The organism is uncultured Chitinophaga sp. (genome assembly GCF_937898475.1).
GTDB lineage: Bacteria > Bacteroidota > Bacteroidia > Chitinophagales > Chitinophagaceae > Chitinophaga.
The window spans coordinates 459,132-516,802 of record NZ_CALEJS010000016.1; the positions used below are offsets into that span (position 1 = coordinate 459,132).

40 protein-coding genes and 1 tRNA gene (2 of these 41 cut by a window edge) are annotated in these 57,671 nt (G+C 48.7%); 24 read left to right on the forward strand and 17 right to left on the reverse strand.

What is annotated here, in order from left to right; translation table 11 throughout:
* From Q0577_RS11720 to preA, 8 genes are all read left to right on the forward strand, one after another.
* On the forward strand, positions 1–65 hold the final stretch of the coding sequence (locus Q0577_RS11720; RefSeq protein ID WP_298736389.1) for a T9SS type A sorting domain-containing protein. 2,008 nt of this gene lie to the left of the window's left edge; 65 of the gene's 2,073 nt are visible here — the last part of the coding sequence; its start codon lies beyond the left edge, outside the window; its stop codon occupies positions 63–65.
* A gap of 100 nt (positions 66–165) precedes the next feature.
* Positions 166–1,623 carry a CoA-acylating methylmalonate-semialdehyde dehydrogenase gene (locus Q0577_RS11725; protein ID WP_298736391.1) on the forward strand — a complete coding sequence of 486 codons (1,458 nt, stop codon included), beginning with the start codon at positions 166–168 and terminating at the stop codon, positions 1,621–1,623.
* A gap of 28 nt (positions 1,624–1,651) precedes the next feature.
* Positions 1,652–3,007: an aminotransferase class III-fold pyridoxal phosphate-dependent enzyme gene (locus Q0577_RS11730; protein WP_298736393.1), complete on the forward strand. Its 1,356-nt coding sequence runs from the start codon at positions 1,652–1,654 to the stop codon at positions 3,005–3,007.
* Between the two features lie 18 nt (positions 3,008–3,025).
* Positions 3,026–4,537, forward strand: coding sequence for an NCS1 family nucleobase:cation symporter-1 (locus Q0577_RS11735; RefSeq protein WP_298736396.1), 1,512 nt, complete (start codon positions 3,026–3,028; stop codon positions 4,535–4,537).
* The gene (gene hydA / locus Q0577_RS11740; protein WP_298736399.1) at positions 4,521–5,903 is read left to right on the forward strand and encodes a dihydropyrimidinase; all 1,383 of its coding nucleotides are present in this window, start codon (positions 4,521–4,523) and stop codon (positions 5,901–5,903) included. Before Q0577_RS11735 ends, hydA begins: the two co-directional genes overlap by 17 nt.
* Before the next feature lie 82 nt (positions 5,904–5,985).
* Positions 5,986–6,852 carry a nitrilase-related carbon-nitrogen hydrolase gene (locus Q0577_RS11745; RefSeq protein WP_298736401.1) on the forward strand — a complete coding sequence of 289 codons (867 nt, stop codon included), beginning with the start codon at positions 5,986–5,988 and terminating at the stop codon, positions 6,850–6,852.
* 31 nt (positions 6,853–6,883) lie between these two features.
* Positions 6,884–8,230, forward strand: a complete 1,347-nt coding sequence (locus Q0577_RS11750) for an NAD(P)-dependent oxidoreductase (RefSeq protein ID WP_298736404.1) — start codon at positions 6,884–6,886, stop codon at positions 8,228–8,230.
* Between the two features lie 18 nt (positions 8,231–8,248).
* Positions 8,249–9,517: an NAD-dependent dihydropyrimidine dehydrogenase subunit PreA gene (preA, locus tag Q0577_RS11755; protein WP_298736407.1), complete on the forward strand. Its 1,269-nt coding sequence runs from the start codon at positions 8,249–8,251 to the stop codon at positions 9,515–9,517.
* Between the two features lie 327 nt (positions 9,518–9,844).
* On the opposite strand, the gene Q0577_RS11760 is transcribed toward preA, so the two are convergent.
* The 4 genes from Q0577_RS11760 to Q0577_RS11775 form a co-directional block, all read right to left on the reverse strand.
* On the reverse strand, positions 9,845–11,167 hold the full coding sequence (locus tag Q0577_RS11760) for a vanadium-dependent haloperoxidase (protein ID WP_298736410.1): 1,323 nt from the start codon (positions 11,165–11,167) through the stop codon (positions 9,845–9,847).
* Between the two features lie 3 nt (positions 11,168–11,170).
* On the reverse strand, positions 11,171–14,449 hold the full coding sequence (locus Q0577_RS11765; protein ID WP_298736412.1) for a VCBS repeat-containing protein: 3,279 nt from the start codon (positions 14,447–14,449) through the stop codon (positions 11,171–11,173).
* 143 nt (positions 14,450–14,592) lie between these two features.
* Entirely contained in the window at positions 14,593–16,179 is a 1,587-nt protein-coding gene (locus Q0577_RS11770) for a SusD/RagB family nutrient-binding outer membrane lipoprotein (RefSeq protein ID WP_298736415.1), read from the reverse strand.
* 11 nt (positions 16,180–16,190) lie between these two features.
* Positions 16,191–19,289 (reverse strand): SusC/RagA family TonB-linked outer membrane protein, encoded by a 3,099-nt coding sequence (locus Q0577_RS11775; RefSeq protein WP_298736418.1) that lies wholly within the window; start codon positions 19,287–19,289, stop codon positions 16,191–16,193.
* A 1,116-nt stretch (positions 19,290–20,405) separates the two neighbouring features.
* Here Q0577_RS11775 and Q0577_RS11780 point away from each other — a divergent pair.
* A complete protein-coding gene (locus Q0577_RS11780) occupies positions 20,406–20,735 on the forward strand; it encodes an ATP-dependent Clp protease proteolytic subunit (protein WP_298736421.1) in 330 nt (109 codons plus the stop codon).
* 7 nt (positions 20,736–20,742) lie between these two features.
* On the opposite strand, the gene Q0577_RS11785 is transcribed toward Q0577_RS11780, so the two are convergent.
* Positions 20,743–21,186: a MauE/DoxX family redox-associated membrane protein gene (locus tag Q0577_RS11785; RefSeq protein ID WP_298736423.1), complete on the reverse strand. Its 444-nt coding sequence runs from the start codon at positions 21,184–21,186 to the stop codon at positions 20,743–20,745.
* A gap of 222 nt (positions 21,187–21,408) precedes the next feature.
* On the opposite strand from Q0577_RS11785, the gene Q0577_RS11790 reads away from it, so the two are divergent.
* Positions 21,409–22,251 (forward strand): NAD(P)H-binding protein, encoded by an 843-nt coding sequence (locus Q0577_RS11790; protein WP_298736426.1) that lies wholly within the window; start codon positions 21,409–21,411, stop codon positions 22,249–22,251.
* A gap of 116 nt (positions 22,252–22,367) precedes the next feature.
* Here Q0577_RS11790 and Q0577_RS11795 read toward each other — a convergent pair whose 3' ends face one another.
* Entirely contained in the window at positions 22,368–23,153 is a 786-nt protein-coding gene (locus tag Q0577_RS11795; protein ID WP_298736428.1) for an alpha/beta hydrolase, read from the reverse strand.
* Positions 23,154–23,373: 220 nt separating this feature from the next.
* Between Q0577_RS11795 and Q0577_RS11800 the strand changes: the two genes are divergently transcribed.
* The gene (locus tag Q0577_RS11800; protein WP_298736430.1) at positions 23,374–23,799 is read left to right on the forward strand and encodes an SRPBCC domain-containing protein; all 426 of its coding nucleotides are present in this window, start codon (positions 23,374–23,376) and stop codon (positions 23,797–23,799) included.
* Here Q0577_RS11800 and Q0577_RS11805 read toward each other — a convergent pair.
* The 4 genes from Q0577_RS11805 to Q0577_RS11820 all read right to left on the reverse strand — a co-directional run bounded on the left by Q0577_RS11805 (position 23,796) and on the right by Q0577_RS11820 (position 29,920).
* A complete protein-coding gene (locus tag Q0577_RS11805; protein WP_298736432.1) occupies positions 23,796–24,689 on the reverse strand; it encodes an archaemetzincin in 894 nt (297 codons plus the stop codon). The genes Q0577_RS11800 and Q0577_RS11805 overlap by 4 nt on opposite strands.
* A 493-nt stretch (positions 24,690–25,182) precedes the next feature.
* Positions 25,183–25,269: transfer RNA gene (locus tag Q0577_RS11810), tRNA-Ser, on the reverse strand.
* Positions 25,270–25,396: 127 nt separating this feature from the next.
* The gene (locus Q0577_RS11815) at positions 25,397–26,974 is read right to left on the reverse strand and encodes a RagB/SusD family nutrient uptake outer membrane protein (RefSeq protein ID WP_298736434.1); all 1,578 of its coding nucleotides are present in this window, start codon (positions 26,972–26,974) and stop codon (positions 25,397–25,399) included.
* A gap of 21 nt (positions 26,975–26,995) precedes the next feature.
* Positions 26,996–29,920, reverse strand: a complete 2,925-nt coding sequence (locus tag Q0577_RS11820; RefSeq protein WP_298736436.1) for a SusC/RagA family TonB-linked outer membrane protein — start codon at positions 29,918–29,920, stop codon at positions 26,996–26,998.
* Between the two features lie 1,460 nt (positions 29,921–31,380).
* On the opposite strand from Q0577_RS11820, the gene Q0577_RS11825 reads away from it, so the two are divergent.
* The 5 genes from Q0577_RS11825 to Q0577_RS11845 all read left to right on the forward strand — a co-directional run bounded on the left by Q0577_RS11825 (position 31,381) and on the right by Q0577_RS11845 (position 36,651).
* A complete protein-coding gene (locus Q0577_RS11825; protein ID WP_298736439.1) occupies positions 31,381–32,763 on the forward strand; it encodes a cytochrome ubiquinol oxidase subunit I in 1,383 nt (460 codons plus the stop codon).
* Between the two features lie 66 nt (positions 32,764–32,829).
* On the forward strand, positions 32,830–33,864 hold the full coding sequence (gene cydB / locus Q0577_RS11830; protein WP_298736441.1) for a cytochrome d ubiquinol oxidase subunit II: 1,035 nt from the start codon (positions 32,830–32,832) through the stop codon (positions 33,862–33,864).
* Between the two features lie 459 nt (positions 33,865–34,323).
* Positions 34,324–35,280, forward strand: coding sequence for a YafY family protein (locus Q0577_RS11835; protein WP_298736443.1), 957 nt, complete (start codon positions 34,324–34,326; stop codon positions 35,278–35,280).
* Positions 35,281–35,625: 345 nt separating this feature from the next.
* On the forward strand, positions 35,626–35,991 hold the full coding sequence (locus tag Q0577_RS11840) for a VOC family protein (protein WP_298736446.1): 366 nt from the start codon (positions 35,626–35,628) through the stop codon (positions 35,989–35,991).
* Between the two features lie 39 nt (positions 35,992–36,030).
* Entirely contained in the window at positions 36,031–36,651 is a 621-nt protein-coding gene (locus Q0577_RS11845) for a GyrI-like domain-containing protein (RefSeq protein WP_298736449.1), read from the forward strand.
* Between the two features lie 17 nt (positions 36,652–36,668).
* Here the strand turns inward: Q0577_RS11845 and rnc are convergent, their stop codons facing one another.
* The 3 genes from rnc to Q0577_RS11860 are packed head-to-tail and all read right to left on the reverse strand — an operon-like array spanning position 36,669 to position 38,913.
* Positions 36,669–37,394: a ribonuclease III gene (gene rnc, locus Q0577_RS11850; RefSeq protein ID WP_298736452.1), complete on the reverse strand. Its 726-nt coding sequence runs from the start codon at positions 37,392–37,394 to the stop codon at positions 36,669–36,671.
* 4 nt (positions 37,395–37,398) lie between these two features.
* Complete coding sequence (fabF, locus tag Q0577_RS11855; protein WP_298736455.1) at positions 37,399–38,652, reverse strand: beta-ketoacyl-ACP synthase II; 1,254 nt, start codon at positions 38,650–38,652, stop codon at positions 37,399–37,401.
* A 24-nt stretch (positions 38,653–38,676) separates the two neighbouring features.
* On the reverse strand, positions 38,677–38,913 hold the full coding sequence (locus tag Q0577_RS11860; RefSeq protein ID WP_012788038.1) for an acyl carrier protein: 237 nt from the start codon (positions 38,911–38,913) through the stop codon (positions 38,677–38,679).
* Positions 38,914–39,284: 371 nt separating this feature from the next.
* Between Q0577_RS11860 and Q0577_RS11865 the strand changes: the two genes are divergently transcribed.
* Genes Q0577_RS11865 through Q0577_RS11880 form a run of 4 tightly spaced genes read left to right on the forward strand, consistent with a single transcriptional unit; the run spans position 39,285 to position 45,987 of the window.
* Positions 39,285–40,361, forward strand: a complete 1,077-nt coding sequence (locus tag Q0577_RS11865; protein ID WP_298736458.1) for an efflux RND transporter periplasmic adaptor subunit — start codon at positions 39,285–39,287, stop codon at positions 40,359–40,361.
* Positions 40,362–40,399: 38 nt separating this feature from the next.
* A complete protein-coding gene (locus tag Q0577_RS11870; protein ID WP_298736460.1) occupies positions 40,400–43,534 on the forward strand; it encodes an efflux RND transporter permease subunit in 3,135 nt (1,044 codons plus the stop codon).
* A 13-nt stretch (positions 43,535–43,547) separates the two neighbouring features.
* On the forward strand, positions 43,548–44,882 hold the full coding sequence (locus Q0577_RS11875) for a TolC family protein (protein WP_298736462.1): 1,335 nt from the start codon (positions 43,548–43,550) through the stop codon (positions 44,880–44,882).
* A 28-nt stretch (positions 44,883–44,910) separates the two neighbouring features.
* A complete protein-coding gene (locus tag Q0577_RS11880; protein WP_298736465.1) occupies positions 44,911–45,987 on the forward strand; it encodes a winged helix DNA-binding domain-containing protein in 1,077 nt (358 codons plus the stop codon).
* Positions 45,988–45,998: 11 nt separating this feature from the next.
* Here Q0577_RS11880 and Q0577_RS11885 read toward each other — a convergent pair whose 3' ends face one another.
* Positions 45,999–46,760, reverse strand: coding sequence for a carboxypeptidase-like regulatory domain-containing protein (locus Q0577_RS11885; RefSeq protein ID WP_298736468.1), 762 nt, complete (start codon positions 46,758–46,760; stop codon positions 45,999–46,001).
* A gap of 333 nt (positions 46,761–47,093) precedes the next feature.
* Here Q0577_RS11885 and Q0577_RS11890 point away from each other — a divergent pair, with 333 nt between their 5' ends.
* From Q0577_RS11890 to Q0577_RS11900, 3 genes are all read left to right on the forward strand, one after another.
* Positions 47,094–47,537, forward strand: a complete 444-nt coding sequence (locus tag Q0577_RS11890) for a GNAT family N-acetyltransferase (RefSeq protein ID WP_298736470.1) — start codon at positions 47,094–47,096, stop codon at positions 47,535–47,537.
* Between the two features lie 72 nt (positions 47,538–47,609).
* Positions 47,610–51,107 carry a SusC/RagA family TonB-linked outer membrane protein gene (locus tag Q0577_RS11895; protein ID WP_298736471.1) on the forward strand — a complete coding sequence of 1,166 codons (3,498 nt, stop codon included), beginning with the start codon at positions 47,610–47,612 and terminating at the stop codon, positions 51,105–51,107.
* Positions 51,108–51,125: 18 nt separating this feature from the next.
* Entirely contained in the window at positions 51,126–52,592 is a 1,467-nt protein-coding gene (locus Q0577_RS11900) for a SusD/RagB family nutrient-binding outer membrane lipoprotein (protein ID WP_298736473.1), read from the forward strand.
* A 161-nt stretch (positions 52,593–52,753) separates the two neighbouring features.
* On the opposite strand, the gene Q0577_RS11905 is transcribed toward Q0577_RS11900, so the two are convergent.
* Both Q0577_RS11905 and Q0577_RS11910 read right to left on the reverse strand, forming a co-directional pair.
* Positions 52,754–53,233: a YcxB family protein gene (locus Q0577_RS11905; protein ID WP_298736475.1), complete on the reverse strand. Its 480-nt coding sequence runs from the start codon at positions 53,231–53,233 to the stop codon at positions 52,754–52,756.
* Positions 53,234–53,272: 39 nt separating this feature from the next.
* The gene (locus Q0577_RS11910; RefSeq protein ID WP_298736477.1) at positions 53,273–53,779 is read right to left on the reverse strand and encodes a hypothetical protein; all 507 of its coding nucleotides are present in this window, start codon (positions 53,777–53,779) and stop codon (positions 53,273–53,275) included.
* Positions 53,780–53,987: 208 nt separating this feature from the next.
* Between Q0577_RS11910 and Q0577_RS11915 the strand changes: the two genes are divergently transcribed.
* Positions 53,988–54,671: a diphthine--ammonia ligase gene (locus Q0577_RS11915; RefSeq protein WP_298736479.1), complete on the forward strand. Its 684-nt coding sequence runs from the start codon at positions 53,988–53,990 to the stop codon at positions 54,669–54,671.
* A gap of 473 nt (positions 54,672–55,144) precedes the next feature.
* On the opposite strand, the gene Q0577_RS11920 is transcribed toward Q0577_RS11915, so the two are convergent.
* Positions 55,145–57,671 carry the 3' portion of a vitamin B12-dependent ribonucleotide reductase gene (locus Q0577_RS11920; RefSeq protein ID WP_298736481.1) on the reverse strand. 809 nt of this gene lie beyond the right edge of the window, so the window shows 2,527 of its 3,336 coding nt (coding positions 810–3,336); the start codon falls outside the window, past its right edge; the stop codon is at positions 55,145–55,147.

Consider the following 57,671-nt stretch of genomic DNA (forward strand, 5'->3'; position numbering starts at 1 on the left):
GCATGTATCTCGTGAAGATCTACTTAGGCACTGAAGTGATCACCCGCAAGGTGATTAAACATTAACAAATATCCCAAGCCTATGTCACCTGGGGGCCCGGTCTTGTACCGGGTCCCTTTTTTTATTGCGGAAAATAGTTTAAATTAAATATCTAAAGCCAAGGCGATGAAGTATACCCCGGTTCAGAACTTTATTAACGGCCAGTTTAGAGATATTCATTCTTCCCGTACACTTGCTGTAATATCTCCCTCAGATGGTAAAGAACTGGCAGTATTGGCCTGCTCCCCTCAAAGTGACCTGGATGATGCTGTTAACGCCGCCCGGGCCGCCTTTCCATCCTGGAGTAAAACGCCGATCAAAGAGCGTGTGCAGGTATTTTTCCGTTATAAATTCCTGCTGGAGCGCGATCTCCAGGAACTGGCAGCACTGGTGAGCGAGGAGAACGGCAAGACCCTGGGAGAGGCCATCGCCGAAATAGAGAAATGTATTGAGCTCACAGAGTTTGCCACCTCACTGCCCCAACTGGTCACCGGCGAGGTGCTGGAAGTGAGCAAGGGCGTAGAGTGCAGAACAGAGCATGTACCCCTGGGTGTGGTAGCCTCCATTGTGCCCTTCAACTTTCCCAGCATGGTGCCTAACTGGACCATTCCCAATGCCCTTACGCTGGGCAACTGCATGATCATCAAACCATCTGAAAAAGTGCCCCTCAGCCTGGCCCGGATCGCCGCTTTGCTGAAAGAGGCCGGTTTGCCGGACGGGGTTTTCAATATTGTGAACGGGGATAGTGAAATGGTGAACGCCATCTGCGACCACCCGGGCATTGAAGCCGTTTCTTTTGTAGGCTCTACCCGCGTGGCCAAACTGGTATACCAGCGCGCTACGGCGCAGCTGAAACGCTGCCTGGCCCTGGGAGGCGCCAAGAACCACCTGCTGGTACTGCCTGATGCCAAACCCGATATGACGGCGCAGAATGTAGTGGCCTCTATGAGCGGTTGCGCCGGGCAACGCTGTATGGCCGCATCTGCCATGGTTGCCGTAGGCGATGTAGACCATATTGTTGACAAGATATGCGCAGAAGCAGGAAAGGTGGTACCCGGCAAAAACCTGGGCGCTGTGATCAGCCAGGAAGCCAGGGAAAGGATAGAACGCTATATCTCTGAAGCCGAACAACAGGGCGCCCGTGTGCTGATAGACGGCCGCAATACTGTAGTGGAAGGAAAAGAGAAAGGCGCTTATGTAGGGCCTACCGTAATAGATTATGTAACGCCGGATATGGCAGTGGCCCGGGAAGAGATCTTCGGCCCGGTGATCAGCATCCTGCGCACCAATACCGTAGACGAAGCGCTGGCCATAGAAAATGCCAATCCCTATGGCAACGCTGCAGCTGTATATACGCAGAACGGCGGTCTTGCGCGTTATATTATTGAACACGCGAGCGCCGGTATGATAGGCGTAAATATAGGCGTACCCGTACCCCGCGAACCTTTTTCATTTGGAGGATGGAACGAAAGCAAATTTGGCGTTGGCGATATTACCGGTAAAAGCTCCATAGAATTCTGGACCAAGCTCAAAAAAACAACTACCAAATGGAATCCTGAAGCGGGCGTGAACTGGATGAGTTAGTAATAGTCCTCTTCTTAAACACGCTGTTATGCAAGAAACACCCACCCTGTCTGCCGCCCGGCAGGTTATTCAGGACAACCTTGACCATACCCTCTTTTCCTGGAGCAGGCAAAAAGGGATTGCACCCATCGCCGTAAAATATGCGGAAGGGGTTTACCTGTATGATTATGACGGCAAACGTTACCTCGATTTTTCTTCGGGCCTGATCAACGTTAACATCGGCCATGGCAACCAGCGTGTAACCAATGCCGTGATGAAGCAGATGCAGGAAGTGAGCTATGTTACGCCCGGCTGTGTTACCCGCGCCAGGGGCGAGCTGGGAAAAAAATTATCTGACATCACATGCGGCCGGCTTCCCAAAACGCTGTTCACCACCGGTGGTGCAGAAGCCATAGAGAACGCCATCAAACTGGCCAGGCTATATACCGGCAGGCATAAGATCATTGCCCGCTACCGTGCCTTCCACGGCGCCTCTTACGGCTCCATGACAGCCGGCGGCGACCCACGCAAACTGCCGCACGATGCACAGCAGGCGCCCAATATCGTTCACGTGGAAGACCCCTATTGCTACCGTTGCCCCTGGGGCAAGGACATCAGCACCTGCTCCCGCGAATGCGTGAGCCATATAGAAAGGGTGATTGAATTTGAAGGGCCGGAAAATGTGGCGGCCATCCTGATGGAAGGAGAAAGCGGCTCTTCCGGCTGTATCAAATACCCGCCGGATTACCTGCAGAAAGTACGCGCGTTGTGCGACAAATACAACATCCTGCTGATAGCAGATGAAGTGATGAGCGGATTTGGCCGCACCGGTAAATGGTTTGCCTGCGACCTGCATGGTGTGGTGCCCGACATGATCGCCACTGCCAAAGGCATTACCGCCGGCTATTTACCACTGGGGGCGCTGATGGTCAGCGAAGAGATAGCCCGCTATTTTGATGATAAGATATTGTGGCTGGGCCTTACTTATTCTGCCCACCCGGTATGCTGTGCAGCAGGCGCAGAAGTGCTGCAGATCTACGAGGATGAGCGCCTGTTAGAAAATGCCGCCGCCATGGGCGTTTACATTGAACAACAGGTGGCCCTGCTGCAGCAGCGTCATCCCAGCATCGGCGATTTCCGGAACACCGGCCTGCTGGGTTGTATTGAGCTGGTAAAGAACCGTATTACCAAAGAACCGATGGCGCGCTTCAATGCCAATGCCGAAGAAATGGCCGTGATGAACAAGGTGGCCGCCAGGCTGAAACAGCTGGGCATGTACGCCTTTGTGCGCTGGAACTATGTGTTTATAGCGCCGCCTCTCTGTATCACCAGGGAGCAGGTGGATGAAGGACTGGCCATGATCAGCGATGCCATCTCCATCGCAGATGAAGCTTACGTGCAATAGTCTGTAAAATATACCCGCATGCAGGAAGTTACCACATCAAATGTCAGTGGGGATGCTTCGCTTTACAGCGAAGACCTCGCACCTGTTCCTCCATCCAAAAGAACCTGGAACACCTGGAACTATGCTGCATTATGGATCAGCATGAGCCTGTGTATCCCTACCTATATGCTGGCCAGCTCTCTCATAGAAGGCGGCATGAACTGGTGGCAGGCCATCTTCACAATTTTCCTGGGCAATACCATTGTATTGATCCCGATGGTGCTGAACGGGCATGCGGGCGCCAAATACGGCATTCCTTTCCCGGTCTTTGCCCGGGCCAGCTTCGGGGTCAAAGGCGCCAATATACCGGCTATTCTGCGCGCTATCGTTGCCTGCGGATGGTTTGGTATCCAGACCTGGATAGGGGGCTTTGCCCTGTACCAGTTATTACGTATCTGGATACCTGCCATGGAAACGCTGCCGGCGGTATTTCCCGCTTCGCTGGGACTGCAAACCGGTCCGGCTATCACCTTTGTGCTGTTCTGGTTCCTGAACATGTATGTAGTATACCTGGGCGTTGAAAGCATCCGGAAGCTGCTGGTGTTCAAAGCCATTTTTCTTCCCCTGGCGGCGCTGGCGCTTTTATTATGGGCAGTGAAAGCAGGTAATGGTTTTGGTCCCATACTGCAACAGCCCTCCCGCTTTCCATCCGGCGATGCGTTCTTTACATTCTTCTTTCCTGCGCTCACCGGTATGGTGGGTTTCTGGGCCACGCTCTCCCTGAACATACCTGATTTTACGCGTTATGCTACCAGTCAGCAGGCGCAGATAAAAGGGCAGATCATCGGCCTGCCACCCTCCATGACATTGTTTGCATTCATCGGTGTAGTGGTCACCTCTGCCACTACTATCGTGTACGGCACTACGATATGGGACCCCCTGGTGCTGGCAGGCAGGTTTGACAGTAAAATACTGGTCACGCTGGCCATGATAGCGGTAGCCATTTCCACACTGGCTACCAACATTGCGGCTAATATTGTAAGTCCGGCAAACGACTTTGCCAACCTCTGGCCTTCGCGGATCAACTTCCGCATTGGCGGTTATATCACCGGCATCATCGGGGTGCTGATCATGCCCTGGAAGCTGATCGCCGATCCTACGGGCTACATCTTTACCTGGCTGCTGGCCTACTCCAGCCTGCTGGGCCCCATCGGCGGGATCATGATCACAGATTACTATTTCATCCGTAAACAACAGTTGCGCACTGCAGATTTGTATCGTCACGAAGGCAGTTACCGTTTTACGGCCGGTTTCAATATACCGGCCATTATTGCTTTGCTGATCGGTGTACTGCCTAATGTGCCTGGCTTCCTGGTCACTATAAAAGTATTGGCGGCAGATGCAGTACCGCTGTGGATCACGCAACTGTATTACTATGCCTGGTTTGTGGGTTTCCTGGTCAGCGGCATTGCCTATATGCTGCTGATGCAGACCTATAAACCCGGTGTAGCCACTATCAAAGAAACTTCGTCTTATGTCGCTATTGATTAAAAACGGAAGAATCATTACTGCCGGCGATGATTATGTGGCAGATATCTTCATTGAAGGAGAAAAGATCTCCCTGATCGGGAAAGAGCTGTCTATCCCCACCACTGAAGTGATAGAGGCGGATGGTATGCTGGTAATGCCCGGAGGTATTGATCCGCATGTGCACCTGGACATGCCCTTTATGGGCACCTTCTCCAGCGACAATTACGAAACCGGCACCCGTGCCGCATTGCACGGCGGTACCACCATGGTGATCGATTTTGTGCTGCAAAAACAAGGGCATTCGCTCCGCGAAGCATTAACAGAATGGCAGTCGCGCGCTAACGGCAATTGCCTGGGCGACTATAGCTTTCATATGGCGGTAACAGATTTCAACGATCAGACCCGCCAGGAGATACAGACGATGGTTACGCATGAAGGCATTACGTCTTTCAAAACCTTTATGGCCTACAAAGGCGCACTGATGATAGACGACCGGCAAATGACCGGACTGATGCAGGAAGTAAAGAAACAGGGCGGGATGGTAACCGTGCACGCTACCAACGGAGATATGATCGATTACCTCATTGCCAGGCATAAAACGGAAGGAAAACTGGCGCCACTCTACCACTACCTCTCACAGCCGGAAGTAACGGAAGCAGAAGCCAGCGCACGTTTCTGTGATATGGCTGATTACACCGGCTGCCCCGGTTACATTGTGCACCTTACCTGCGAAGGCGCCCTGAATGCCGTACGCCAGGCTACCCAACGCAATCAGCACGTGTTGGTGGAAACCTGTATACAATACCTGCTGCTGGACGCTTCCTTATATGAACAGAACTTTGACGGCGCCAAATGGGTAATGAGCCCTCCGCTGCGGCAAAAGAAAGACCAGGAAACATTATGGGCAGGTATTAACCAGGGCCTGGTGAAAGTAATAGCAACTGACCACTGCCCTTTTAAATGGGAACAGAAACTGATGGGCAAAGATGATTTCTCCAAAATACCCAACGGGCATCCTGCCATAGAGCACCGCATGGAGCTGCTGTACAGCGAAGGTGTGCACAAGGGAAGGATCACGCTCAATAAGTACGTGGAAGTGACCAGCACCAATGCCGCAAAGATCTTCGGCATGTTTCCGCGCAAAGGCACCATTGCCGTGAACAGCGATGCAGATATTATTATACTCGATCCGCAGGCCAAACATACCATTACCGCCGGCGGTCATCATATGAACGTAGACTATTCTGCCTACGAAGGATGGGAACTGCAGGGCAAAATAAAAACAGTGCTGCTGCGCGGTAAAGTGGTGATCAATGACGGCAACTGCCTGGCAGAAAAAGGATACGGACAATTTATCAAACGCCACAAAGTGACGGGGAAGCTATAGGAGCATGGCCCGTAACACATGTGCTAAGATTTGATACATGTAGTATAAGAATATACCATGGACATGGACTAAAAAAAACATTATGCCCAGAATCATTAAATCAGGCCTGATCCAGATGAGCTTACCTAAAACGGAAGGTGAAGGCAGTATTGAAGAGATCAAGGAAGCGATGATCAGCAAGCATATTCCGCTGATTGAAGAAGCGGGAGCTAAAGGCGTGCAGATACTCTGTCTGCAGGAGATCTTCAGCACACCATATTTCTGTCCCGGGCAGGACCCGAAATGGTATGCTTCTGCCGAAACGGTTCCCGGCCCTACCACAGAGCGGATGGCCGCCTATGCAAAAAAATATGGTATGGTGATGATCGTGCCCGTGTATGAAAAAGAGCAGGCCGGTGTATTGTACAACACGGCGGCAGTAATAGATGCAGATGGTACTTACCTGGGCAAGTATCGCAAAAATCATATCCCGCATACTTCCGGCTTCTGGGAAAAATTCTTCTTCAAACCTGGTAACCTGGGGTATCCCGTATTCCAGACCCGGTATGCAAAAGTAGGCGTGTATATCTGTTACGACCGCCATTTCCCGGATGGGGCCAGGGTATTGGGACTAAACGGTGCGGAGATCGTATATAATCCGTCTGCTACCGTTGCGGGGCTTTCACAATACCTCTGGAAGCTGGAACAGCCCGCCCATGCCGCAGCCAACGGCTACTTTATGGGTTGCATCAACCGCGTAGGAGAAGAAAAGCCCTGGAACCTGGGCAGGTTCTATGGCTCGTCTTACTTTGTAGATCCCCGAGGACAAATATTTGCACAGGCTTCCGAGGATAAAGATGAACTGCTGATCGCTGAGTTTGATCTGGACAAGATAGAAGAGGTGCGGAACGTATGGCAGTTCTTCCGTGACCGGCGGCCTGAAACATATGGAAAACTGACAGAGTTGTAAAGGCTCCATTCTATAAACCAAATGCGATGTAATGGCAATTGTGAACAACAGGTTAACGGCTGAAGAGTATGCAGCACAGTTCAGGGACATCCATCCGCCTTTTGAGAACAGGGAAGCAGCGCTGGTGGAGGCCAACCGCTGTCTGTTCTGTTACGATGCGCCTTGCATTAAAAGCTGTCCCACCGGCATTAACGTACCAAAATTCATTAAGCAGATTGCTACGGATAATGTAAAAGGATCTGCGCACACTATTCTGAGCGCGAACATCATGGGCGCCGGCTGTTCAAAAGTGTGCCCGGTAGAGAAACTATGTGAAGGCTCCTGTGTATACAACCTGCTGCACGAGCCGCCTATCCCTATTGCCAGACTGCAGCGCTATGCTACTGAAAAAGCGCTCAGCGCACAGTGGAAACTGTTTGAGCGCAAGCCATCCACCGGTAAGCGCGTAGCGGTTATAGGCGCCGGGCCTGCAGGTTTAAGCTGCGCACATGTACTTTCCCGGGAAGGTATTGATGTTACCATCTTTGAAAAGGAAAATAAGGGCGGCGGCTTAATGACCTACGGCATTGCCGCCTACAAGGTAACGCCCGAGTTCTGTGAAGCAGAAGTCAATTACATCAGCTCCCTGGGCGGTATAGAGATCCGTTACAACCAGGAACTGGGAAAAGATATTACACTGAGTGAGCTGCAACAGCAATACGATGCCGTATTCCTGGGCATAGGCGTAGGACTGGCCAGACCACTCAACATCCCGGGAGAAGCGCTGGAAGGCGTGGTAGATGCCATCCGCTTTATTTACGATATCAGGAGCAAGGGTTATCCCGCGGTAGCGGTAGGCGATAAGGTAGCCGTAATAGGCCTGGGCATGACCGCCATCGATGCTGCCACGCAGGCCAAACGGCTGGGCGCCAGTGAAGTGACAATTGTATACCGGAGAACGCAGGACGAAATGCCCTGTACAGCAGCAGAGCTGGACATTGCCAAACTGGATGGCTGCCAGCTGCGCTTTCTGTCTGCACCGCAGGCTATACAAGGCGATAACGGCAAAGTATCCCGCCTGCTATGTCGCGTAATGCAGCTGGGCGAAGCGGATGCCAGCGGCCGCCGCTCACCGGTGGAAACGGAAGAGACCTTCACTTTGGAAGTGGATATGGTGATCAAGGCTACCGGGCAAACACCTTTTGAAATGCTGGTGCAGAAAGAGCAGCTGCAGCACCGCCAGGGAAAGATCAGCATCAATGAGCGCTGCGCCACCAGCCTGCACGGGGTATTTGCAGGCGGCGATTGCGTAAACGGAGGAAAAGAAGTAGTAGACGCCGTACAGGCAGGAAAAGATGGCGCACAGGCAATACTCGCCTATCTCAGCGCCAGCAGCTAACCGTTAAAAGCTATTCATATGGCCGACATTTCAGCAAACTTTCTTGGCATTAAATCGCCCAACCCCTTCTGGTTGGCCAGCGCACCGCCAACGGATAAAAAGATCAATGTGCTGCGTGCCTTTGAAGCCGGCTGGGGCGGCGTAGTATGGAAAACGCTGGGCACGCAGGTGAAGAATGTTTCTTCCCGCTACTCGGCCATTGATTATAACAATACCCGGGTAATGGGTTTCAATAACATTGAGCTGATCAGCGACCGGCCCCTGGAACTGAACCTCCGGGAGATCAGCGAATGTGTGCGCCTGTTCCCGGACCGGGCCATGGTGGTTTCACTCATGGCAGATAATGATCGTGACAACTGGCATGAAATGATCGCTAAAGTGGAGGATACCGGTGCACATGGTATTGAGCTTAATTTTGGCTGCCCGCACGGCATGAACGAAAGAGGCATGGGATCTGCCGTAGGGCAGGACCCCGAGATAGCCCGCATGGTAGTGGAATGGGTAATGGAAAAGGCCACCATCCCCGTTATTACCAAGCTAACGCCCAACGTACATTCTGTGGTGCCCACCGGAAAAGCCGTGGTACAGGCAGGTACCAATGCCTTATCCCTGATCAACACCATACAGTCTGTAACCGGTATAGACCTGGACACCCTGGTACCCAACCCCAATGTGGCAGGTCAGTCTGCCTTTGGCGGCTATTGCGGCCCGGCGGTAAAGCCCATTGCGCTGAAGATGCTGACTACCATCAGCCAGGATCCTGTTACTTCCCGCGTGCCGGTATCGGGTATTGGCGGTATCAGTACCTGGAAAGACGCCGCCGAGTTCATGTTGCTGGGCGCTACCACCGTGCAGGTGTGCACCGCCGCCATGAAACATGGCTTCCGTATTATAGAAGACCTTTGCGAAGGACTGAATAACTGGATGGATGAAAAGGGTTTTGCCACTATCTATGACTTCATCGGCAGATCGGTACACACCATCACCAAATGGGAAGAACTGGACATTAACTATCACATCATCGCCCGCATTAACCAGGATAAATGCATTCATTGCGGGCTGTGTTATATTGCCTGTGAAGACGGCTCACACCAGGCCATTAACCTGGCGTATGGCAAACCATATAACACCTACACCGTGAAGAATGCGGAATGTGTGGGATGCAATCTCTGCAAACTGGTTTGCCCGGTAGACGACTGCATCAGCATGGAGGAGCACCGGAAAGGAGCAGCTTATCTTAACTGGCAGGAATACCAGAAAAGAGGATTACCACTGAACGATCATTAGTTATATTTTTTTGCCACAAACCCATTGTATTTTACCATATTCAAAAAAGTGTCAGGGGGACGCTTGATTGTTCTGAAAACTTTGATTAGGTTTGATTGGTTGTGCTAAATCGTTTTATAACAGGCACCGGGAGCAAAGATCGTAAACCAGAGAGACTAATTCCACCATCATCATTGGAAGGCAACTAATCCGCAGTTACCAACGTATAATATTGTATCCTGTTTCAGATGAACAGGCCGACGATACATCAACCGTTTTTTGATAGAACAGTGAATGAGAACGGGGCGGGCCTTCAGGCCGGCCCCCTTTTTTAACTGTGCATCATACTCAGGGGATCAGTGGTTGCAGGCCTGCTTTTTTTAACTTCTCTACTATCCTGTCGCCTATCTTTTTCCCCTGATCCTGGCCATTTTCAATAGCATCGCGGTAGTGAATGCCACCGTACAAACGCGAGATCGCTGCTTCATTGGCGGCCTGCATAAAGGAACTGAAGCTCCTCGCGGGTATCTCAAACATCACTTCTGAATCGTCCGTAAAGGCAAAATGATCTCCCAGCAAATAGGTTAATACCCTCGCGGCAGCGGTAGACATCACACTGTGCCCGCTGGTATACTCCGGGAATGGAGGCGTTTGCAACAGCGGTTTCCATTTGATGTCTATATAACGGTTTATAAAAGTTTCAGGTCTGATACGGTTGCTTCTGTATTTCTCATCCCAGCAGCTGATAAAAGCATCTGTTTCTGCCATGGCGGTCAATGTATGCACCAATACAGAGCGGTCAAAATCCAGTCCGGCTTTCTCTGCGGCAATGCCTGCAATATTCATCCAGTGGCCGCCGGGTGTGATCTTTTTGAAGCCAATAGCCATGTGGCCGGCAGTAGATACCGCAAAAGGGTTGCAATCCCAGAAGGAAGCAATGTTCAGCTCTTCCTGGCTTGGATGCAGTGATACCGCATACACTTCCTTACTCAATGCATAGAATTCGCTGGTAGTATCCCTGCTGAAAGGTACCGGTGGCAATGGTGTAAATTCATCACAGGTATCGATGATCATCGGCCGGATGATCTTCCAGTGCGGCTCTACTGCTTCCATATAAGCCGGCGGCGTAGGATACCAGTACGCTTCTCCCTTTACAGGCGTATAACGCAGCCGTGTACTCAGCCGGCCGTAGTTATCTGATTTAGACCAGTTCACCACCTGTAACGCCACTGCTTTCGCCACTGCTACCGCGCTATCGATCACGGCAGTTTTCACCTTCTCTTTTTTCAATGTCTTCAGCAGTTTCTCCTGGTGTTCTTCCAGCATGAAACCTGAGGGCAGCATCAGCCTGCCTGTTTCCAGTATGCAATACAGCGCAGCAATCCGGTAATTATAGGAACCAGGTTTTGCATTGATAACAACATGGGGAGACGATTTCATAAAACTACTTCCCCGCGCTATGCCGCGGTTGTTGATAGCTACGATCTCATAAGCGCCTGCCAGGGAATAAGCATAGAAGCGGCTGGCAGCCGGCGGGTTCACCACGTCATGCAGCATTACCATAGTGAGGGCAAAAACGGCAGGTTGTACATGGTCTCTGAAATCAGCAGCCGGCTGTTGTGCATAGCCCACCTGGCATAATAAAAACAATCCTAAGAACCATTTCCGCATAGCTTACTGAACTTTATATAAAAAAATACCGGCGTTGTTTACGCCTATCATAATATGTTTTTCATTTTTAATTGTGAGCTCACCTGCTGATTTAACATCGCCTGCAAGGGAGAAGCCTGATGCTGCGGGTGGCACATAAGTGAAATTTCCGCTGCCATCGCCCTTCAGCAGGCAGCCGTAGCTGGCGTCTATACTGCCCAGCTTTAAACGGTTATCGCTGTGATTACCCAGTAACAGCAGGTCTGTTTTACCATCGTGATCAAAATCGTCTGCGATGGTTTTTGTGATGACAGAAAACTGTGCTTCTAAAGGCAGCGGGGAGGCACTGAACTTTCCGTCGCGGTTCACAAAGCAGAATGAACGAAGATCTGTAATGCTCATCCTGGCAGCTTTAGCCAGCTCGTCCGGCGGGAAGATGTCTTTCATGGTCGCATCTGCATAGTGACGGTAAGAGCTGAATTTCCGGCGCATGGGGTAGATCTGGTCATTGAGCTCATCCCGGCTCACAAAGGGATAGCTAACCCCTTGTATGTAGCAGTTAAAGAAAGGATCAACAGATCCGTTGCCGTCAAAATCTGCATAATACAATTCTGCCGGTTCTTTTTCCGATACATGGAACGGAGTGTTCAGTCCAAGGTTACCGGCAATAATATCATCCTGACCATCTCCGTTCACATCTGCCAGCGTCAGGCTGAACCAGCATCCTTTGGGCATCTGCTCAAAATACTCGCTGGTTTTATCGGAAAAGCCATCGGGCTTGTTCAGGTACAAAGTAACAGGCATGAACTCACCACAGAGCAGCAGGTCTTTTCTACCGTCTTTATCGATATCCGCCCACTGTGCATCAGTGACCATTCCTTTTACAGGAAGCGGACTGGCGGAAAACTCGCCTTTACCGTTATTAATCAGCAGCCAGGAGGGTGGCGTTACGGGATATTTACCCGGTATTACCCTTCCTCCTACGAAGAGATCAATATCGCCGTCGTTGTCCACGTCGCAGGGGCGTACGCAGGATTTACTGCAGGCGCTCAGGTCTGGCAACGCCTGTGGCGATAAAACCAGGTTGCCTTTGCCATCGTTGATATACAGGGCATCCTGCAGGCTGGACGTATTGGGCTCGAACAATGCGTAACCGCCGCGGGCGATATAAAGGTCTGCAAAGCCGTCGCCATTGGCGTCAAAGAAAGCGGCATCGGCGGTAGTTGGACCGTCTGGCTGGTCGAGCACCGTATTATTGTTGATGGCAAAAGCGCCGCTGGGTTGTTGTACGAATATCCTGCCGGGTTTGGAATAGTCGCTGCCGATATACAGGTCTTCCAATCCGTCATTGTTCACATCACCTTTGGTAAATACCGGTCCTGTTTTGGAATACATGAACAGCATGAGCGGCTGTCTTTTAAAATCATTGATACCAGCTTCTTCATGTTTATAACCGATGATGCCTTTTTTCTGGCTGAGCAGGGTGCTTTTGGGCAATGGTGAGGACGGAGTAAACGCGCCGCCTGCATAATCTACGCTCAGCTGCTGGTTGGCCGCTACATTGCTTAACAGCTGGGTGGTATTATCTGGCCAGATGATGCGCACAGAGTCTGCCTGCCTGGCTGTACCGAGGCCAAAATGCAGGTTGGTAGGAAGGGAAGAAAGGTATCCCCTGCCGGGGTTGAGTTCCTGGTATTGCAATCCGCCATTGGCGTATACATATACTTTAGCGCCGATGGCGAAGGTGTTACCGGGTTTACCTTTCAGCTTCAGAGAAAGGTAGCTGGTGTTATCCTTTTCGCGGGCGGTGTTCTTGTAGATAGCAGCTGGTTCGTTGATCCTGTTGATGACAAGGTCCAGGTCTCCGTCGTTGTCAAGATCTGCATATACGGCGGCGCTGGATATGCCGGCTTTATCCAGGCCCCACTCCTTTTGTTTATTGGAGAAAGTAAGATTGTGCTCATTACGGAACACGTAATCTACCAGGCTCGTAGAGGGCATAGCCGTTACCAGTTCCATCAGCAGTACAGGTTCACGGTCTACCGCCTTCTTCACTTTATAGTCGCCCCAGTATTTCAGAAAGTCTTTGTTCGTATAATCTCTCAGGTAACCGTTGGTAACGAAGAGGTCTTTATAGCCGTCATTATCCAGGTCGGCAAAAAGGGGACACCAGCTCCAGTCTGTACAGGATACGCCTGCCAGCTGTCCTATTTCACTGAAGGTACCGTCACCGTTATTCAGCTGGAGCATATTGCGCATGTACTGCTGGTAGAGGTTCTGTGAACGCATCAGTTCAAAGGACTCATAGTTTTCCTGCAGCTGCAGCAGCTTCTGCCGGCGGTTGTCTTCCGGCATCATGTCAAGCGTCATTACATCCGGCAGGCCATCGTTATTGTAATCTGCAATGTCTACTCCCATGGAAAACTGCGAGAGGTGACGGAAGCAGTGTTGTATATCCTCTTTGAAAGTGCCGTCGTGGTTATTGATGTACAAATAATCTGATTCGTTATAATCGTTGGTTACATAAATATCCTGCCAGCCGTCCTGGTTGATGTCTGCTATGGCCAGGCCCAGGCCAAAGGTGAGTGGGTTTTGTATGATACCTGCGCGGGCGCTTACATCTGTAAAATGGTTGTCATTATTTTCATACAATTTGTTACCGGCCAGTGAATCTGTTTCGTTGCGGTACCTGGCCAGCTCCATGTTATCAATTTTCTTCACGTTGTGATTGAGCAGGAACATGTCCAGATCTCCATCGTTGTCGTAATCAAAGAATACGGCCTGGGTGCTGTATCCGGGGTCATCCAGCCCGTATTCTTTTGCTTTCTCTACGAAGGTCAGGTTACCCTGGTTAATGAACAACTGGTTACGGCGCAGCTCAGTGGTGGTTTTGCCGGAATAGCATATATAAATATCCAGCAGGCCATCGCCATTCACATCGGCCATGGTGACACCTGTTTTCCAGCTTTCCGGTCTTCCTTCCAGCTCCTTACAGGCTTCTCTGGTAATCTCTTTAAATTGCAGCTTGCCCTGGTTTAGGTACAGTTTATTGGGCCCCATGTTGGCGGTAAAGAAAATATCATCCAGCCCGTCGTTATTCAGGTCTCCGGCTGCAACACCGCCGCCGTTATATAAGTATTCGTATGCCAGTACATTCAGGTGTTCTGTTTCATTGATGGTATTGGTAAACCTGATACCGGTTGCCCTGGCAGACTGTAACTGGAAAAGTGGTTGCTGAGCCTTTAGGTAAGATGGCAGCAGGTGTAATATGAATAGTCCAAATACGATAGTGGAATGCCTCATTGGGTAACATTATTTTCAGCCCTCACAATAAAAAATGCAGGATGATGCATGGAAAAATGCAGCAGTTAGTGCAACGGAGGTGACCATAAACATCCGCGCACTAACTTCCTGCTATTGTTTCACATGCATCATCCTACATTTGACTATTTATCCCACCACATCCGGGAGGTAAAGTTGTCGGTACCACCCAGTCTGCTGACAGCATCCTGGTAGCCGGACGGGTTATTAGCCCCTTCTGTGGAATGGTATGGTATTCTCCTGGGTATGGTACCGCCGGAGAAATTGCCAACGTATACAACCGGTGTAAGTTGTGGGTAGCCTGATCTTCTCCAGTTGCACCAGGTTTCAATGAAATTGAACAGTGTACCTGTAGTAGCCCAGTATTGCTCATTAATCTGTTTCAAAGATGCTTCAGTTGAGCTTTGATCCAGGGGATGAGCGTTTACATAAGAAGATATCTGCGTGGGAGTAAAGGTGCCGATTTCAGCATTGAATGTGGCCATTGATTGCAGGGCGCCTGTTAAACCGTTAGCATAGTGAGCGGCAGCAGTTCCGCCTACATTCCATCCTCTTACAGCAGCTTCTGCCAGCAGTAACTCGGTTTCTGCGTAGGTAAGTACAAATTCAACACCACTCCTGTTTGTATAGAGTGCGGTAGTAGGCCTGGAATAATTGCCCAGCGGAGCAAAGTCGTTGGCAGGTCCTGTTCCCCCCGGGTAGCCAGGTGCCCTGGAGATATCTGTAGCACCACCTCTCTGATCATAGCCGTTCGGCATACCTAATTGCCTGCTGGAATCTCTGTCGCCTGCTTTGGACGCATCTTCATTTGCTTTCAGACCAGCCTGCGGTATTTCGCCGATGATCGTCAGGCGCGGATCATTATTCCTTCTCATGTAGTCAATCAATACCTTGCTCCATTTAACATCACGATAGTCGTCTGTTACCAGCAGTGCGGCACTGGTGCCATTGCCAAAATTGGCAGAATTATCCGTCATCACCCTGGCATTATCTGCCACGCCTGCGAAAGTACCGCCTGCCGCAGCTTTTTCGGCATAGGTTCTCGCAGTAGCGGCATCTGCTTTTGTAAGGCGCATGGCAGTTCTGAGCATCAGTGAATAGCCAAGCTTTTTCCATTGGGCGATATTCCCTTTATAGAAAAGATCGGCAGTAAGCGCATCTTTGGAAGGATCCAATGCGGCGGTAACTGTTTCCAGTTCTGCCAGCATAGATTTATAGATGCTTTCCTGTGTATCATATACTGGCGACACAACACCTTCTCTTGCTTTAAAAGCCTCAGAGTAAGGAACGTCTCCATAGCAGTCAGTAACGTGCTGCATGATCAGTATTCTCATGATCACACTCGCGTTATACAGGTTGTCCAGGCCTTTGTCTTTAGCCAGCCGTCCTATTTCGGTAGCAATGCTGGCAGCCTGGTAATCTTCCTCCCATATCCTGTTCTGGTAAGAGATGAGGTTGGCAGAACCTACATACTTATCGCCGTTGCTGTAGTAGTTGAAGGTAGATGCAAATACCTGTGTCCACATGCTTTGGAACAGCAACTGGCTGTAGCCGGTATTGGCATAATTATACTGCGTCCTTGAGAGCATATAATTTGGTTCCATCTGCTCGCTGGGAATAGCGGTAGGATTTGTATTCAGCTCATTAAAATCCTTCGTGCAACTACCCAGCAATGCTGATACCATACCTATATATAGAAATGCTTTTTTCATTTTCATGGTCATTATCTTTTGAATTTCACGTTAACGTTAACTCCATAGGTCCTTGCACTGGGCAGGCTGGTACCCTCAATGCCCGCATAGTTGATCAGCGGTGAGAAACCGGCTTCAGGATCTATGTTGTCTGTCTTTTTCATGATGGTCCAAAGGTTCCTGGCCACCAGCGATATACCGATAGACTGGAAAGGAGTGCTATGCAGTATTTTATCGCCGATAGTGTAACCGAGCGTTACCTGGCGCAGCTTGATAAAGTCTCCATCCAGTACGTTGATAGCGGAAACATTCTGTGCCAGTGCCTGGTAGTAGGTTTGTGCCGCTACGGCAGTTGAGTTATTAGAACCATCGGCTTTCACGCCGCTGAGTGTAACACCGCCTTCACGGCCATCCAGTGTCATTTTGTGCAAACCACGGTACACTGCATAATAGTTGGAAGCAGATAACAGCTTATGACCAAACTTACCATCTACCAGGAAAGACAGGTTGAAGTTCTTATAAGTAAAATCGTTATTGATACCACCAAACCATTTGGGCAGTACGCTGCCTGATGGTGTTAACTCGCCGCGCTGCGGCAGACCGTCATCACTTACCAGGATATTGCCGTTGGCATCGCGCAGGTAATCATAAGCCATCACCTGCGGGCCGGGCATTCCTTTCACAAGGGCTGTATTCGCATTCAGCGGACGATATGTACCCAGTGTGAAGGTAGTGTTAGTGCTATTGGAACCGTAGATATCAAGTATCTTATTCTTAACATTGGTGGCGTTTACAGACACATTCCAGCTGAAGTTGTTGGTAGTTACAGGAGTACCAGTTACGGCCATTTCTATACCCTTGTTCTGGGTAGAGCCCGTGCCGATAAACTGCCGGTTCCAGCCGGTGGTCCAGCTAAGATCACCTCTTAGTATTTCGTTTGTCGTTTTGCGGTGAAAATAGGCCACATCCACACCTAACCTGTTCTCGAAAAACTTCAGTTCGGCGCCTACTTCTGTTTCCCTTAATGTAAAGGGTTTCAGGTTGAGGTTCGGCAGGTCGCCATTGAAACTTGCCACGATAGTGTTGTTAATTGTACCATCTACGGTATAAACCTGCTGGGTAATATAATAGTCTGTCGGCTCACCGCTTGCATTGGCCCATGAAGCCCTCAGCTTACCATAGGTAAGATTGGGAATGTTAACGAGCTCAGAGAAAATAAAGCTGGCTGAAACAGAAGGTACAAAGAGGTTCCTGTTGGCTTCAGGTAGTGTAGAGTAAGTATCATACCTGCCGGTAGTACCGATTGTCAGGAAATTCTTATAGGCAAGATCCACTGAATAGTAGGCAGATTGGCTCTCTTTATGGTAAAGCTGGTTATCGCGGTTAAACTGCTTTACGTTATTATAAGAATACAGGTAGGGAATGATAAAGTTGGTACCACCGATAGCTACGATCTCGTTATTTGTTTTCCTCAGGTTTGCACCCAATGCAACATCAATATTGATATCCTGGGTAATGTCTCTTTTCACACCTATCAATGCGTCTGCGTTCATCTCTGTTATCTGTTGCGTTCTCAGGTTCATGCTACCACTTACCGTCACATCGTCCTGCACACCATATTGGTAGGCTGTGCCCCAGGGAGTAACCTGGAACTGGCGGTCATTGATCATATCATAACCTACACGACCCTGGGCATACAACCAGTTGGTAAGGTCATAACGTGCAGTAATAGCGGAGATCAGGCGTTTACGGTCAAAGTTATTCCTGTACTGATTGATCACGAACCAGGGGTTGGTCACATAAATATCGTCTGTAAACGTCACTTCCCTGCCGTTGTTACCTGCGTCATAGCCGGGAGCCAGTATGTTCTCGTCGATATTGTTGGCGAGAAATAATCCGTTGTTCGGATTCATGGGACCATCACTTAATTGCGGGCGGTTCTCAGAGTGTTCGTCTATATAGTTTGCCATTACGCTCACTTTCAACTTGCTGAACACTTTCTGATCCACGTTCAGGTTGATGGTTTTACGGGTCACGCCGCTGTTACGCACAATGGCCTCATTATGCAGGTTAGAAAGAGAAAGACGGAAAGATGTCAGATCATTACCGCCGGAAACTGCCACGGTATTGGTAAAGGTAGAACCGGTGCGATAGAAATTGCTGATATTATCCTTAAAAGGAGAATACGCGTAGGTTTTACCATCAAACTGTGTGAACTGTGAACCATCCAGCCTGGAACCCCAGCTCAAACGGGAGCTGTTCAATGCATCGTTCTGGGTAGCAGGTTTTGAGCCCAGCTGGCCCTGGCCATATTCATACTGATAATCGGTAAAATTAATCGCTTTATCCAATGCATAGTTCATGTTGTATTCCACCTGCAATGTTCCCTTTTTACCACCTTTCGTGGTGATCAGGATAACGCCGTTAGTAGCACGACTGCCATACAGTGCCGCTGCTGAGGCACCTTTCAGTACAGTCATGTTTTCTATATCATCAGGGTTGATGTTGGCAATACCATCGCCGTTGTCGGAACCGCCCCATTCACCTGCACTACCTCTCTGGGTGTTATCAATGGGCACACCATTAATTACGAAAAGCGGGCTGCTGGCACCAAAGCTGGCCATACCCCTCAGCAGGATACGTGCGGAAGAAGCCGGACCGCCGCTGGTGCTGCTTACGCTCAAACCAGCCACACGGCCTGTAAGCGAGTAAGCCACGTTGGTTTCCCTGGCTTGTGTCATTACGCTGCCATCTACTTTCGTAATGGCATAACCTACTTTCTTGGATTCCTTGGAGATACCAAGCGCTGTTACAACCAGCTCACCCAGCTGGGTGGAAGATTCGTCCATCACAAGATCGATGTTGGACTCGTTAGGTCCTACATCCATTGTTTTAGTTCCATAACCCACCAGGGAAACCTGCAGTGTAAGCGGACCGGAAGGCGCTTTTAAAGTAAAAGCACCATCAGCGCCGGTTACCGTTGCAAGGTTTTTCCCCTTCACCTGCACGGTAACAGCAGGAAGGGGCGCACCGGATTTTGCATCCTTTATGGAGCCGGTAAGCTGCCTGGTTTGAGCAAATGCCACTGAGCTAAGCAGCAGCGTAAAGATCATCAGACGTAGTTGTCTCATTATTCAGTGGATTTAGTTTTTTGGTTAGAATTAGGCATAGTGCTGTCATCATGCCATTTAAGAAGGCATGCAATTCATGGTCCTGCATGGCGGACCTGTAGTTAAGCGTTGTAATTTTTAATCATCATTCCTGTTACATCTGGTTCCGGTTTTAATTTAGAGATAATAATAGCCCTATGCCTTGCAAAAAGGCATTCAGCTGTGGCCATACATGTTGCCTGGGTAGCGATTATGTATTGCAACCGATCATTGTTCCTGTATACATTAATTCCCGATTTTGGTTAGAGATAATCAACTTAATGCCTCTTACAGGTAAGGCATGTAATCATTTTCCTATTAAAAATATGCACTAGAAAAAGATGGTAGTTTCTCATTGTTCGTCCCTGTCAATCCGGCAATTTTTCTAGTAGAATAACAAGCCCTGAATTCTTTCTCTTCCTATGGTTTTGGTTGATTTTACGCTAATTAGTAAACAAATAACAAGTATGATATGTTCAACTTCAGTATGAGTATTTGATGGAATTTCCCCCGGTTAAAGGAACTATTTTCTTGCTGTTCCACTTTCACCTCTTGTTCACTTAAACGATTTAGTACGTGGGGTCTAAATCTACCACATAATTAATGCTAATTTTCTGTTAAAACAAGTATTATTTTTTACTCAGCGCATTAGTATTATAAATATCAGCCATAAAAGGGACACTGCAAGTCCCATTTTAATTGTATTTGTGACACAGTGTATGCCGCCTCCACTTTTCGTCACATATTCCAGCAGGTCCGGAATTCTTTTTCTACATTAAAGGTGATAGTATAAAAACTGAACTGACATGCAGGAAAAAGAAGCAATATGGCTCACGGCGATCTACCGGGAAAACCTTTCCCCATGTAGCCAGAGAGATACGGCTGCTTGGAGGAGATCATGATACGGCAAAAAACCTTTTTCACGACGCGCTGATCATCTACCCCGAAAAACGTGACAATCATACCCTGGACATCCAGGTATCGTAAAAGCCTACCTGGTAGGTATTACCCGGATACTTTTGGATGCAGCAATTCCAAACAGGACTGTCGCCATCAATCCCTGGACACACTTGGCAGCCATGCAGATATACCGGCAGCATGGGCACCGCATTGCTCAGCGCGGATACCGCCGGTCAACGCTACGCTTTACCCAATGCCACCATACATATGCATCCTACCAGCGGCGGTGCCAAAGGCTATACGGAAGATGTGAGCATCGCCTACCACGAGCAGGAAAGACTGCAAAATCATTTGTTTGACCTGATGGGCAAACATTCCGGCCATACCCGCGAGGAGATCGAAAGCAGCTTCAGGAGAGACAAGTTCATGAACGCTGCAGAAGCCAGGGACTATGGCCTCGTAGATGAAGTACTGGGCAGGACTGAGGAGCTGGAAACACTCGCCATGCTAAACAACCATAAAACGTGAGTGCAGGCTAAACTGCAGAAGGGTTCAAAGGGGTTTTCTGCCGGGGCTCAGGCACGTGAAGCAGGATCCCTGCCAACGCCAGCAAAACAAACACGATATTGAATACCAGGTGCTGGTTCCAGGTCATGTTCTGCAGCACACCCCCGCAGGAGCAGGGAACATAATCACTAAACCTGAGGATGGCCACAATGTAGGCAGTGAACATCGTCATCAGGCTGAAGGCAGCATACAAACCTGCCAGGCACCATTTGGGTACCGTAAGCATGACCACTACCAGTAACTCCACTACGGGGATCAGCCAGGCTACCCATCCTGCAAAGGCGGTTAACAGCGGAGATTTTCCCAGCTCAGTGCTGAAGTTGTCATAGTCCACCAGTTTATTTACGCTGGCATAAATGAATAGGATGATAAACAGGTAAGTAATAATATCCACTACGGTTTTCTTTTTCATAAGAGAGAGATTTTGGTCAGTACAGGGTAGCCGTATATAAATATACCAATGAATAAACATGATAATGTTAATCCACCGTTAATATCCGAACAATATCATGCGCCCATCCTGTTACTCAGGTTAAAAAGGTACATCGAAGAATACTCTGCTCTGATTCAGCATGTCGGTTTTGTTCTATTTTGATGAGGTGAGCGGCCATAATTTTGGTTTAAAATCAACATTATGACAAACACCAATGTAAGCACAGCAAAGACAATTCTTGTAACAGCAGCAACCGGCAAAACCGGCAGCCGTATCTTCAGCAAGCTGAATGAAATGGGATGGCCCGTACGCAGCGGCTCACGCAACGCCAGACCTGGTTTTGACTGGATGGATCAACATACCTGGGGCCCGGCATTGCAGCACATTCATACTGTTTATGTATGCTTTCACCCTGACCTGGCCATTCCCGGCGCTGCAGATATTATCCGTTCCTTTACGGAGACCGCTGTGAGCCAGGGCGTAAAAAAGCTGGTACTGCTTTCGGGCCGTGGCGAAACAGCGGCACAACACTGTGAACAGATAATAATGGAAGCAGGGATCGACTGGACCATTGTGCGCGCCAGCTGGTTTGCACAGAATTTCAGCGAAGGTTACCTGGTTGAGCCAATACTGGCAGGCCATGTGGCACTACCCGCCGGTGATGTGGGCGAACCCTTCATTGATGTGGACGATATTGCTGATGTAGCAGTAGCCGCATTGACTGATGATAAGCACAACGGCCAGGTATATGAAGTAACAGGTCCGCGTCTGCTGACATTCAGAGATGCCATCAGCGAGATTGCCGAAGCTACCGGCAGACCCATTCAATACCAGCAGATGAGCGCTAAAGAATATAGTGAAGCAATTGAAGGATTGATGCCCAAAGAGTTTGTTGATTTTCTGGGCTACCTGTTTACAGAAGTACTGGACGGAAGAAATGCAAAGCTGGCAGATGGCGTGCAAAAAGCACTCGGCAGAACGCCGGCAGACTTCTCAGCATATGTAAGAAAAACTGCGGCTACCGGCGTATGGAACCCGCAGTGAAGAGATCTTGCAGATCTGCTGCATATTGATATAATATCATAAACCACATCGCAAAAGCAATAGCTCCTAGGCAAATTGCTTTTGCGACACACTGTTAAATGAATATCATCACGATGCTATCCTTTCAAAAATTCTTCGATCAATGTTACCGTTAACAGAGGAAGCTTACTTTGTGGGTTTGGAGAACATATCTCGCCCAGACATTCCCCATGTACTCCGGGCAGAATAGCCAGTCTTGCTTCCTGTAAGGTATGGGACAGTTCCATTGCATGCTCCGGCCGCACCACATCCTTATCACCATTGATGATCAGCACCGGCGCCTTAACAGACCTTACAGCTGCTTCGCTGATGTCTTTAAAGCCTTTCATCCTCGCTACATCACGGTCAAACATCGCCTGCAAACCTTTGGGATCCGGGTTAGCCTTTAAATAAGCCTCCTGCAGGGGTTGCGGCATTTGCGCCAGGCTTACATGGTCAAACCCGTCGAAGAAGCCGGCTATCATACCATCCCGCTTGTATGTAGCAGCTATCAGTACCATCTTATTTACCAACTGCGGGTGACGGATAGCGATCTGCAAGCAGGTTGTTCCTCCGTTACTAAAACCAACAAAGTCTGCTTTTTCAATCTTCAGCTGTTGCAGTAAGGCCGCTACATCGTCGGCATCCTGTTCAAAGCTCAGGGGAAGATCTCTGTCAGGGGTATGTCCGTGCGCCTGCAGCTCAACGGCGATGACCTGGTGTGAGCGGGCAAATTCCGGAAGCGTTCGCCCATAAGTAGATTCAATTGTAGAACCCCCTCCATGCAGCAATATCAGCGGGTTGCCACTGCCGTGGATCTCGTAATATAATTTTAAACCATTCACGCTGGCATACTGGCCCGGCTGTTTGTGCTGTGCATTCATTTGCAGATGTATTATTGTCAGTAAAGATATTATGATGAAGAAGATGCGTTGCATACTGTCATTTAAAGATAGACAAACTTACAACGTAGCCATTACTATAAAGAGGGGCAATTACGACAACGAGCAGGGGGAATTTTGCCAGGCAACCTGGCGTAAAATCAACCCTCATTTGTCGCTTTTACCCCTCCGCTGCACAGCCATGTGCCCGTACTTTTGAACTATGGAAAATCAAGCATCATTCATTACCGTAGAAACGCTCGTAAATGCACCTATGGACCTGGTCTGGTCCTGCTGGACAGATCCAGCGCATATTAAACAGTGGAACAGTCCGTCTGCTGACTGGCATACGCCTTATGCTGTCAATGACGTAAGAACCGGCGGTAAGTTCCTTTTTGTAATGGAGGCTAAAGATGGCAGCGGCGGCTTTGATTTTGAAGGTTCCTATGACGAGGTATCCTTTCATGAAAGGATCAGCTATACCACAACAGACGGCAGAAAGGCCACTAACCTTTTTACCGCCACTCCGGCTGGTACCCGGATCACCGAAACCTTTGAACCTAATCAGCACGATCCGGCAGCCATGCAGCGGGATTTTGTGGCGGGTGTATTAACCACTTTCAAAAACTATGTAGAGAGCCTGGTTTAAAGGTCAAGTGCATTACCGTCTGATTCGAGCACACCCAGATCCCGCTGCAAATCGTGCGCTCTGCAAAAATCCGTAAGCTGTTGCAACCGCCGTTTGCTATCATACCTGAAATTCCAGCATAACTTCTTCTGGCATTCAGTGCATAAACGGTTGGGCGACTGATCTGTTTCATACAGGTTATTGCTGCCATTCATGACGCACTTCGCAGTTATGCAATGGTTAAATCCCAACATATGCCCGATCTCATGAGAACAGACATTCATCATCCTGCTCAGACATAGTTTAAAGTTTGCGGTATCCAGCTGCTTGTTCTGTAACCTGTACATGGAGCTCACGCCAACCCTTTTAACATAGGAGGCGATCCCGAAGACATAATTCCAGCTTTCCTTGGGATACAGATCTTTTGCACTGATACCCATCAATACGATGCCATCATCAGGGGTTTTGTTCAACAGCAGACTATCCAATACATATGGCGCCAGCAATTGCATATTATCATCCGTTTTCTGCCGGGTGGCTGATGCTGGAACTGCTTTATCAGACATCGCCTTCAGCACCACCGTCTTCTGCTGAAAGAAGATCTCCAGGTAATTGCGTGTGAGCTGTATTGCCTTTTCCTGCAGCGGCGTAAAATCGCCAACAGGCAGTAAATAAATTACCGATCTCTCAGCGGTTGGTCTTACCGGCTTCGCCTTTATGTACTGTTCAAAAGTCTGTCCTTTCTCCTTGTGAGTAAAAAGCCATTCTCCTTCCCGGGGTGGGCCAAGTGGAACGTCGTTCTCACTGATCACATCAAAGTAACCTGATTGTGCTTGTAATACAGGGTCTTTTTCTTTCTTCCCGGTACAGGATAGCAGGAAGGCTGCGACGATAAAAATGAAGATTCTCATAAGGACTTTTTGTTCAGTCATTCAGGAACGTCAATATATGGTTTTTAATTTCCTTTCTTTGCATGTCAATAGCATGATCGTCCATTTCGTTGTGTGTTGTGTTTGCTAACTTTATTATTTTTGTTCCAAACATTTTTATCTCCTTATCCGACGGCAAAACCGGCTTGCTGTCATAGAATTTTACAAGCATTGAGCTACTTGTCAGAAGGCCTGCTATAAAAATGTAAAGTATGTTACGCATATATTTTTCTAAAAACCAAAATGCCCACAGGCCTTTACCTGTGAGCATTCAATTAATTCATTTCTTATCAACTTCTTCGCAGCTTTTCTTTCTCCTTTCCAGTAAACCCTGTAATATTCTTTACGCAGATGTTTACCCCGATCTGCCGATACGGTAAGATGCCCTTTCCTTTTGTAAGCCATAATACTGAATTTAAATTTTAAGGGAGAGGAAACAAAAAAGGGCAGACTTGCGTCCACCCTTTAAAGCTTGCGGAGGAGAAGGGATTCGAACCCTTGATACCCTTTCGAGTATACACACTTTCCAGGCGTGCCAGTTCAACCACTCCTGCACTCCTCCGGTTGAACTTTTAAATTCAGGGATGCAAAAATAAGGCTTTTAACCGCATTTCCAAAAGAATTTAATCGGGTCGCATATATTAAAAAAAAATGCCCCGGCATATTGCCGGGGCCTGATAAACAATCGCTTAGGGATTCTGCTCCAGGTTACCGTTCTTATTGATCTCCTCCTGGGGAATGAAGAAAAGCTTGCGCCCCTCTCCATTGGGGCGGTGCTGGAACCACTTTTTAACCGTAAACACCCCAAAACGGATCAGGTCCTGCCGGCGGTGAGCCTCTGCCGCAAACTCCCAACCCAGCTCATCCAGCAGGCGGCCATACTGAACATCGGCTCCACCCTGGACTTCCGTCACCTGCCCATTGTTCCAATATCCGTAATTATATACGCTTCCCTCCAGCAGATCGGCGCCGGTAACGGTTGCTTTGGCCGGAGTAGCGGTAAAAGCACGCTGCCGTACCTTTGTTACCTCTATGGCCGCCTCGGCAGCTTTGCCGGTACGCAGCAAACATTCTGCCTTCATCATCAGTACTTCTGCATAACGGAAAATGGGGAAGTCATTACTTAGCGATCCCTTGGCTCCCTGGCGGATCTCGTATTTCCCTACGCGGAAGCCTTCGTTGGACTTACTCTTCTCAATGCTCTCCACATATTTGATATAGTCAATCACTTCCACTCCGCCCGGTGTTAGCTGCGGGCCCTGCAGCCAGGTGTCTTTCAAACGCGTGTCATCCGGATCATAGGTATCTATGAACTGCGGCACGGCACAGTTACCGCCCCAGGGCTGTGCTTCCATTCTGAACACCTGTTGACTCAGGGGATCCAGTGTTTTCATATGAATGATAAATCCAGGTGCATTGATCTCATCATAAGGAACTGTAAAGATCAGTTCCCGCGAATTTTCATTATTGGTCTTGAAGTTATCCCGGTACACCGGTTCCAGCATATAGGCGCCAGACTGTATCACATCATTACATTGCTGCAGGCATTGTTCCCAGGCTGTTGCGCCGCTATATTCCTGCGCATTGAGATACATTCTTGCCAGCAGGGTTTTGGCCGCCCATTTGTTAAAGCGGGCATACATGGCCGTTCCGGCGGTTTCTCTTAATGAAGGTATGTTATCGCTCAATTCCTTTACAATAAAATCATACACCTCCTTACGCTTGCTTTGCTTAGGCACAGCAAGATCTTTATAGTCTGTTACCAGTGGGATGTTGCCAAAATTGTCGCAAAGCAGGTAATAATAAAATGCCCGTAATGCATGCAGTTCCGCCAGTAAAGATCCTTTGGCGTCGCCTACCGGTAATGTGCCGGAGTCTATCAGCCATATGGCTCTGTTGGTATTAACAACACCCGTATATACCCTGCTCCATAATGAGGCAGGCTGCTCCTGCAACGAGGTCCAGGTATGCCGGTGCATGCGTTGATAGGTACCACCATCATACCATCCGTTAGGCCTGGCAGGTGTAATAATAGCGTCTGCACTTTCTTCCTGCAGATCAAAATATCCCATCCAGTCTGCCATTACAGGGCGTAAAGGGCTATAGGCCTGGGCGATGATCGCCGAGGTATCAGACTCTTTATATACGATGGTTTCTTCCACTATCTCCGAAAAGGTTTCCGGGTCCAGCTTGGTACAGGCACTGGAAAAAAACGCCAGGATAACCGTTGCCGTTATATATGTGTATATGCTAGTTCTGTTCTTCATGACTGCTTTTTTAATGAGGTGTTAAAAGGTAAGATGAACGCCCACGGTAAAAGTGCGGGTAGTAGGATATTTATCCCGCTCATCATCGCCGGGAGCCAGGCCGCTACGGTTCACTTCCGGATCTATTCCTTTATAACCGGTAATAGTGGCCAGGTTCAGTGCAGCTACGTACAGTCTTGCCTGCTGGATGTATTTAATGCGTTTTACATTGAAGTTATAACCAAGTGTAACGTTATCTATCTTCCAGTAATCGCCGTTTTCAATATAGTAGCTCACATAGGCCAGATCATCATTCAGCCTGGTTTTCCCATATACATTATCAAAAGCGGTTTTCAGCATATTGTACTGCGTTACTTTAGGGTTCTCGTAGAACAGGCGCTGGAAATTCAGTACCTGGAAACCAAATGCACCGCGCATGGTAACATTCAGATCAAAGTTTTTGTAACGAACGGAGTTGTTCCATCCCAGGTAATGCTTGGGCAGACCGTTGCCTAACACTTTTTTGTCATCCGGGCTCTTATCTGCACTGGCTACGGGCTTTCCATCTTTTCCTTCAATGATCCAGCGGCCGTTATCATCAATGCCAATGGATTTATACCCGTAGAAATTGCCGATCGGCTGACCTACCTGCACCCTGTGCGTAGCTTCCTGTATAGGCTCTCCGGTATAACCTGCGTCAAAGAAATCATTGGTAGCGGCAAAGGTGTTGCTCGAAAGGGATACCAGCACATTTTTGTTGGTAGAATAGTTAAAGCCTGAATTCCACTGCAGCTGCTTTGTGCTCACAGGTACAACGTTCAGCAGTACTTCTATACCCTGGTTCCTGATCTGCGCGGCATTCGCTACTATCTGTGGCAGCGGGTAAGGTGGCACCGGTACCTGGTAATCAAAGAGTGCATCCTTGGTAAGACGACGATAGGCATCTATGTTACCGGATATCCTGCCAGACAGTAAGGAGAAATCCAGGCCTATATTAAACTCCTCTTTCTTTTCCCAGCGTAACTCCGCATTAGGATTGCGTACCGCATCCAGGCCCTGCACCCACACACCGTTCACCAGGAAGCGGTTGTTATAGTTAAAGCTCTGTAAAGACGCATAGCGGTCATCAGGTATGGTGCCGGTAATACCAAAACCGGCGCGCAGTTTCAGATCATCCAGCCAGGTAAGGCCTTCCATAAAGCTTTCACGGCTTACACGCCATCCCAGCGATACTGCAGGGAAAGTACCCCATTTATAATTACGGCCAAACTTTGTAGACCCTTCATGACGAACACTTGCCAGTACCAGGTACTTATCATCCCAGTTATAACTAAGCCTTCCGAAAAAGCCGATCAGCTTCCACTTATCTTTAAAACTGCCCATCACTGCATCTCCGCGCTTTAAAGCATTACCCGCTTCCATGTTGTTATACGAGTATTGGTCTGTAGGAAAATCCCAGTTCCGCATATAAAAATCCTCACGGGTATTATCCTGGTAACTATATCCGCCTAATACATTGAAACGATGCTTTTGCAGGCTATGGGTGTATTCTGTAGTAAATTCAAGCAGGTTATCCCGCATATCGGAAGTGCCCCTGGATGCATATCCATTACGGTTGTTCTTGACGGTGGATACATGTTTTTTCGTCTCTGCATATCCTCTTATCTCTGTCCATTTGTTATTGGATAGCAGCAGCTTGAACTTCAGGTCTTTCAATGGTTCCAGCGTAATGCTGCCGTTCAGCCTTGTTTCTCTTTCTTCATTCTGTCCGTAAGATTCATTCAGGTAAGCTACAGGGTTATCATAAAAATAGATATTGCGTTCCAGCCAGTCTCCCCTGTAATTCTTTACACTGTCAGTAGGGTTACGTATTAAAGCTTGCCTGTACACGTAGTTGTTAAAGCTGTTACCGTTGGCAAATCCGCCATCACCAATGTCAACGCCAGACCAGTAAGTACGGCTGCGGGTGATTACATTCAGGTTGGCTTTCAGCATACCGTCTAACATGGTATGATTCACATCTGCGCGGCCGGTCACCTGCTTGTTGTCTGAATGCAGAAACAAACCCTGCCAGTTACGGTAGTTCAGAGAAGCGGTCACATGTGTGCTGGAGCTCCCTCCCTGGAAAGTCAGGTTGTGTGTATGACTTACCGGATTGCGGGTGATCTCTTTTATCCAATCAGTAGAGGCGCCATAATCTGTAAAAGCAATGCCCTCCCCGATAAGGCGGCGGTAATCATCCCCCGTCAGGAACTCGGGACGACGTGCAATGGTTTGTACGCTTGCGTAGGCATCATACTGCAGTGTTGGGCGCATGTCTCCACGCAGCTTTTTAGTGGTGATCAAAATTACGCCATTGGTGCCACGTGTACCGTAAATAGCGGCTGCAGAACCATCTTTCAATACATCGATCGATTCAATGTCTTCAGGCGCAACGGTATTCAGTGTGCCGGGAATGCCATCTATCAATACCAGGGGAGCAGTACCTGCTTTTAATGTAGTAATACCGCGTAACGAGATCTGTGTATTGGCAGTAGGATTACCGCTGGGTGTGGAAACAGTGAGGCCTGCCACTTTCCCCTGTATCAGCTGTGCCGCGTCGCGTACGGCTCCTTTCACAAAGTTTTCCGACTTTACACTGGCAATGGCGCTTGTTACATCTCCTTTGCGTTGGGTGCCATAACCCACCACTACAACTTCGTTCAGGCCTACCTCGGCAGACTCCATTTGTATGTCAATAACCGTTCTGCCATTTACCGGCACTTCCAGTGTTTTCATGCCGGTAAATTTGAACACTAAAATTTTATCTGCAGGAACAGTTAACTTATACTGACCGGCCACATCTGTTACAGTACCGTTGGCTGCGCCGGCTACTGATATACTAACGCCTGGCAGCGGAAGGCCCTCCCTGGCATCTGTTACCTTACCAGACACTGAGATGCCTTGCCCCAGCAGGGATGCCGACACAAATAACCACGGTATAATAAATAGCGCGGCTCTAACGTAGAATGAACGCATATCCATATTATTTAGAGTGAAATAATGTACGTAACTACAGGTATTATGCTACTTAGCTTTTGGTTGAATGATCAGACTAAAACTCCCGGGGTAAATTTAACCCGTAAAATAAGTGTACATACCACACTAATTAACCGATTGTTGGCAAAAATTAACCTCGGTTATCATGAAAAAAATATGCGTACATAAAAATGCCCGCCGTGCAGGCAGGCAGGAATAGTGTAGTTTTTTTTTAAATACCTGCAAGGCCACCTGGGCGGCCTCGCAGGCCTAACAACAGAGAACAAACGTTAATGGTTGGTTTCGATCTTTACTTAGTATATATATCCATGCTACAATATCGGTTGGACATAGCCTTCCTTCCCGCGCTGAACACCCGCGGTAACGCACACTTTATAAAAGGAAAGGAGACAGCAGCTTTCAGCTACACCCCGGCATACAGCCGGCAGAACAGATGAAGAAATGATTTGTTTTCATGTTAGTCAATTTACATGTGCAGATAATAAATAACCGGCACACCATAACATAAATCAACTAATTAACGGTGGTGATTAATTAGGGTGGTAATACAAATATAGAAGGCCCGGATTTAATTTCCAAGAAATATCCTATAAAATTTGTAGACTAATAAACATGCGCTATTATCATAAATGAAAAGAGCCCGATAGACATCAAGCTCCGTCAAGCTATCCATTAAGACACAACGTTTAGTCTTTGGACTTTGCGTGTATTATAACAAAAACCTATAATTATGAAAACCCTTCAAATTTGAGACTGCAATAATTGGTTTATGAAAAGGATGCTTCACAAAAAGCCGGAACAGTTTATATCTTTTTCAAAAAGGGGAGCCTGATCAACATCAGGCTCATTCCCCTATTTGGTTTAACCATTAAAAGACACAAATGATCTGTAACATTCACATGACAATGCTAATGACAATATTATTAACCCGTAGCGCTGTTTACGGAATTTGTTCTATGCGCAGACTTGCATTCAATTCGTTTTTGGAGGTTACGCTCTTGCTCCGGTGTTTGTCCCCAATTATAAAAAAAGTCCCCCCCAATAGGATATGGTCGGAATCACGCCTTAAACAGGCCGGATCCAAATATGATGTATACTATAATAATGAACTTCTACTGCTACCCGGAAGATGGGGTGTTTACTATCTTCCACTTCAATACAATACCAAAATTAAAAAGATTCTTATTTTTAATATGTTAATCATCAGTTAATGGCTAAAGATTTTATAAAAGGCGCACATGATGAAAGCATATCTGTTACAATAGCATAAGAACTTATGATAAAGATCAGCTTTGGATTAACAGCACGCCGCTACCTTTGCACTACCGGTAAGCCTTTGCTGCCGGCTTCTTTCAACCAGTTGCTTACTTCAAATTAGTCAAAGTTTTATGCCATCTGTTGAAATACTGGCAAGGGTGCAGTTTGCATTCACAATTGCCTTCCATTATATCTATCCCCCGCTTAGTATTGGATTAGGGCTGTGCCTGATAATTATGGAAGGTCTCTACCTCAAAACGGGCCTGGCCATTTACCAGGAGATCACCCGCTTCTGGATCAAGATATTTGCCCTGATATTCGGAATTGGCGTTGCCACCGGCATTGTCATGGAGTTCGAGTTCGGCACCAACTGGGCCACGTACTCCCATTATGTTGGAGACATTTTCGGCAGCGCGCTGGCAGCCGAAGGGATCTTTGCCTTTGCCCTGGAATCCGGTTTCCTGGGCGTGCTCCTGTTTGGATGGAACCGGGTAAGCAAAGGTGTGCATTTCTTTTCTACCATCATGGTTGCCCTGGGGTCTATCTTTTCCGCCCTCTGGATCGTGATTGCCAATTCCTGGCAGCAAACGCCCACCGGCTTCCGCATTGAGGGTACCGGTATGGAAGCCAGGGCAGTGGTCACTGATTTTTGGGAAATGGTGCTCAACCCCTCTTCTGTAGACCGTTTCTCTCACGTGATCATCGGCTCTTTCCTGGCAGGATCTTTCCTCGTGATGAGCGTGGCTGCCTGGTACATACTACGGCGGCAGTTCACCAGGCATGCCCAAGCCATGTTCAAAGTTGGCCTGCGGGTAGCGGTGGTAGCCGCCTTGCTGCAGCTCTTCACCGGTCACCGGTCTGCACACTACGTAAGCAAATACCAGCCGGCCAAACTGGCTGCTATGGAAGGCCATTTTGATAGCCTGGCCGTAGCCGACGCCTACCTGCTGGGATGGGTGAACCAGAAAGAACAGAAAACCAGCGGGCTTAAAATACCGGGCGGACTTTCCTTTCTTACCCATGGCGACTTTACCACACCGATGCAGGGCCTGCGGGCTACCCCGCCAACCGAGCGGCCCACGGCCGTGAACTTTGTTTTCCAGACCTATCACCTGATGGTGATCATCGGTATGACCCTTATCGGGCTCACCCTGCTGGCCGTATTCCTGCTCTGGAAAAAGAAGCTCTTTGATCAACGCTGGCTTATGATGATATTTGTAGGCGCCGTATTACTGCCACAGATCGCCAACCAGGTAGGCTGGTACACCGCAGAAGTAGGTCGCCAGCCCTGGGTAGTATACGGCCTGCTACGCACCTCCGACGCGCTTTCAAAAACGGTGAGCGCCAACCAGGTGCTCTTCTCCCTGATCCTGTTCACATTGGTATATCTATTGCTCTTCCTGCTATTCCTGTTCCTGCTGCACAGGAAAATACAGCATGGTCCGGATGTTACGCAGAATGAAGAAGAAGTAAGCGACCTGTATTCCAAAAGGAACATTGGAGGGGTACATTAGCCAACAGCCAACCGCCTTCAAACACTCAAACGCTCAGACTTTCATACATTAAAAAACTTTTCTGATATGGAAACATTCCTCGGCCTTGATCTCGCCACCTGGTGGTTTCTCGTAATAGGCGGACTTATCACCGGCTACGGCGTACTGGATGGTTTTGACCTGGGCGCCGGCGCCCTGCATCTCTTTTTTAATAAGGAAGAAAGCCGCCGAACCGCTCTCAATGCCATTGGGCCGGTATGGGACGGGAATGAGGTTTGGCTGGTGATTGCCGGCGGGGCATTATTTGCCGGCTTTCCGCTGGTATACGGCGTAATGCTTTCCACTTTCTATATCCCTTTTATGTTGTTCCTGGTGGCGCTTATTTTCAGGGCTATCTCGATAGAGTTCCGCAGCAAAGAACCCTGGCGCTGGTGGCGTAAAATGTGGGACATCAGCTATATGGCATCCAGTACCTTTATTACCCTGCTGCTGGGACTGATCCTGGGCAATCTTATACATGGCCTGCCTTTTAATGAGCAACATGAATTTACAGGCGATCTGCTCACCTTCTTTAATCCCTATGCCATCCTGATAGCCATCACTACGCTTTCGCTCTTTATGATGCATGGCGCCATCTATCTTACCATGAAAACAGAGAACCGTCTTTATGCCAAGCTGACCGTACTGGTGAACAACTGCTGCAAATTTTTCATCCTCTGCTTCATATTAACCTCAATGGCTACACTGATCTATATTCCGCACATGACCCAGGAGTTTAAACACAACCCCTGGCTGTTTGCATTGCCGCTGGCAGCCGTGCTGACCGTGCTTAACCTGAAGCGGAACATAGACAGCCGCAAGTATTTCACGGCATTCGTTTTCTCCAGCATCACTACCTCCATCCTGCTGATCCTTTTTGCCATCGGGCTGTTTCCCAATATCATTATTTCTTCTACCAACCCGGCTTACAACATCAGCATATACAAAGCTGCTTCTTCTGCAACGTCACTGCGGATCATGCTGATAATGGCCGCTATCGGTACCCCGTTGGTACTGTCTTACACCATATTTGTATTCTGGACCTTCAGGGGAAAAGTGAAGCTGAATGAAATGAGTTATTAAAATTCCAAAATCCAGGTGCCAAATTCCAACATCTAAATGATGACATAGCAGCGGGTCTTAACCGGATATAGCAACATCCATTGTGTACATCACTTCTATTGTGCCAATATTTGGAATTTGGATATTGGGATTTGGAATTTATTCTTTGGGTTCCTAAAAAAACAGGTCCCCGCAAAAAATTGCAGGGACTTACCATTTAACCTATATTCTGTACTGTAGCATCAAAACTTAAATAACTTAAAGGGGAAAACAGTTTTTGCTCAGTATCAGGCACTTGTATGATTTCAAGTGGTTCCTGTATATATTTCAGACAGCTAAGTTGAGTAAAAGTTTAATCTGTAAAAAAAATATTTTTAGTTTCTGTAAGAATTGTCCCCCTTAAAGATATAATAATAGATGATATCATGTATACGAAATCTGATATAATTAGGTTGCCAGGGAAATTTTTAACTTGCAGTTATGAACCGCATTGACCGTCTTTCCGCTATACTTATTCAGTTACAAGGCAAGAAGATAGTAAAGGCCTCTGAAATAGCAGAGCGGTTTAACATCAGCCTGCGCACGGTATACCGCGATGTAAAGGCCCTGCAGGAGTCTGGCGTGCCCATTGGCGCCGAGGCAGGAACCGGCTACTATATCGTAGAAGGTTATCATCTGCCGCCGGTAATGTTCAACCGGGAAGAAGCCGCCGCCCTCCTTACCGGGGAAAAGCTGATGGAGCACTTCAGCGACCGCTCCAACCGGCAGCAGTTCAGCAGTGCCATGCAAAAAATAAGGGCGGTGCTGCGCGGCAGCGAAAAAGACTTCCTGGAAGTGCTGGACGAGAACATTGCCGTACTCCGGGCCCGCAGCCCCCAGGAAGACGAGTTTCCCAACCGCTTCCTGACAGATATACAGCAGGCCCTGGGAAAACAGCAGGTGCTCCAGATGGAATACCGCGCTGCCCAGAACAATGAATTCACTAAGAGGAATGTTGAGCCCATCGGCATTTACCATAGCAATAGCACCTGGTATCTCATTGCCTGGTGCCAGCTGCGGGGCGACTACCGCAATTTCCGGACAGACCGTATCCGCAATATGCAGGTCAGCAGCACCAGCTACGACAAATCCCGGCATATAAGCCTCCGCCAGTACCTGGAACGCCATCAGCCGGATCCCGTTCCCCAGCATACCTTCAAGGTACGGTTTAACCTGAGCGTAGCCCGCTACCTGGGTAACCAGAAGTACTACTACGGCCTTGTAGAAGAAAAGGTTTGCGACAATCATGTAGAATACACCTTCATGAACAATTACCTGGAGCACTTTGCCCGCTGGATGCTGATGTGGGGCAATGACGTAGAGATCCTCGCTCCCGGCGAACTGCTAGTCCGTATGAAAGAACTGGCCCGGGAGCTTAAAGCGCACTACCAGGTATAGTCAGTTTCCTGCTCCATTCAATGATATTCACCGTTTCTCCGCTGAATCCTGCATCGGAATAGCATTCGCATTACTGTCAGCTCCGGTCCGGATACGAATCAGACCCCAATTTTTCCCGCTTCTTTTAGAGGAAGGGGTGAAATGCGGCTCATATACGGGACATATGCGGCATATATGGGAACATGATAGGAAGATGACATGAGTATGATAGGAACATGATACGGGCACGGCCTGGTTCTGATATAGGTTTGCTCCCTGCTGACATACGGTTGTCACTATCCGGTTGTTGCTTTGTACTGGCATCCCGGTAGCAACGGGCATTATACCCTTATAAAACTTACCGATATGAACACAAACAGGATCCTGGGCATCGACAAATTCTTTCTGCCGGCTCACAGCCTGCAGGAAAGCCGGCTATTCTACGCCAACACGCTGCAATTGCCCGTAAAGTTTGATTTTTCTGAAAGGGGCTTGCTGGCATTCCGGGTGGGGCACCAGGAGGCAGCCATTATCCTGAAAGACATCACTATGTTCCCGGACGCGAAAGCCTCCCTGTTGTTTCACGTAGCAGACGTTCAGCAGCTCTGCCAGGAACTGCTGTCGCAAGGCGTCACCTTCACCAAAATGCCCTACAAGATCAGCGCCGGCTGGGCTGCCGAGCTGCAGGATCCCAGCGGTAATGTTATTGGCATTACGGATTATAATGATTAACAGCTAACCAACATTTACCATATAAACCAGCACGTTACCATGAAACTGGAACTGACGAAAACGCTAAAGCCTTTTTACACCGCTCCCGCCACTCCCCAACTGATCGCTGTGCCCGCGGCCGATTTCCTGTCCATTCAGGGAAAAGGCGATCCGAATGGTGAAGCCTTTGCCGCAGCTACACAGGCCTTATATACGGCTGCCTACAGCGTGAAAGCCATTTATAAACAGCAACAGCAGGATTTTACGGTATGTAAACTGGAAGGTTTATGGTGGGTAGATGAAAAACGCTGGAAGGTAGACGGCCATCACAGCGCACTGCAGGTGCCCCGCGAAGAATGGCAATGGCAGCTGCTGATACGTATGCCCGATTTTGTGATGATGGAAGATGTACAGCAGGCTATTCAGACCGCCATAGTTAAAAAACAATTGCCGCTCCTGGACGGGGTAACATTCATCCGCTATGAAGAAGGGGAGTGCATCCAGGTAATGCATACCGGACCTTATAGTACAGAACCGGCTACATTACAGCTCATGGAAGACTTTATGGCAACACATCAATTGAAATGGAATGGCAGGCACCATGAGATCTATTTGTCTGACCCCCGCAAAACAGCACCTGAAAAGATGAAGACCATCCTAAGACAACCGGTTAAAAAATAAAAAAGTGTTTTTTGCTTTTATTTGTCTTCAGACAGGCCCAGCAGCTCTATTGCCTGTTGGGCCGCTATCTGGCTGGCGTCTTTCTTGTTGAAGGCTTTGCCGCTGCAGATAAGCTCCCCGTCAACCACCGCGCCTACCGTAAAAATACGGCGGCCGTTATCCATCTGCTCTTCCAGCAGTTCAAACTCCAGGGTTTTGCCGTTTTTGTTAGCCCAGCCATAGAGTTTGTTCTTGTGGTTCATTTCCACGCTTTCCAGCGCTTCCAGGTCAATGTAGGGAATGATGATCCGTTTGTAAACAAACTGTTTGGTCCTGTTGTAGCCCTTGTCAAGGTATACGGCGCCTACCAGGGCTTCCAGGGTATTGCCGAAGATCTGGCTGATCTTGAGAAAGCTGTTGTATTTATCGTAGATCGTCAGCTTGCGCAGGCCCATTTTGATGGCAATCTCATTAAGCTGCTGCCTGTTCACGATCTTGGATCGCATTTCAGTAAGATAACCTTCTGTTTTGTAGGGGTACTTCCTGAACAGGTAATCGCCAATGATGGCGCCCAGGATGGCGTCACCGAGGTATTCCAGCCTTTCATTGCTTTCCAGGAATTTTTCTTTGCTGGAACGGTGGCTTAACGCTACCTCATACAAAGAGAAATTACCTGGCGCAAAGCCAAGCAGGTTATAAAGGTCTTTATAAAGTTGCCTTTTTTTGGTTACGAAGCGATATAAAAATCCTGGCAGTAATTTCACACAATCAAGGAACAAATTTTTTGAAAATAACAGAGGCATTATGACCACCAAATCCAAAGGTATTGCTTAATGCGGCTCTAACTTCTCTCTTTTGTGCGACGTTAAAGGTAAAATTTAATTTAGGATCCAGTTGAGGATCGTCCGTAAAATGGTTAATGGTAGGAGGTATGATGCCATCTATAATAGACATGATTGCTGCAATGGACTCTACAGCCCCGGCAGCGCCCAGTAAATGCCCGGTCATAGACTTCGTTGAGCTGATGTTCAGTTTATAAGCGTCATCTCCGAAAACCTGCTGGATGGCTTTAACTTCTGCTACATCGCCTAACGGAGTGGAAGTACCGTGAACATTAATGTAATCTATTTCATGGGTGCTTAACCCTGCATCTTCAAGCGCCTGCCGCATCACGTTCATGGCGCCAAGCCCCTCGGGGTGTGGTGCCGTAAGGTGGTGTGCGTCTGCCGTTGCCCCGCCGCCTGCCAGTTCTACGTAAATTTTAGCACCTCTCGCCATCGCATGCTCATAAGACTCCAGTATCAGAGCGCCTGCTCCTTCTCCCATTACAAAACCATCTCTGTCCAGGTCAAAAGGCCTTGATGCCGTCTTAGGATCATCGTTCCTTTCAGACAAGGCCTTCATGGCGTTGAAGCCGCCCACACAAGCCTCGTTGATAACATCTTCAGAACCGCCGGTAACAATAACATCTGCTTTACCGTAACGGATCAGGAACATGGCTTCCATGATGGCATTGGTGGCCGACGCACAGGCAGATACGACCGAAAAGTTCGGTCCCCTGAACCCGTGCCGGATAGAAATATGTCCCGCAGCGATATCAGTGATCAACCGGGGAATGAGAAAAGGGCTGAAACGCGGCGTTCCATCCCCCTGGTAAAAATCTCTTAGCTCATGGCAAAAATTGATCATTCCCCCTACACCGGTCCCCCAGATAACACCTACACGGTCTATATTAACGGAGTTACGGTCTATTTTGGCATCCTGAACAGCATGGTCTGCAGCGATCACTGCTGTTTGTGTGAAGGGGTCCATTTTACGGGCCTCCTTCTTGTCGATGAATTGGGTGGGATCAAAGTTCTTTAATTCACAAGCAAAACGGGTTTTAAACTTGGAAGCATCAAACTGCTTGATAAAATCGGCGCCGGATACACCGTTCGTCAACCCCTGCCAGTATTCCTGAACGGAATTGCCGAGCGGTGTAAGAGCACCTAAACCTGTAACGACTACGCGTTTTGGTTGCATTAAAACAATTCTGGTTAAGTAGGATTATTTTACGTGTTCTTCCAGGTAAGCAACAGCCTGGCCAACAGTAGTAATAGTTTCAGCTTGTTCGTCAGGAATGGAGATGTTGAATTCTTTTTCGAATTCCATGATCAGTTCTACCGTATCCAAAGAGTCAGCGCCTAAGTCGTTGGTGAAGCTGGCTTCAGGAGTTACCTCGGCTTCGTCAACGCCCAATTTGTCAATGATGATCTTTTTAACTCTTGATGCAATGTCTGACATAATTTTAAGTGTTTTTGGTTTAAAACTTGACTGCAAAAATATAATTTTTATTGAATTGGCAACTACGCATCTAAATTTTCACATATACGCATCAGTGCTAATAGCCGCAAACACAGACCCAGCCTGTATTTGCATTCATTATTAATAAATTGGCGTACCTTGTTACCGGGTCAAAGGAAGGCCAATATTGACTGTCATAACACACAATTCCACCATTCAACCCGTTATTGAACCATTTATGGACGTATTAAGAGGTCTTAACTTTAATTAACACTCAGCCTTCCCTAGCGCCTCCGCCATTTATTAAATTTGCCGGGGCAGCCTGCGCCAAAGGGGTGCCGCGTTATCAAAATCCTGGCGAACTAACTATCATGACCAACAGTAAAAAGATGCTGAGAACCATACTGTTCACTATTATTGGTGCAGTAGTCATTTTCCTTGTGTACAAAAAGGTGGCAGACGGCAAAAGAAAAGAACCAGCCACTACTGCCGGCCGCAGCGGTGGAGCCAAGCCCCCGCTTTTAGATGCATATATCGTCAAGACCTCCAAGCTGGACGAAACCATCGAAGCCAGCGGTACTCTTCAGAGTAATGAAGAAGTAGAGATCAAACCGGAAATCACCGGCCGCATCGTAGGCCTTTATTTTAAAGAAGGCGTAAACGTATCTAAAGGCGACCTGCTGGTAAAGATCTATGACGAAGACCTGAAAGCCCAGTTGCAAAAACTGGTCCTGCAGCAGCAGCTGGCTAAAACCACCCTGCAACGCCAGGAAAACCTGCTGAAGATAAACGGTATCAGCCAGCAGGATGTAGATGTAACCCGCAACCAGGTTAGCGCCTACGCCGCCGATATGGAATACACGAAAACGCAGCTGCAGAAAACAGAGCTGCGGGCTCCCTTCAGCGGACGCCTGGGCCTGCGCAACGTCAGCCTGGGCGCCATCGTATCGCCTGCCACCGTTATCACTACCTTACAGCAGATAACTCCTTTGAAAATAGATTTCTCCATACCGGAAAAGTACCGCACCGCCATCAAACTGGGTGATGCAGTGACCTTCCGGGTGGCAGGCGACAATAATAGCTATAAGGGCAGCATTTACGCCATGGACCCTAAAATAGACCTGGCTACACGTACCGTAAAGATCAGGGCCATCATGCCCAACCCGGGTAAACTGTTCCCCGGATCTTTTGCCAGGGTGACCATCGGCCTCCGCGATATGCCGGAAGCCATTATGATACCTACCCAGGCGGTTATTCCGGGTACCAGAGACAAAAGAGTGATTGTAGCAGACAGCGGCAAGGCCAAATTCGTAGTAGTGGAAACCGGCATACGGGATGAGAATAACATACAGATTACCAGTGGATTGAATGTAGGAGATACCGTTATCACCAGCGGGATCATGCAGCTGAGAGCCGGTATGCCTTTAAAATATGCTAAAGTAAACTAGTCCATGTCCATGGACCATGGACTTAAAAACCAATAACAATGAGTCTTCCATCCTTATCCCTGAAGCGTCCGGTTTTTGCCATTGTGATGAACATCATCATCGTGATATTTGGTGTGGTGGGATTCTCCTTCCTGGGCGTAAGGGACTTTCCGGCAATAGACCCGCCCATAGTGAACGTTCGTACTTCCTATGCAGGCGCCAACTCTGATATTATCGAGACCCAGATTACCGAGCCGCTGGAAAAACAGATCAACGGCATTGCCGGTATCAAAAACATCTCGAGCAGCAGCAGCCAGGGAACCAGCAGCATTACCGTAGAGTTTGAACTGAATACAGACCTGGAAGCGGCCACCAATGATGTGCGCGACAAAGTTTCACAGGCCCTCCGCAACCTGCCTCCCGACCTGGATGCTCCACCCGTCGTAACAAAAGAAGATGCCAACTCGGATGCCATTATTTCCATGACGGTACAGAGTAATACCCGCAACCAGCTGGAAATCACCGAGTATGCCAATAATGTACTGCTGGAAAGGTTGCAAACCATTCCGGGCGTAAGCTCCATCCGTATCTGGGGCGAAAAGAAATATGCCATGCGGCTCTGGATGGATCCGGCCCGCCTTTCGGCTTATGGCCTTACCCCTTCAGATGTGCAGCAGGCCCTTTTGAAAGAGAACGTGGAGCTCCCTTCCGGGAAAATAGCAGGCAACGCCACAGAACTGACCGTACGCACCTTTGGCAGGCTGGATACGGAAGAAGAATTTGATAACCTGATCGTAAAGAATGTTGACGGCAAGGTGGTGCATTTCCGCGACATTGGCCAGGCGGTACTGGGCCCGGAAAATGAAGAGACCATCCTGAAAGAATCCGCCGTACCGATGATCGCGCTGGCATTGAGCCCCCAGCCCGGTTCCAACTACGTGGCCATTGCCGATGAGTTTTACAGGCGCTATGCCCAGATCAAAAAGGATATTCCACCGGACTTTGTGACCAACATCGCCATGGACAACACCCGGTTCATCAAGAAATCCATTGAGGAGGTGGAAGAAACCCTGGTGGTGGCACTGGTACTGGTGATCATGATCGTATACCTGTTCTTCCGCGACTGGCTGATGGCTTTCCGTCCGCTGATAGACATACCGGTTTCTCTCATAGGCGCATTCTTTATAATGTATATATGCGGGTTCACCATCAACATCCTCACGCTGCTGGCCATTGTACTGGCTACAGGCCTGGTGGTGGATGATGGTATCGTGGTAACGGAGAATATATATAAAAAGATAGAAGCAGGCATGCCCCGCATGCGGGCGGCCAAAGAAGGCTCGGAAGAGATCTTCTTTGCGGTGATCGCCACTTCCATTACGCTGGCATTTGTGTTCCTGCCCATCATCTTCCTGCAGGGATTTGTGGGCCAATTATTCCGGGAGTTCGGGATCGTGGTGGCAGGCGCCGTGCTGATCTCCGCCTTCGTATCACTTACCCTTACACCGGTACTGAACGTAAAGCTGGGCCGTAAAACACATACCCACTCCTGGTTCTACCTGAAAACAGAACCTTTCTTCCGCTGGATGGAGAACGGGTATAAACGCTCCCTGCAGCAGTTTATGCGGGTACGTTGGATGGCCACCGTTATTATTGCCGGTTGCCTGGTGCTTATTTACCTGCTGTTCCGTACCCTTCAGGCAGAATTGGCTCCTGTTGAAGACCGCAGCCAGTTCCGTCTCTCTATTACGGCGCCTGAAGGCACGGCTTTCGATTACATGGATAACTATGTTACCAACCTGGTTGGGTTCATGATCGATTCCATACCAGAAAAACAGATCATCCTTTCTGTAACTGCTCCCGGTTTTAGCGGCGGTGGCGCCGTAAACTCTGCGTTTGCCAACGTGGTACTGTCTGAGCCCCATGACAGGCAGCGTTCACAGAAAGAGATCGTGAACATGGTAAACCGCAATATGTACCGCTTCCCGCAGGGAAGGGTGTTTGCCATAGAACAGCAAACCATACAGGTGGGCCGCCGTGGTGGCCTGCCGGTTGCCTTTGTATTGCAGCATATCAATTTTGATACCCTTGCTGCCGTGCTGCCGCAATTCCTAGAAGCGGCCAATGCCGATCCTACCTTCCAGGCAATAGACGTGGATCTGAAATTCAATAAGCCGGAACTGCGTATACAGATCAACCGTGAGAAGGCCAGCGAACTTGGCGTGTCTGTTGAGGATATTTCACAAACCCTGCAGCTGGCGCTCAGTAACCTGCGCTATGGCTACTTTATACGTAATGGTAAGCAGTACCAGGTAATGGGGCAGGTATTCCGCGCCAACCGGGACGATCCCAATGACCTGCAGAACATCTATGTACGCAACAATCGCGGGGAAGCCATCCAGCTGGATAACCTGGTAACCATTAACGAAGAGACCAGTCCGCCGATCATCTACCACTTCAACAGGTATAAGTCAGCCACCGTCTCCGCCAGCCTCGCGCCCGGTAAAACCATCGGCGATGGTATTCAGGCCATGTACAATATATTTAACCGGCTGAAGCAGGAAGGCGTTATTCATGACTCGTTCAACACCGCGCTCTCCGGCTCCTCACGAGATTTTGCAGAAAGCGGCTCTAATACCAGTTTCGCGCTGATCCTGGCTTTGTTACTGATCTACCTGGTGCTGGCCGCCCAGTTTGAAAGCTGGGTAGACCCCTTCATCATTATGCTGACGGTACCGCTGGCATTTGCAGGGGCCTTGCTGTCATTGTGGATCTTCAATCAAACCTGGAATATCTTTTCCCAGATAGGGGTGATCATGCTTATAGGCCTTGTAACCAAGAACGGCATCCTGATAGTGGAGTTCGCCAATCAGAAACGGGATGAGGGAATGCTGAAGAAACGCGCGGTAATAGAAGCTTCAACCATGCGTTTGCGCCCTATCCTGATGACCAGCCTGGCCATGGCCCTGGGTGCATTGCCCATTGCCATGTCGCTCGGCGCTGCGGCTACCAGCCGTATCCCCCTGGGCATTGTGATCGTGGGAGGCATTATATTCTCCCTGGTGCTGACCTTATTTGTAATTCCGGCCATGTACAGCTTCCTCTCCAGGAGAAAGCCTAATAAAGAATACGAAGCGGCAATTGCCGAAGAAGCGCACGAAGCAACACAAGATGCTGCTACTGCCCATGCATGAAACTAAATCTGAAATGAAACTGAACGCTGTTAAACTATTATTGCTGTGCTTAGCGCTGACTGGTATTGCCAGTCAGGCGCAGGCCCAGCAGATACTTACACTTGAACAGGCGATAGACCTGGCGCTGAAGAATAATTACGACATCAGACTGGCCCATAACGATGCAGACGTACTGGCTAACGATTATGCCTATGCGAATTTTGCTTTTGTGCCGCGAATTAATGCTTCCGCCGGCAGAACCTGGAGCACCACCCGCACCAACCAGGAATTTGCCAATGGCAACAAGCGGGATACCAGCGGCATCAAAAGCAATAACTACACGGCTAACGTTGCACTGAACTGGACTCTCTTTGACGGTTTGAAGATGTTTGCTACCCGGCAACGCCTGGAAAGTATGCGCGACCTGGGAGAGCTGGCTTTGAAGAACCGCATCATCAATACCATTGCTGATATCATCAGCAGCTATTATAATATCGTGCAGCAAAAACAGCAGTTGCGCAACCTGGCTGAGCAGATGTCTATTTCGGAAGAAAGGGTGAAACTGTCAGACGCCAAATTCCAGACAGGCCTGGGACCGAAAACAGACCTCCTGCAGTCACAGGTGGACTATAACGGCCAGAAAACGGCCTACCTGCGTCAGCAAACAGCCATTACGCAAAGTAAGGCAGTGCTTAACCAGCTCATGGCCATCGCTGCAGGCAATACTACCTATGATGTGCAGGATTCCATCCCCATTAACCTCGAACTGAACTACGGCGCCCTGCAGCAGGAGGTAATGAACAACAACGCCCTTCTTAAAATTGCGCAACAACAGGTTACCGTTTCCGAACTGCAGCTGAAAGAAGTGAAAGGCGACTACTTTCCGACCCTGTCTTTCAATACTACCTATAATTTCAACCGGGTTAATTCCAACGCGGCCACCAACTCTTTCAGTCCCATTTTTAACCAGAACGGCGTGCTGAACTACGGATTCTCTGCAAGCATTCCTATTTTCAACGGACTGAACGTAAGGCGTCAGGTAAAGAATGCCAAACTGAACGTAGCCTATCAGCAGCTCTGGCTGGACAATTCCCGCAGCCGGGTAAGCCTCAGCCTTGACTCTACTTTCAAGAGCTATGAGTATTATAAAACAGCGGTTACCCTGGAAGAAGAGAATATTGGCCTGGCGCGTGAAAATGCCATGGTGGCGCTGGAGCGCTTCCGCCAGGGCGTATCTACCACCCTTGAAGTGAAGCTGGCCCAGCAAAGCCTGCAGGATGCATTCAACCGGCTGATCATGGCCAGGTACAATACCAAACTTGCCGAAACAGAACTGTTAAGGTTGAAAGGAGAGTTGTTAAAGGATTAATTAATTTAGGGCAAGCAATCTTGTCCGGATGACCTTAACTGATATTGCCCAGCTTCGCCTGCGGAGCCAGCAGATCGCTGCTTCAACATGTAAGACGGTAAAAGATGTAATTACCTGGATGGGCGCTATGCAGGCGCAGGATCATTCCATGGCCAAATGGGCACTGGGCGTACGCTGTCCTTCCGCTACCATTGCCAAAGTGGAAACGGCCCTTGATAAAGGCACTATTCTGCGCACCCACCTGCTGCGGCCTACCTGGCACCTGGTATCTGCAGATGATATTTACTGGTTGCTGGAACTGACAGCACCTTATCTGCTTGCCGGCCAGCGATCCAGAAACAAAGCACTGGAACTATCCGAAACGCTTTTCAAAAAAAGTAACCGCACTATCGAAAATGCGTTGTCAAAAGGCGGCCACCTGTTGCGCGAAGAGTTACTCGCTGCTTTGCAGCAGGCAAAGATCGCTACAGATGAGAACCGCTCTTCACATCTCTTATTCCGGGCAGAGCTGGATGGTATCATCTGCAGTGGAAAAACAAGCGGGGGAAAACAAACCTACGCGCTGCTTGCAGAGCGGGTACCCCACAAAAAGACGCTGGGCAAAGAAGAAGCAATGGCCACGCTGGCAGCACGTTACTTTAACAGCCGGGGGCCAGCTACACAAAAAGACTTCGTCAACTGGTCAGGACTTCCTGCTACGGATGCCAAACGGGCCATGGAGATGGTAAAAACCCGTTTTGTGCAGGAAACGGTTAACGGTGAAAGCTACTGGTTCAGCAACGCGATCACCCGGCATGCAAAGGGCGATGCAGCGGTTCACCTGCTGCCCGGCTTTGATGAATACATTATTGGCTATAAAGACAGAACGGCCAGTTTGCCACTGGCGCATACTAAAACGATCATCAATGTTAACGGTATTTTTCGTCCGCCGCTGGTAGTGAACGGGCAGGTTAAAGGCTTATGGGCAAGAACCCCGGAAGATGATAAGATAGGGATAACAATAACGTTATTCCCGGATAGCAGCCGGCCACCGAAGGAATTACTGGAGCAGGCAGCAGCGCAGACAGGCAAGTTCTATGGAAAAAAGGCGGAGCTGCGGGTCTGATTGATCATCACTTAATGCGGTTTTTCCTCCTTCTTATCCTGCTGGTACCTTTCGAACGACTGCTTGATGTACAGCATCAGGTCGTAATCCGTGGCCGTTTCAAGGAAATGGTAGCCCGGGCGGTAGTGCAGCATGAAAGAATCCAGCTCGGGGCTTTCGAGCTTCGTCATTTTCTGCACCAGTTCGGGAGAATAGCGGTAATCTATGAACTTCTCTTTTTCCCAGTACACCAGCTGTTCCCGGAAATGCTCTTTCCGCTTGCGGGTCTTGCTGGGCATCAGGTAAGTGAGCGCCGTTACGGGGTTGACGGGCAGCGTTGTCAGCACATCTACAGCGCCTGGCTTTTTATAGTTGAAGTACTTGCCGTATTCCCGGCGGGTAGCAAGTGAATCCTGGTGATAATTACGGCCCCGTATGTTTACCTGCTGCAGGCCGAAGATCCTCTTAGGCATGTATACGTTGATTGCGGTGCTTTCCAAAGGCGCCACCACTTCTTTCTTATAGTAACTTAACATGGAGAATTCAATGGTATCACCAGGCTGAGCTTCTATTAAAAAACGGCCGCTTTCTGTGCTGACCGTCCCTGTTTGTGTTCTTTTGTTGATGATCGTGACGGAAGGAAGTCCGGTTCTGGTATCCGCATCGACCACCATACCGGATAATTTCACCTGTATCTGCTGCGCGCGCAAAGGCTGCAACCCTGCCAGCAGTAACAGGAATAAAGGTAACAGTGCCCCAGCGTATAAAAGCTGTCTATTTTTGGTAATAGGCATCGTCAAATATAGCTTTCCCCTCGCAAAAGAAACGTTAAAAATGAACCGGTAAGTGTCCACACATTGCGGATTTAGTCCCCAAATCTACCTGCCCGGGAAATGGTGGCTCCGGAAATTTCCTATCTTTGGTTATTACTCCGGAATTTTATGCCGCTACATCCATTTTTCTCCGCTTATAGCCACCAGCATACGCCTTATATAAAGGGCGCAAGTATCCTTATAACCCCGGAACCCCGTACAGTGGCCCACTGGCCCGATGTTTGTTCTACCCCCCCTGACGGACAATGGCAAATAGCCTGTAACACAATACTGTACTTAGATTGACCACATGCTATGAAGCATTTTCGTATAATCGAATACGGTAGTTGTGCTTACCGGGACATGGTAACCCTCCGGGATGCAGTATTGCGCAAACCATTGGGGCTTACATTCACCGAATCCTATCTGCAACAGGAGATCAACGACTGGCTGGTAGGATGTTATTTGACAGAGAACGATCAGGAGTTACTGGCAGGATGCTGTATACTGACGCCTGTGGACGAAAACACGGTACAGTTAAGGCAAATGGCCGTAGCCCCGGAATATCAGGGCAGGGGGATAGGTCGTGACATCATCTTATTTGCAGAGCAACAAGCAACCAGCAACGGCTTTAGAGAGCTGATGATGCACGCACGTCAAACAGCTGCAGGTTTCTATGAAAAGTTGGGATACGAAATTCACGGAGATGAATTTATGGAAGTAGGCATACCGCACTACGAAATGAGGAAAAAACTGTAACTGTAGTCGCTATATTCAAAGGCTGCCCGGCATGCACCACCAAGCTGTGTAATCAAAAATCGCTAACATAATATGAAAAGCCATGTACTCGCCGGGCTTGGACTGTGCTGCATCTTTTATTGTACTGCCGGCAGAGCGCAACAGGATACAACTGCGCCGGTACGGAAAGACACAACAGTTCAAAGGGATACTACTGTTACAAAAGACACATCAAAACCTGCTGCTGTTATTGTTGCTGATACTACAAAGAAACCCGCAACAGATACCAGTAAACAGGCCACAGACACCAGTAAGGCGGCTACCACTGCCGCGGATACCAGTAAGCCTAAACAGGATACCGGCCTGATCTTACCTCCCGATTCCAATACTGTCAAACAGGAACTTACCAAGTTCACCCTCACCGGAACCGTGCAGGATTCATCGCAGACACCGATCCCGGGCGCTAAAGTGCTGAACAAGAAAAGCGGCGAAGCGGTGATGTCCGGACCAGACGGAAAGTTCTCTATCAAAGCCGCAAACAACGACACGATCGTAGTGTCGGCCGTTACCTTTGGTGAACAGGCTTTACCGGTAAAAGGACGAGAGCCGCTGACGGTCTCGCTTGTCTCTGCTGCTTCGGGACAGAAGACCCTGTCGGAAGTGGTGGTGACCGCCCTCGGTATTAAAAAGAACCCGAGAGCAGTGGGCTACGCCCTGCAGGAAGTGGGCGGTAATGCGGTACAGGAAGCCAAGGAAGTGAACTTCGTAAATGCATTGTCTGGTAAAGTAGCTGGTCTGCAGGTAAGCACCAACACCGGCTCTATGGGCGGTTCTACTAAAATGACCATCCGTGGTAACAAATCCATCCTGGGAGACAATAATGCTTTTATCGTGGTGGACGGTGTGCCCGTACTCAATAACGTGCTCAACGATCCCAACCAGCAACGCGGTGGCGGCGGTTATGACTACGGCAGTCCTATACAGGATATCAATCCGGAAGACATTGAAAACATCTCCGTACTGAAAGGCGCTGCTGCAACAGCGCTCTACGGCAGCCGCGGCGCTAATGGCGTATTGCAGATCACCACAAAGAAAAAGACAGATGCGGATGGTGGCATCGGTGTTACCTATAGCCTCAATGCGCAGATTGACCAGGTGTATAAATTACCTAACTATCAGAACCAATACGGCGGTGGCTATACGGGTTTTGACACCGTGTATTATAACCAGCATCCGGAAGCTTTTCTCAACGAACAGAGCGCTACCTACGATGATAACAATGGCAAAGGCCGTTATGACCTGCTGCCGCAATATTATGCAGATGAATCATGGGGTCCCCGGCTGGATGGCCGCCAGGTGCGCCATTACTGGTCATGGGATAAAGACAAAGGCAATCCGGATTTTGGTAAAACAGCACCCTGGGCGCCACAGCCTAACAACGTGAGAGACTTCTACAAAACCGGGACCACCATCACCAATAACATTGCAGTAGGTGGTAGCAGCGATAAAGGCTCCTTCCGCCTGTCTTACGGTAATATGAAACAAACTTTCGTACTGCCCAATGCATCACTTACCAGGAACAACGTTTCCTTCAACGGTAACTATGAGCTGTCCAAAAACCTGAACGCGGTAGTATCTGCCAACTATAGCATTATAGATGCAAAAGGCCGCCCGGGTACCGGCTTTACTGGTCCTAACCCAACTTTGCAGTTCACCATGTATGGTCAGCGGCAGCTGGATATGGAACGGGCGAAAGATTATATGTTCCCGGATGGCTCTCAAAAAACCTGGAACCGTAAACTCTGGAATGATCCTACCGTAGCCTTCAGCAACGGCCCGTACTGGAACCGCTACCAGGACTATGAAACGGATTCCCGCAACAGGCTCTTCGGCTTTGGCGGACTTGATTACGAGGTTACCAGCTGGCTCAGGTTGAGCGGCCGCGTATTTATGGACCAGTACAATTCTACGGAAGAAGAAAGGATGGCGCAACAACCTGGCGCTACCGGACTGATTACCGGCTCTTATCTGAAGCGCCTGCGTAGTTCCCGTGAGATGAACTACCAGCTTACAGCAGACATTAACAAAGAGTTTGGCGACTTCTCACTGGACGCTACCATTGGTGGCAATATCCTGCACAGGAAATGGACAGTGAACGGCGGACAAACAACCGGTGGTCTGATCATACCGGGTACTTATAACCTGCTGAACTCCGTACAGCCTGCACAGGTATTTGATCAGTTCTACGAAAAGCAGATCAATTCTGCCTTTGCAACCGCTACCCTCGGTTATAAGAACCTGCTGTTCCTGGATCTTACCGGCCGTAGCGACTGGAGCTCTACCATCAACGTAGACAACAACCCGTATTTTTATCCTTCTGCTTCCCTTTCGTTCGTCTTCTCAGATCTGCTGAAATGGAAGTGGCTGAATTACGGAAAGGTAAGGGGTAGTATTGCCGCAGTGGGCGCTGATACTGATCCATACCAGGTATATGACGCTTATGCGCTGATACCGCCCTTTGGCACTGACCCGGTGACCAATTTCCTGACTACCAAGAATAACCTGCTGCTGAAACCGGAACGTACCCGTGAGTATGAATTTGGTACAGAGCTGCGGTTCCTTGATAATCGTATCGGTTTAGATGTAACTTATTATAACCGTACTACCAAAGACCAGATCCTTACCTTACCCATCCCTGCGGCTACAGGCTTTACCACCGTTGTAGTGAACGGCGGTAATGTTCGCAACCAGGGTGTGGAAGTAAGCTTAAACCTGAATCCCATCCGCCTGAAAGGTGGCTTCCGCTGGGATATCAACGCCAACTTTGCCCGCAACCGCAACAAGTTGCTGGACATGAATATAGAACAGTACAATACCAACCTGGACCTACTCTCGCTGGCTACGGACCGGCGTACCAACAAAGTATCCATAGTGGCGTTAGTAGGCCAGTCCTTGGGAACCATCCTGGGTACCGATTATGTATACGACCAGCAGGGTAGGAAAGTAGTGACAGACCAGGGCTTTTACCAGGTATCCGGCATACAGCCCATCGGTAATGTAAATCCTGACTGGATAGGCGGTGTTAACAACACTTTCTCTTATAAAGGCATCTACCTGTCTGCACTGGTAGACATGCAGCACGGTGGACAGTTCTTCTCTTACACTAACCTGTACGGTAAAAAGTCAGGCCTGCTGGATGTGACCGCTGAAAACGGTATCCGCGAAAATGGCATTGTAGTGCCGGGTGTAACGGCAGATGGAAAAGAGAATACCGTGAACATTACGGCAAAAGATCACTTCAACCAGAACGGTGGTAATGTGATCAGTAAGGCAGACCTGTATGATGCCAGCTACGTATACCTGCGCGAAGTAAAACTAGGATATAATATTCCGGAATCATGGTATAAAAAGATAAGGGCACAAGCCGCCCGTATCTCGCTGTACGGACGTAACCTTTGGCTCATTCATTCCAATGCGCCTAATGTAGACCCTTCCAATATTACCAACTCTGCCGGTAATATACAGGGTATTGAAGGGGGCGCATTGCCTTCACTGCGCTCTTATGGTGTGAACCTGAATATTTCATTCTAATCAACAAACTCAACGGAAATGCTTACACGAATCTTAAAATATAGTTGTTATATACTGTTAGGTGGCATGGTAATAACAGGTTGTAAAAAACTGGAAGACATCAATCACGATCCTACCAAACCAACCACCACAGAACCGCAATACCTCCTTACAGGTGCAGAGAAATCTGCCATGGACATTTTATACGCAGGCCCGCAGAACGGGCGCACCGCCATGGCCTATGCACAATACTGGACCGGTAACGATAAAGCGAACGATGCACGCTACCTGCTGGATGAAGGTATCAACGCGCCTATCTGGAACAATCTTTACAGCGTATCGCTGCACAACCTGAACGAGATCATCCGCCTGAACCAGGAAAGCCCACTGCCGGTGTCTGCTAACCAGATCGCTATTGCGCAGATACTGAAAGCATGGATCTACCAGATACTCACAGATACCTACGGCAACATCCCCTACACAGATGCGCTGCAGGATGTGAAAAATATCAGGCCCAAATACGATGACGCCCAAACGATCTACAACTCCTTACTGGATACACTGGCACAGCAGGCTGCTGCCCTTGATCCTGCACAGGGAAGTTTTCCCACCGGCGACGTGATCTTTAAAGGCAATGTAGCTGCCTGGAAAAAACTGGCGCACTCTTTAATGCTTCGCCTGGCTATTCGTATGGCAGACGCAGATCCGGCTAAAGCAAAAAGCGTGATCGAAGCCAACTGGCAAAACGCTATGACCAGCAATGCCGACAGTGCTGTTTTCAAATACCTGAGCGCAGCGCCCAATAAATTCCCTTACAATGAATCTGAAAGGGAACTCTCTGAATTCTTTGTAACGTCTACCCTGGTAGATTACATGGCCAGCGTAAACGATCCCCGTTTGCCCGTATTTGCACGTCCAACAAAATTGGATACTGTTTACCGCGGACTGGCTTACGGTACCTCAGAAAGCAATCCAAGCCGCCTGCCACCCTCCGGCTACTCCTACCCGGGCACCAGGATCTATGCCGCAGATATGTCTGGCATACTCATGACCTACCCGGAAGTGGAATTTATACTGGCTGAAGCGGCAGCGCGGGGTATGGTTGTTGGCGGTGACGCCGCCACCCATTACCAGAATGGTGTAAGGGCTTCACTGGAATTCTGGGGCATTACCAATGCAGATTCTGTGAATGCCTATTTGCAGCGGGTGCCCTATAACGAAGGCGACTGGAGAAACGTAATAGGCACACAGAAATGGCTGGCGCTGTACCCACAGGGCCTGCAAGGTTGGTTTGAACGTCTGCGGCTTAACTTCAGTAAACCTAATGGCGACTCCCTGTTCATTGCTCCTGTAGATGGCTCTCTGGATCAGAATGTAACCTTTGTGCCCTACCGCCTTACCTACCCGGTAAGCGAGCAGCAGCAGAATAACGCCAGCTACCAGGCAGCAGCATCTGCCATTGGCGGCGATACCAAAGGAGTTAAATTGTGGTGGAATAAACAATAAGTGGCTGTTAGCAGTTTATTATTAAGCAGCCCATGCTGCAGATTGCAAACAGCCAATTATCACTTGGGGGCTCTACTTTAACCTTGAATTGCAAAGGCCTTCCTGCTAAAACAGGAAGGCCTTCTTATTTTCGACTGATGCATTAGCAGATCAGTATATGATCAGTTGATTTTTCCCTTCACCAGCTTACTGAAGTTATTCCGCGCATCTTCGTTTTCAAAAGCGCTGGTAGGGATCAGCAGAAAGGATTTTTTATCCCGGTACAGGAAAAAGAACTTGCGGGTTTCTACCAGGCGGGAAAAGTTATTCCAGGATAACTGCCGCTGATGATCACTGGCCCGGGTAGATATCAGCAGTCCGTCTTCGGTATATCTCAACCGTATCTCGTCTTTAAAAGTAGCTGCTTTATTATAGGTAGATAAGGGTAATACATACCAGAATGCCCATGCGATCAGGGCTGTCATGGCGGCTATGCCAACAAGAGCATTCAGCGTTACCACCCGGAAGAAGAATCCGGCCAGCGTGGCCAGGAGTAATATACATAAGGTATTACGGAAGACTTTGATCTCACCCCGTCTTAAAAAGTGATAGCGTAATGCATTCAATACATCCTCCTTATTATAACTAAACTCTACGTGCATTATGCCAGGCAACAGGTTTTTATGGTCTACGATCAACAACTACTTGGGTGTGGCAATGGACATCGGGTTTTCCATATCATCCCGTTCTGTAACAGGGGCATATTTTTTACGGTTGGCAACAGGTTTCTTGATCTTGTCAAGATCATCCTCGTTCAAGCCTGGAAAATTATTCTTAATGAACTGAAAATATTGCTGCAATGCTTTCGCATCAACTTTAAACGGAAATACCAATGATTTACCTCCCCCTTTCAGGTAATCATTACTATTGATCCTGGTCTCGTTCTGCAGGTACCATTTATAAAGGTCTACTACTGCATTTTCCAGGGCGCCGTCTTCTACGGCGCTGTTATCTTCACGGCTCAGCATCCAGACGTATTCTTCTACGCGGCTGGGTTTAACGGTAGTAGTTTTTACAGCAGCCTTGCTTTCACTGGATGGCTTTTCCGGATTCTCACATTTCTCATTCTTGTGCCCATCATTATCAGTGGCATATGCTGATGCGGCTGAGGCGATGATCACCATCAGCAGGAACAACAGCGTTCTCATGTGAAGATATTTTTTTGATGTTGGGGAAACAGGAATGCCTTGCATGTTATCCATACATCTTTGAGAAAATATTGGCATGCCTGGCATCATATAGGTAATTTTTCAACTTTAAAAATACAAAATAGAATTAACATATCCCAAAAAACAAAATCGCCCTACCTTTACTATTAACATTATTTAACATAAAAGACCACCTTCCATTCTTAAAATGATCCCGGCATTTATCAACTGGAGCAGCGGTAAAGACGCCTGCTTTGCCCTCTGGACCATCCGCCAGCAAGGCATTTACGACATCCGTTACCTGTTCACTACCCTCAGCGCCGGCTTTCAGCGGGTATCCATGCACGGTGTGCGCGAAGTCCTGCTCGATGAGCAGGCCAGGCAGTTAGGCATTCCCCTCAAAAAGGCCTTCCTGCCCGAAAATGCGGCAATGGAAGACTATAACCGCCTGATGCAACAGCAGATGGAGGAGATGCTGGAGGAACATATCTTCCATGCTGTATTCGGCGATATCTTCCTGGAAGACCTCCGGCAGTACCGGGAGGGGCAACTGGCAGGGGTAGGCATGCAGGGCGTATTTCCTATATGGAAAATGGACAGCCGTGAACTCCTGCGGCAGATCATTCAGGCTGGCTTTAAGGCTATCGTGGTTTGTGTGAACGCCCGCTACCTCGACGAAAGTTTTGCCGGCCGTATCATTGATGATCAGTTCCTGGCAGACCTGCCCCCTGGTGTAGACCCCTGCGGGGAGAACGGGGAGTTTCACACCTTCGTATTTGACGGGCCCCTGTTCAAAGCGCCCGTATCTTTTACCCCCGGCGAAACGGTAGAACGTAGCTATAGCAACGGCAACTGGGATAACCGCTTTTTTTTCAAAGAATTACTACCCTGATAAAAAAACAAAAGCAATGGATGAACCATTGCTTTCGAGAGTCATTTACAGTGCATGAAGAGTCATGCTTGTAGAAATATTTGGTTTTTCATAGGACAGTAACCATAATAAAAATTAATACAATAACAAATATATAAAAAATATATAATGATGTTAGCGTAATGTTAAAGATTTGGAAAAGCTCAAAAACCTGCCTGAAATATTAGTAAAAAATTAAATAGGAAGCGCCTTTTTAAAAATAATCAAATGAGGTAGGGATGGGAAACAATTAAAAGCTGGCTGTTGGTGATAAGCGGTTAGTGGCGGTGAGGTGACTTTATATAAAACAGTAAGGGCACCTAGAAAGGCGCCCTCAATTTGTTACTATCCTATGAAAACCCTATTTGAATACAAATGTACGTGCATGTTAATTTTCTTTGAAATTTTCTGCCAAGAATAACAAATCATTAACATGGCCTTGGTTGACAACGCTTTCAGCTGCATCCCATACTGTTTCCGCAGTTCAAACACTTGTAACAGGTACCGGAACGAACGGTAATATGTCCGCAGGTATTACATGCGGGTGCATCGCTCTGCATGCTGCGCATATAATCCTGGGTGCTGTTCTCTCCGGTTGCCAGCGCCTGTTGCTTCACCGGCTTGGGATTAGCGGTATTACCTTTCCCGCTCAGCACTGTTACCCGTACATTGGATAAAGAAGGCTGCTGCGATTGTGGCGGGAGCGTTTCTGGCATATCATCATCTTCTCCGGTATTACCGGGGGCATCCAGCACGTGTACCAGGTCTGTTCTTCCCAGGTACTCATAACCCAGTACCCTGAAGATATAGTCTATAAGAGATGTGGCGGATTTGATATTGGGATGGTCTACCATGCCCGCCGGCTCAAAACGTGTAAATACAAACTTATCTACAAACTCTTCCAGCGGCACACCATACTGCAGGCCCACTGAAACCGCAATGGCAAAGCAGTTCATCAGGCTGCGCAACGTTGATCCTTCCTTGGCCAGGTCTATAAAGATCTCACCGAGGGTGCCGTCTCCGTATTCACCGGTGCGCAGGAAGATAGCCTGCCCGCCTACTTTGGCTTTCTGTGTAAAACCACGGCGTTTACCCGGCAGCGTTTTGCGCTCAATGATGCGGGACAGCTGGCGTTTCAGTGTGGTATCCGGGCTCGCCTGCATACGCTTGCTTACCTCTTCCAGCAGTTCATCAATGGTCAGCTGGTTCAGATCTATGATCTGCGCAGTGTCCTTACCGCTGCTTTCTTCAGCGGCTTCCGCCTTTTTCTTCTTATCGCTCTTGTTGCTCAGCGGCTGACTCAGTTTGGAGCCATCGCGGTACAGAGCACAGGCTTTCAGGCCCAGCTCCCAGCTCAGTTTGTAGGCATCTTCTATCTCTTCTACGGTAGCCTCATTAGGCAGGTTAATGGTTTTGGAGATAGCACCGGATATGAATGGCTGGGTAGCTGCCATCATCCGTATATGCCCATGTGCGTGTATGTAGCGCTCTCCTTTTTTGCCGCACTTATTTGCGCAATCAAATACAGGCAGGTGCGCTGCTTTGAGGTAAGGCGCACCTTCTACGGTCATGGTGCCGCAGATATAATCATTGGCGGCTTCTATCTGCTCATCGGTAAAGCCCAGCTCATGCAGCAGGCTGAACTCCATATTGAAATACTGCTCCGGCTTGAAACCCAGTCTTTGCAGGCATTCTTCGCCCAGCGTGTATACATTGAACACAAAAGAGATATCGAAAGAGGAAGCAACTGCGGTATCCAGCTTCTTCATCTCTTCAGCGATGAAGCCTTTTTCGCTCAGCGACTGGTGGTTGATGTAAGGCGCCCCTGCAAAGCTGCCGGCGCCTTTGGCATAGTCAACGATCGCTTTTATTTCATTGGGTTTATAGCCCAGGTTCTTTAATGCGGTAGGGATACTCTGGTTAATGATCTTGAAATAGCCGCCACCACTCAGTTTTTTGAACTTAACCAGTGCAAAGTCCGGCTCTACGCCGGTGGTATCGCAGTCCATTACCAGGCCGATAGTGCCGGTGGGCGCTATCACGGTGGCCTGTGCATTGCGGTAACCATACTTCTCGCCCAGCTTTACGGCATCATCCCATGCTTTGGTAGCTGCTTTCAGCAGGTAATCGGGGCAATAACGTGCATTGATGCCCTGGGGCTTTATTTCGATGCCTTCATAGGCATCGGCCGCATCATAAGCGGCTGCACGGTGGTTGCGCATTACCCGCAGCATGTGCTCCCGGTTCTCAGCGAACCTGGGGAAAGCGCCAAGGTGGCTGGCCATTTCAGCGGAAGTGCTATAGGATACTCCGGTCATGATCGCAGTGATGGCGCCTGCAATACCCCTGGCTTCTTCACTGTCGTAGGCAATGCCGCTTACCATCAGCATAGAGCCCAGGTTGGCAAAGCCCAGTCCAAGGGTACGGTACTCATAGCTCAGCTGCGCCACTTCTTTTGAAGGAAACTGGGCCATGTGTACGGATATTTCCAGCACTACTGTCCACAGGCGCACGGTATATTCAAAGCCCTGCACATCAAACTGGTTCTTTGATTCGTCAAAGAAACGGCGCAGGTTCACAGAGGCCAGGTTACAGGCGGTGTTATCCAGGAACATGTATTCTGAACAAGGGTTGGAGGCGTTAATGCGTCCTCCTTCCGGGCAGGTGTGCCACTCATTGATGGTAGTATCATACTGCGTACCGGGGTCTGCGCAGCGCCAGGCAGCGTAAGCGATCTGGTCCCACAGGTCTTTGGCGCGAACGGTCTTCATGGTTTTGCCATTGGTGCGGGCTTTCAGCTCCCACTCGCCATCTGCTGCCAGTTTATGGAAAAAGCTGTTCGGAATACGAACGGAATTATTGGAGTTCTGGCCGGATACCGTACGGTAGGCCTCTCCTTCATAATCTGATGAATAACCGGCGGCGATCAGCGCCCCTACCTTTTTTTCTTCCTCTACCTTCCAGTTGATGAAGTCCATGATC

Excerpts from the sequence above, each read along its gene's own strand:
- Q0577_RS11785 (WP_298736423.1), bottom strand. The coding sequence starts at position 21,186 with ATGAAAAAGAAAACCGTAGTGGATATTATTACTTACCTGTTTATCATC.
- Q0577_RS11805 (WP_298736432.1), bottom strand. The coding sequence starts at position 24,689 with ATGAGAATCTTCATTTTTATCGTCGCAGCCTTCCTGCTATCCTGTACC.
- Q0577_RS11780 (WP_298736421.1), top strand. The coding sequence starts at position 20,406 with ATGGGCACCGCATTGCTCAGCGCGGATACCGCCGGTCAACGCTACGCT.
- Q0577_RS11880 (WP_298736465.1), top strand. The coding sequence starts at position 44,911 with ATGACCTTAACTGATATTGCCCAGCTTCGCCTGCGGAGCCAGCAGATC.
- Q0577_RS11845 (WP_298736449.1), top strand. The coding sequence starts at position 36,031 with ATGAAACTGGAACTGACGAAAACGCTAAAGCCTTTTTACACCGCTCCC.
- Q0577_RS11790 (WP_298736426.1), top strand. The coding sequence starts at position 21,409 with ATGACAAACACCAATGTAAGCACAGCAAAGACAATTCTTGTAACAGCA.
- Q0577_RS11840 (WP_298736446.1), top strand. The coding sequence starts at position 35,626 with ATGAACACAAACAGGATCCTGGGCATCGACAAATTCTTTCTGCCGGCT.
- Q0577_RS11865 (WP_298736458.1), top strand. The coding sequence starts at position 39,285 with ATGACCAACAGTAAAAAGATGCTGAGAACCATACTGTTCACTATTATT.
- Q0577_RS11885 (WP_298736468.1), bottom strand. The coding sequence starts at position 46,760 with ATGCCTATTACCAAAAATAGACAGCTTTTATACGCTGGGGCACTGTTA.
- cydB (WP_298736441.1), top strand. The coding sequence starts at position 32,830 with ATGGAAACATTCCTCGGCCTTGATCTCGCCACCTGGTGGTTTCTCGTA.
- Q0577_RS11915 (WP_298736479.1), top strand. The coding sequence starts at position 53,988 with ATGATCCCGGCATTTATCAACTGGAGCAGCGGTAAAGACGCCTGCTTT.
- Q0577_RS11730 (WP_298736393.1), top strand. The coding sequence starts at position 1,652 with ATGCAAGAAACACCCACCCTGTCTGCCGCCCGGCAGGTTATTCAGGAC.
- Q0577_RS11860 (WP_012788038.1), bottom strand. The coding sequence starts at position 38,913 with ATGTCAGACATTGCATCAAGAGTTAAAAAGATCATCATTGACAAATTG.
- Q0577_RS11800 (WP_298736430.1), top strand. The coding sequence starts at position 23,374 with ATGGAAAATCAAGCATCATTCATTACCGTAGAAACGCTCGTAAATGCA.
- fabF (WP_298736455.1), bottom strand. The coding sequence starts at position 38,652 with ATGCAACCAAAACGCGTAGTCGTTACAGGTTTAGGTGCTCTTACACCG.
- Q0577_RS11890 (WP_298736470.1), top strand. The coding sequence starts at position 47,094 with ATGAAGCATTTTCGTATAATCGAATACGGTAGTTGTGCTTACCGGGAC.
- hydA (WP_298736399.1), top strand. The coding sequence starts at position 4,521 with ATGTCGCTATTGATTAAAAACGGAAGAATCATTACTGCCGGCGATGAT.
- Q0577_RS11875 (WP_298736462.1), top strand. The coding sequence starts at position 43,548 with ATGAAACTGAACGCTGTTAAACTATTATTGCTGTGCTTAGCGCTGACT.
- Q0577_RS11910 (WP_298736477.1), bottom strand. The coding sequence starts at position 53,779 with ATGAGAACGCTGTTGTTCCTGCTGATGGTGATCATCGCCTCAGCCGCA.
- Q0577_RS11825 (WP_298736439.1), top strand. The coding sequence starts at position 31,381 with ATGCCATCTGTTGAAATACTGGCAAGGGTGCAGTTTGCATTCACAATT.
- preA (WP_298736407.1), top strand. The coding sequence starts at position 8,249 with ATGGCCGACATTTCAGCAAACTTTCTTGGCATTAAATCGCCCAACCCC.
- Q0577_RS11905 (WP_298736475.1), bottom strand. The coding sequence starts at position 53,233 with ATGCACGTAGAGTTTAGTTATAATAAGGAGGATGTATTGAATGCATTA.
- Q0577_RS11895 (WP_298736471.1), top strand. The coding sequence starts at position 47,610 with ATGAAAAGCCATGTACTCGCCGGGCTTGGACTGTGCTGCATCTTTTAT.
- Q0577_RS11750 (WP_298736404.1), top strand. The coding sequence starts at position 6,884 with ATGGCAATTGTGAACAACAGGTTAACGGCTGAAGAGTATGCAGCACAG.
- Q0577_RS11735 (WP_298736396.1), top strand. The coding sequence starts at position 3,026 with ATGCAGGAAGTTACCACATCAAATGTCAGTGGGGATGCTTCGCTTTAC.
- Q0577_RS11900 (WP_298736473.1), top strand. The coding sequence starts at position 51,126 with ATGCTTACACGAATCTTAAAATATAGTTGTTATATACTGTTAGGTGGC.
- Q0577_RS11765 (WP_298736412.1), bottom strand. The coding sequence starts at position 14,449 with ATGAGGCATTCCACTATCGTATTTGGACTATTCATATTACACCTGCTG.
- Q0577_RS11870 (WP_298736460.1), top strand. The coding sequence starts at position 40,400 with ATGAGTCTTCCATCCTTATCCCTGAAGCGTCCGGTTTTTGCCATTGTG.
- Q0577_RS11815 (WP_298736434.1), bottom strand. The coding sequence starts at position 26,974 with ATGAAGAACAGAACTAGCATATACACATATATAACGGCAACGGTTATC.
- Q0577_RS11725 (WP_298736391.1), top strand. The coding sequence starts at position 166 with ATGAAGTATACCCCGGTTCAGAACTTTATTAACGGCCAGTTTAGAGAT.
- Q0577_RS11745 (WP_298736401.1), top strand. The coding sequence starts at position 5,986 with ATGCCCAGAATCATTAAATCAGGCCTGATCCAGATGAGCTTACCTAAA.
- Q0577_RS11795 (WP_298736428.1), bottom strand. The coding sequence starts at position 23,153 with ATGAATGCACAGCACAAACAGCCGGGCCAGTATGCCAGCGTGAATGGT.
- Q0577_RS11760 (WP_298736410.1), bottom strand. The coding sequence starts at position 11,167 with ATGCGGAAATGGTTCTTAGGATTGTTTTTATTATGCCAGGTGGGCTAT.
- Q0577_RS11770 (WP_298736415.1), bottom strand. The coding sequence starts at position 16,179 with ATGAAAAAAGCATTTCTATATATAGGTATGGTATCAGCATTGCTGGGT.
- Q0577_RS11835 (WP_298736443.1), top strand. The coding sequence starts at position 34,324 with ATGAACCGCATTGACCGTCTTTCCGCTATACTTATTCAGTTACAAGGC.
- Q0577_RS11775 (WP_298736418.1), bottom strand. The coding sequence starts at position 19,289 with ATGAGACAACTACGTCTGATGATCTTTACGCTGCTGCTTAGCTCAGTG.